The sequence below is a fragment of the Flectobacillus longus genome, assembly GCF_030056705.1.
GTDB classification, from domain to species: domain Bacteria; phylum Bacteroidota; class Bacteroidia; order Cytophagales; family Spirosomataceae; genus Flectobacillus; species Flectobacillus longus.
The window spans coordinates 1-57,671 of the sequence record NZ_JASHIC010000029.1 but is presented as its reverse complement, the minus strand read 5'-3'; the positions used below and the strand labels follow the sequence as shown (position 1 = coordinate 57,671).

Sequence of the window (57,671 nt, the reverse complement as noted above, 5' to 3'; positions counted from 1 at the left end):
CTTATTCCACTATTCCATATCAGAAGAAAGATATCGAAGGAAAACCTTTAGGTTATGAGACTATGCTGGCAAGAGATTATGCCGTAAAAGCTGGTGACCAACTGAAAGATACTTGGAAATTATCTGAGTCTGAATCAGGGCAATATGCTGTGGATGTGTATGCTCCAAATGGCTTTTTTAGGACATTTAAAGGAAATGCTTCAGATAAATTAAAAACAAGTTTGACCTACGAGTCGGCTTCTACCAGCGAAACCCTAACTGGAAATGTTGTATTGAGCTTAGAGAATATTTCAAAAGCTAATATTACTGTTGAGGTAATCGACGAATCTTACGAAACAGGTTTAAAAACCGTAAATATTAATGCTGGACAATCTCAAAAATTAGTACTCAATCTCGCCAAAAGTTACGATTGGTATGATTTCTCAGTGAAAGTAAAAGACGATTCAGTCTTTTTGAGAAGATACGCTGGTCATGTTGAAACAGGTAAATCAAGTTTTACCGACCCAGCGATGGGTCTAGCCAAAACTGTTTAGATTTTGCAGCGCATTTTTCATATTCCGAATAGTGGACGACTTAAGTCGCCTACTATTCGGAATATATTTTTGTTACACAACTGATAATCTTTATCTTAACTTCCTAGTTAGTGTGCAATATAAATTTGATATTAGGTATTCTAACAATCTGCTGACTAATCTTTTAAATTCACAAATCTACATTCAAGCTTATTCAACGGCTTTGCCAGGTTACAAGTGGCACTTTTCAGTAAAAAATTACTTACAGGTTCTTTTAAAAGAAATTTATGTGAAAACCTGTAATCTAATTAATTTATGATCCAACGAATCTTCGCGTGTATTGCTATCAGCTTTTGTCTGAGTAATATTGGAGTTAACGCACAAGCCCTTAAAGTCCAACATGATTTGATAGTAGCAAAAGATGGCTCTGGTGATTTTAAGTACATCCAAGATGCTATCAATGCTGTAAGAGTATATCTCCCTAAAGACATTACCATAAAAATCAAAAAGGGTAAGTATGTAGAAAAATTAGATATTCCAAGCACCTTAACCAATATCAAATTTGTTGGCGAAGATAAGGATAGTACTATTATTAGTTACAATGATTATTCTGGAAAAGGTAAAATGGAAACCTTTGATTCTTATACCTTGAGAGTGATGGGCAATAACCTTTCTTTTGAGAATCTAACTATCGAAAACACTGCTGGAAGGGTAGGACAGGCGGTGGCATTGCATGTCGAAGGCGATAGATGTGTTTTTAAGAATTGCCTTTTTTTAGGAAATCAAGATACTATTTTTGCCTCAGGAGAAAACGCTCGACAACTGTTTGAAGATTGTTATATTGAAGGAACTGTCGATTTTATTTTTGGTTCTTCTACTGCACTTTTTGAAAGATGCCATATTCACTCAAAAGCGGATGGATACGTATCGGCGGCATCTACCCCTGATTGGGTAGTTTATGGTTATGTTTTCAAAAACTGTAAACTTACGGCTGATGCCAACGTAACCAAAGTGTATCTAGGTCGACCTTGGAGAGATTTTGCCAAAACTGTTTTTATCGATTGTGAAATTGGCAGTCATATCTTAGCAGAAGGATGGAATAACTGGGGTAGACCATCAACCGAAAAAACGGTATTTTATGCAGAGTATAATTTAACAGGAAAAGGGGCAAACAATGCAAACCGTGTAAAATGGTCAAAGCTTTTGACTAAAACAGAAGCTGTAACCTACAGTAAATCAGAGATTTTTGCAGGAAAAATAACACAAGAATTATCGAAATTCTGGTCAGATAAATAAAAGAAGCTTTATCTTTGTTGTAATAAACGTAAAAAATCTTTAAATAATTATAAATATTGTGAAAGCTCTACTAACTATATCTCTTTCTGTTTCATTGTCTATTACAGCATTGGCTCAGTCTACTGTTGGGGTAACAGGCGTAAAAGATAATTCTTATAACAGCTATTCTGCGTTGAAAACAACGCTCAAGACACATCCAAATGCCTTATTGGTTATCGAAAACCAGTATGCAAATGTCTCAGAAAAACGTGATATTGTATATGCCAAAATTGGAGATAGAGAGCTGAAGTTGGATGCTTTTTACCCAAAAGAAAAACATCATCAACCGCATCCTGCTATTTTGATTATTCATGGTGGAGGCTGGCGTTCTGGCAATAGAGCACAGCATATTCCTTTGGCTCAAAAGTTGGCTTCATTAGGATATGTTACATTTACGGCTGAATATCGACTTTCTACAGAGGCGCTATATCCTGCTGCGGTGCAGGATTTGAAAGCTGCTGTAAGGTGGATTCGTGCCAATGCGCCTCAATATCATGTAGATGCCAATAAGATAGCAAGTTTAGGGTTTTCGGCTGGCGGACAATTAGCGTCTTTGGTGGGTAATACCAATGGTGTTCAGACTTTTGAAACCAATGAAGGTATCACAGGAGTGTCGAGCGATGTACAGGCGATTGTTGACATAGATGGTATTGTAGCATTTATTCATCCTGAATCAGGAGAAGGAGACGATTCCAAAAGAACCTCTGCCGCTACCTATTGGTTTGGATACGGTAAGGACGAAAATCCAACGCTTTGGAAAGAAGGCTCAGCCTTGACTTATACTGGAAAAAATACGCCACCAACCTTGTTTATCAATAGTAGTGTAGAGCGAATGCACGCAGGAAGAGACGATTATCGTAAAATTTTGGAGGCTAATCATATTTATTCAGAAGTACATACTTTTAAAGATTCCCCTCACTCTTTTTGTTTGTTTACCCCATGGTTTGACCCAACGGTTGAGTATGTTGACCATTTTTTGAAAAAGGTTTTCAAAAAACACAAAGATGTGTTGGCATTTAGATAAAAATATAAAGGCTTAATCTCACGATTAAGCCTTTTCGTTTATTAGGGGGATAGATAGTGATAGCTAAGTTTGGAAAAAAGGTTTTTAAGTTATCGCAATGTTTAGAAATTGCTTGTAAACATTTTTGAATCGCTCAAACCCTTGTTGGTACACTTGATTATACTGCTTGTTGGGATAAAAAACAATTTCGTTTTTTATATCGTTGTGATACTCCATCTCGAATGATTGGAAACCTAGTAACACAGCGCCCCATGCCGAACTTTCAATGGTATTACTGACTTCTACTTTCATTTGAAAAATATCAGCAGTCATTTGTAACCAAAAATTACTTTTGGCAAAGCCTCCGCTGACCATCAAAGTCATATTGGATAACTTTTCTTTTTGAGGGACTAATACCTCTGCAATTTGTTTTAACCCAAATAGAATACCTTCCATACTGGCTCGAATGATATGCCCTTGGGTATGTTGCATGTCTAAGCCAATCATGAGTCCTTTGGCTTTGGCATCCCAAATGGGTGCTCTTTCTCCCAAAATATAAGGCACAAATAACAATCCTTCAGAACCAACTGGTACTTTAGAGGCTTTTTCGAATAATTCTTGGTAGTTTTCGGTAGACTCAAGAATATTATTTTTGAGCCATTGCAAAACTACTGCACCATTGTTTACCGCCCCTAATTTGAGATACTCTGTACCATATAAATGATAGCATTGTGTTCTCATCTGGGCGTCGATAAAAGGTTGATTCGAAACTACCCTCACAGCTCCACTTGTGCCTATTGTAAGCGCCATTTTGTCAGGAGTAATTGCTCCAGAGCCTAAATTAGCCAGAATTCCATCGCCGCCACCGCTTACTAATTCAAGACCATATTGCTTACAATAAGCTCGATGGGTTGATTTTACTATTATAGACAATTGTGTTTTTTGGATACTAAGGTAGTTCAAAATTTCCTCCGACCATTGCAGTGAATGTATGTCCATCAGACCAGTTCCTGAGGCAAGGGTCGTATCAATTGTGTATTCGTGGGTTAGGTGATACCAGATGTATTCTTTGGCACTTATCAATTTATGTGCCGAGGCTAACAATGCTGGTTCATGCTCCTTGAGCCATGCAATTTTGGTCATTGGCGAAAAACTATGAATCGGTATTCCCGTAATATCATAGGACCGCTGACCCGTTGTGGTATGTTTTAATTTATCTGCAATATCTGCTGCCCGATTGTCTGCCCAAATCATGCAGTCTGTCAAAGCTTGATGGTTTTCGTCTACCAAAATCAAGCTTTGCATAGCTGCACTAAAACTAATAAAGCATAAATCAAATCTAGAAAGAATATCTACGATACAATCGTTGGTTGCTTTGAGTAAATCTTGTGGGTTTTGGGTGCTCCATTCTGGTTGAGGGTGAAACATCGGATATTCCTGACTTACCTGATACAAAACGTCACCTTGTTGATTAAAAACTACTGCTTTTGTGGCTGTAGTTCCCAAATCAATGCCCGCATAATAATCCGCCATAAGCATTCAATTTTAAATTCTAAAGGATGCTTATTACGACTATTTTTTCTCTACGGCATGTCCTCCAAACTCGTTGCGAAGTGCTGCTACCACTTTTCCTGAAAAAGTATCTTCCATTTGTGAACGATAGCGCATCATTACCGACAGCGCAATTACAGGCGTAGGTACACCCATATCCAAGGCCGTTTCAAGTGTCCATTTGCCTTCACCCGAAGAGTGCATGACACCTTTTATTGCGTCTAATTGTGGGTCTTTAGCAAAAGCATTGGCAGTCAATTCCATCAACCAGCCTCTAACAACTGAGCCATGATTGAATAATTCTGCTGTTTTTTGAAAATCAATATCAAATTGCGAACGTTCAAATACTTCGAAGCCTTCCGCAATGGCCTGCATCATACCGTATTCAATACCATTGTGAACCATTTTGGTAAAGTGTCCACTTCCAGCACGACCAGTATGTAAATAACCGTTTTGGATAGATATTTTTTGAAAAACTTCTTCTACATATTTGAAGACATCGGTATCTCCTCCAATCATGGTACATGCGCCTTGTAATGCACCACTGGTGCCGCCCGAAGTACCGCAGTCAAGGAAGTCGATACCCTTGTCTTTCAAATGTGTGTAACGACGTAAAGAATCCTTGAAAAAAGAGTTTCCGCCATCTATTATTATGTCTGAAGGGTTCAATAAAGGAATTAATTGCTCAATGACAGCGTCAACAATCTCCCCAGCTGGTACCATCAACCAGATTACTTTGCGTCCTACGAGCTGTTTTGTTAAATCTTGTAAGCTAGAAGCGGTAGAGATTCCATTTTGGGCAATTTGTGCTACAAAATCAGGGTTTACATCGTTGGCTATTACCTCAAATCCATTTCTATGAAGATTTAACGCTAGGTTAAATCCCATTTTGCCTAAGCCTACCAATCCAATTTGCATAAGTTTATTTGTTAAAAGTTTTGGGATATTTTGTTTATAAATGATAAGGTGTACTGTACTCAGTAATTTGTAAAACGTTATTCGTGAATTGTATATCCGTTATAAGTATTAGTGCAGAATTATGAGTGGTGAATTGTGAATTTAAAATTTTAATTATAAATACCTTATATCTTCTATTGATTGAATATTATTCTGCACGATTACTTAGAAGAAGTACATATTCATAGTCTGTAAAAGTGTTTCAAAATCCTTTTAATACTCTTTGCCTTGTGCCTGTTGCCTAGTGCCTCAACACAAAACTTTAATCTTATTCTGCACGATTACTTAAATCTATGGCTCAAATTTCTTGGATTATTTTGCTTAAAACTTTCATTTTTTTTCGGTGTAAAATATTTGAAATATTCATTTGTAAACTTTTGTGGCTCCACAAATTGAACTCATTATAAATGAGAGCTTTAGTGAAAGTTTGTACAGATTTATAAGTCGAAAAATTATATTCTCTTTTATTTTTAGTAGAAAAATAAAAAATTGTAACCCATTGTTATATTCAAAACCAATGAACCTGCCTAAATTACAAGATGGTTTTTTCAGCCATATTTTGTGATTATCTCATGAATTCCAACTTTCACTATATACAAAACGATTCACCCGAATTAAAGGAATTTCCTTTTGTGTCTTGCTTACTTTCGCAGAAGGTACAGCAAATCATTCTTGATTCTTGGGAGATTGCTCAGCGAGCAGGAATTGGTATTTTTAGCTTTACAGAAGGTAAATATGAATGGTATTTGGAGCATAAAACCTATCCATTATACCCCAATGATTCCTTGATTGTTCAACCTTGGCAGGCGATTGGCAACCCAAGGGGGTATTTGGAGATAGGGGCATTTATGCAGCTAAGTATTTTGCCGAGTCATTGGGCTAAAGACGGCCAGTTAATTTTGGGCGATTGGAGCAAGATTTCATATAGTGAACAGTTAGTAATCTCAAAACTATTTTTGTCCAATGCCAAACCAATTATTCCTCGCAATCCTACCATTGGTCAGTTAATCATGGAGTTGGGGCAGGAAGTACAAGAACAAGCCTTTGGATACCGTACTAGAGTACCTCAAATTATAGACGAAATACTGATTACTTGGGCAAGAACATTGGGTAAAACTGAACGAAATAGCCAAGATTTTTCACAGACATTTCTGCAATTAGAACAAACCCTGAGAGCTAATCTGGAACACCCATGGACCTTGGAAGAAATGGCAGGGCTAGTAGGGTTAGGAAATACAGCTTTTTCAGAAAAAGTGAAACGCTTTTCGGGTTTTTCGCCTCTCAATTACTTAATCAATATCCGTATTGCAGAGGCGAGTAGATTATTGAAAAGTAGTGACAAACCTTTAACAGATATTGCTTTGGAAACTGGATTTTATTCGTCACAGCATTTTTCAACTACCTTCAAAAAGCTTACAGGATATACCCCAAGAGATTATCGCAAAATCCATATATAAACCACACTTTATTTCTCAACAACTGATACCTTAATCATGGAAGCAATTTTGACGATTGATATTAATACGACCTCTGTAAAAGTTCAGGTGTATCATCTGAGTGGGAAGGCTTTGTATCAAAAACAAGGTTCATATCCTACTTTTCACCCTTGTTCGGAGTGGAGTGAGCAAGACCCTGAACAGGTGTATATTACAACCCTATTTGTTGTCAAAACTTTGATAAATGAGTTCATACTTCCAAATAAAATCAAAATATTGTCGATTGGATTTAGTGGCTCAATGCACAGTGTTTTGCCTGTTAATGCCAAAGGAATACCCTTGGGACAAGCAATTATTTGGGCTGATAATCGAGGTCAAAATCAAGTTAAAAAGCTTAAAGATATAGGGCTTGATACAACGCTATGTGCGCATACAGGTACACCAATACATCCAATGTCTCCTCTGATGAAAATAGCTTGGCTGGAGGCAAATAAGGATATTTTTAGAGAAAAAGTAGCTAAGTATATATCACTCAAAGAATATGTGCTTTTCCAACTAACAGGTCAATATCGAGTAGATGAAAGTATGGCTTCGTCGACAGGATTATTTGATATTACTGCCAAAAAATGGTCAACAGATGCCTTGTCCTTTGCTCATATTTCGGCTAATGAGCTATCCGAAGTTAGTTCGGTAATGGATACTTCCTTGACACTTAAACCCGAAATAGCTAAGTCTTGGGGTATTTCTTTGGATACTCAAATTGTACTTGGTGCAACAGATGGTTGCGTTGCAACACTAGGGGCGGGGATTATTTCAGAAGGGAAAGCAGTTATTTCTATCGGGGCAAGTTCAGCAGTCAGAATTGCAGGAAAAGAATTGTTGAAAGATCAGCAACAAAGAGTATTTAATTATTTACTAACAGATAATTGCTATATCAGCGGAGGTCCAGGCAACAATGCGGGCGTAGTGTTTGAGTGGTTTGCCAAGGAATTTGGGGATTTTTCAGAGCATGCCTACATTGAAGAAGTGTTGGATGAGATTTTTCAAAGAATAGAATCAATTCCGCTTGGGGCAGATGGATTGGTATTTTTGCCTTACTTGTTAGGTGAGCGAGCACCCATTTGGAATGCTAATGCCAGAGGCTCGTATTTTGGACTACATATCAATCATACGAAGTCTCATTTGGCTCGTGCTACTTTGGAAGGTATTCTGTTTGGGGTGTACAGTATTGGAAAAATGCTAGCAGAGTTTAGGGAAATCGACGAAATTCGGATTAATGGTAGTTTTGCGTCCCATCCGTTATGTGTACAAATGCTATCAGATATTTTTGGTAAAAGAATTACAGCAAACCTTGCTTATGATGGAGTAGGACAGGGTATTGCGTTGTTGACGCTGACACAAATGGGAATTTTTAGAGATTTGCAAACAGCTACTGAATCATTGAGATTTGACCAAGAATGGTTACCCAATTCAGAGAATCATGCCAAGTATCAGGCGTATTATCGTTTGTTTGAAAGATTGACAGAAAAGCTTGAGGAGGAATTTGGATATTTAGCCAAACTGCGTGATTTGTAGGAAAGTAGAACCCTCTAAAAACAAAAAATCCCAATCATACGATCGGGTTGCAACTCATTTTTTCATTTTAAATCCAGTCATAAGACACTTTGTCATTTTCTGGATTGTGATTCTCGCCTTTCTGAAACGTGTGCATGTAGCGAGGGTTGTCTTGTTTTTTTGCTTTGTATGCTCGCCAATTCGAATGACGGTTTAATGCACTCCAACTTTGTTTTGCCATATTTTTATTTGTTTTAGTAAATAATATGAGCAAAAGCTGTTTCTGTAATTGCTTGATTAATAATTGATTATTTTTACAAATCACAAAACTCTTTTGCTTTGTATTTGAATATAAAACTACAGGTTTCTTGAAAAAGTTCAAATTTTGATAGATTATTAAATTGTTAAGGAGTAAAGACTCGCTATTGTACTTGAGATCTTTGCTTTTATTCACTTCAAAAATCAACAACATGAATGCCGTAAAAATAACTGCGTTTGGTACGCCCGAAAACATGATTTGGTCCGAATATCCAGACCCTACTTGTGGTGCTGAGGAGGTAATTATCGAAATATATGCTGCGGGAGTCAATAGACCTGACGTATTGCAACGAAAAGGGCATTATCCTGCACCCAAAGGAGCGCCTGCCGATATTGCTGGCTTGGAAGTAGCAGGTAGAATTGTTGAGATAGGGGAAAATGTTAGTCGTTGGAAACTAGGAGATGAGGTTTGTGCACTGGTCGCAGGAGGTGGTTATGCCGAAAAGGTCAATGTACACGAGTCGGTTTGTCTGCCGATTCCTTCAGGTTTTTCAATGGAAGAGGCAGCTTGTTTACCAGAAACAGTCTATACTGTATGGCATAATGTTTTTCAGAGAGGCAACTTGCAAGCAGGCGAAGGCATTTTGATACATGGAGGAAGTAGTGGTATTGGTACAACAGCAATTCAGTTGGCGAAGGCTTTTGGAGCGAAGGTTTTTGTAACGGTAGGCAATGATGAGAAAGGTAAAGCTTGCATTGAACTTGGTGCGGATAGTTTTGTGAATTATAGAACACAGGATTTTTTGGAAGAGTTGAAAGAAGAGCAAATCAATGTTATTTTGGACATGATAGGAGGAGAGTATTTCTCGAAAAATATAGATTTATTACAAGCCGATGGACGCTTAGTTTATATCAATGCCATGGAAGGGAAGAATGTACAGATTGATATTTTGAAAATGATGCAAAAGCGATTGACCATCACAGGAAGTACTTTGCGTGCAAGAGAAGTAAGTTTCAAGGCAAATTTAACAGCCGAAGTTTATGAGAAAGTATGGCCGATTTTAGAACAAGGATTGTTCAAAGTACCAATTTACGCTAGTTTTCCTATGGCTCAAGCGGCAGATGCACATCGATTAATGGAATCGTCGGCGCATATCGGAAAAATTGTATTGGTTAAATAGTGTTGCCAAAAAAGGCTGTGATTATCAATCACAGCCTTTTAAACTAAATTCCATTTAACTATGTAATTGAAATGGACTCATATTGGTGATATTTTGTAAACAACTTTCAGCTATTGGCAATAAGCCATCAGCAAAAACTATCCTTAAAAGTCTAATTGTTGTTAAATACTGACGAATATTCTATACAAAGTTATAATTCTGCGAATAGGTTCAATATTAAATTTATTATAGGGCAACAAAAAAGCCAACCTCAAAGAAGTTGGCTTTTGTCGATAACTATTCTAAATGCTAAAGATATTATAACGAATTGTATCTCGTTACGGGATTTTGAGAGAGTGCTATTTATGGTTACTATCTAAAAGCCAACTGTCTCCACCATGAACCAAGTCTTGAACCTGAAGGTTTGAAGGTGAAAATCTGTGTTGGTTTTTGTGTCAAGGTTTCGAGATAATGCAGGAAAAGGCGATTGGCTTGATGTTGCCAATCGATAAATTCAGTTTGAATACTTTGATGTTGTGGTAAATAGGTCAAAAACTTCGAAAAATCAAATTCAGTTGAGGCAATCCCAGCACCAGCACGCTGTCCGTCGTGTGCATTTATCATTTGCTCGATATGATTAGGTACAGGAACCATCATGATAGGCTTGCCCAAATACATAGCTTCACATACAGACTCGAAGCCTGCTGTACAAACTAAACCTGAACAATTTTCCATCATTGTTAAAAATTTCTCAGCGTTTACCTGATGAAAAGTAAGGTTTTCTCTTACTGCCCATTCGTCAGAAAAATCTGGATTATTCCAGAAACAATGGATTTGTACATCACGATGATTTTCGTGCCAATTGGCAATATCTTCCGCCAATTTGTGATGCGTTATATATGCCAACACAAAAGGCTTGCTTGTCGGATGAAGCTTTTTTACTTCAGTGCGCAATAATGGTGGTACAACTGCAATGTTACGACTTGGGTCATTTTCCATTTTGTCGAATGACAAAGCCAATTTTTGCGTACTTCCCAATGCCGTTACTTTGGTATTGAAGTTGAGTAAAAAACGGTCAAACCAATGTTTGGAAATATTGTCAAATTGCTCATGCAATAATAAATACTGATGCGCAATGCAAATACAAGGGATATTGGGACGATATGTACTGAAATACAGACCACAAATCATTTCGTAGAAATTGATTACGGCGTCTGGTTGGTAGTAATCTATTTGTTCTTTCAGATACTTTACACTGTTGCAATACAAAGGAAACTTGAGAATATGAGTACGAATCGTGTCCCAAACTCTCAAAGCTTTACCTTGACCATAAACGAGTGATGGACTAGGGAAAGTTTGAATAGGAGCTTGGATAGACTCTTGGAAAAAAGTTGGCAAATTTTGATTATTACCTTTGCCTACCAATACTGCAACGACTTCGTGACCAGCCGAAGTCAATATTTCTGAAAGAGAGATCGCCTGAGTCAAGTGACCTCTACCTTCGCCTTGTACAACAAACAAAAATTTACTCATTTCGTGGCTTTTGGTATGATGCTTACAGAGATAAGCATTAGTTTTTGTTCTCGTTTAAAATCAATTCGTTGGTATCTTCTTCGCTTAAAAGCAATGCTTCGTTGGCGTAATACATCAATTCCCATACTCCTTCATGAGTTTCGATGAGTGCACTCAAAGATTCAACCCAGTCGCCTGAGTTCATATAGGTGACTTCGCCAATGGCTTTAATTTCTGGTTTGTGGATATGCCCACATATAATGCCTTCACAGTCGTTTGCTAAGGCTAATTCAGCCAGTTTTTCTTCAAAATCCGACACATGATTGACGGCTTTTTTGACCTGCTGTTTAATTTTTTGTGAAAAGGAGTAGTATGGCATACCTCTCCATGCGCGATAACGGTTATAGAGCTTATTAAGGCCCAGAAGGAAGGTATAACCTATATCGCCTAGGTGTGCCAACCACTTCATATTGGATGTCACGGAGTCAAAAATGTCGCCGTGCGTGATAAAAAACTGTTTTTTCCCAGATTTAAGAATATAGTCTTTTCGGATACTAAATTGTTTTCCTAATTGAAAAGGAATAATCTGGTCAAGAAAATCGTCGTGGTTGCCTCGTAAATAGATTACTTTGGTTCCATGTTCTTCAATCATTTTGAGCACTACCCTAAAGAAAGCCGTATGTTTCTTTTTCCAAGAACCCCCTTTTTTGAGTTGCCAGCCGTCGATAATGTCGCCATTCATGATGAGCGTTTCGCAAGAAGTTGATTTTAAAAATGCCACCACTTCCTTGGCTTTTGCTCCTTCAGACCCTAAGTGTAAGTCTGAAATGATAATGGTTTTATATTGAGCTGGTGTTTTCATATACGTATCTATTCCAATTCAAGAAGACAGAAACGATATTTAGGGATAGTCGTTTAGTGCATTTTCTGCCTTGTTTTAACTATGACCAAAATTGAGGAATTACTTTAACCTTATGGTTGTGTGTATATTATGCTTTTGTTAATTGTTGGAGCGGACGAAATAAGGAAAGAAAACCAACAAATTAGCCAATGAAAAATGGCAGGTTAGATAGAGGAAGACCAGAAAGGATTGGAAAATACGACTGGCTAATCTGTTGGTATAATTTTGTAAGAATGGATACTCGGTTTTGTTTCTTTTTAGGCGTTGGCAAAAAGATACCCTACACCTTTGATAGTACGAATGTAATCATCGCCAATTTTTTCACGAATTTTACGGATATGCACATCGACTGTTCTTTCAGTCACGTGAATACCTCTACCCCAAACATTAGAAAGGATTTCGTCGCGAGAGTAAACTTTGTTAGGATTGGTGACAAAGAACATCAACAAATCAAATTCTTTTTTAGGCAATACCCATGAGTTGTTGTTTACCGCAATAGAATAATTTTGTTTATTGATAGTCAAATCTTCGATTACGATTTTTTCGGTACCAGTTCCTTCAGCTAATTCACGCTTCAGCATTGCTTTGATACGACTCAATAATGCTCTCGGCTTCACAGGTTTGATTATATAATCATCAGCACCTATATCAAATGCCGCAATTTCGGAGTATTCTTCTGCACGAGCGGTCAAGAACAAGAGATAAGTTTTGTTCAATTCTGGCATTTGTTTGATAATACGTCCAGCTTCGATTCCGTCCATAATCGGCATCATAATGTCCATTACAATCAAATCAGGAATGTGTTGCTTGGCTTTGTCTACCGCAATTTTACCGTTTTCAGCCGTGAATACTTGATACCCCTCGCCTTCAAGGTTGTATTGGAGTAATTCTAAGATATCTGGGTCGTCATCTACTACCAGTACTTTAAGAGAAATGTCGATCATAAGTAATTAATCTAGGACTAATAATGTTGTCGTTTGAGATGATAAGAAATTGGGCTTCTCAAAATTTGACACAAACTTATCAACCAGAAATTACCTCATCGTTACTCTTATATTAAGTGTAGATTAACATTTTGAAACGGTAAATTATAGGTAAACAATTTATGAAATCGTGCCTTAAAAAAAGGGGATAATTAGTATTTGTATCTCTAACGTTTAAAAGTTACAGTTTGAAAACTACAACAAAAAAAAGGCCCAAGTCGGAGACTTGAACCAGAGGAAGGGTTTTATTTTTTACTTATTCATTACTTCTTCAATTGGTTTACCAACCTTATCATTAGGTGCGTACTTTTCGCCTAAAAACTTAGCAAGCGTACTGGCGAATTGTGTTTGATAAAACTGTCCAGCCGTTTTTTGTTCGCCTGTAGCGGGAGAGTCTGGTCCTAATACAGCAAACCAAATTTGGTCTGAATAGGCTGTTCTAAAACCATGATCTGTCCAACCAGATTTGGGATATTGTCCTCGTCCATGGTCTGAAGTGATAATGAGCGTCGTTTTATCCTTATATTCTGGCATTGACTGAATCGTTTTCCAAAGATCTGCCAAATAGCGGTCAAAATTGTTTGCAGCTTTCAGATAGGCATCATAATTACCTGCATGTGCATAGTCATCTGTTTCATCAAATGCCATAAAAAGCACCTTTGGCTTTTTGTTTACAAGGTATTCTTTGGCAAGATAATAGGTAATAAAATCGTGACGGTCGGCATTGGCGCTCGGAGTGCTTTCCTGAATTTCGTTGAGTAGTTTTTCTCTTGGATTTGGATTTTTTACCAGTTCCTTTCCTGAATTTACAGGGATTTTACTTCTTTTTTCATTGATAATAAAAGGAAAACAATCCCATGTAGAAAAAGCAGCAATTTTGCCTTTGTAGGCAGGTTTTTTATGTAAAAACTCCAAAACGGTTTCATTTGGATTGTCGATATGGTCGTTGCTGGTAATGCGCTCGTCGTCGGGGGCACCTGTCAATATTTCATTGTAACCAGGGTACGAAAACCATTGTTGGTTGGTGATATTGACAAAGTTTTTATACTCACGATTGCCGTAAATTTGTCCTTTTGTAGCAATGGTATTCCACAAAAATGGTAATAGTTTCGCACGACTAGCTTGTGACGAACCTCCAAATCGGTCGATTAAATCTCGTTTACTTTTGGTATATTTTTCTTGATTAAGCAAGGCGGTATCTAGTCCATTAAATACCTCTAGCCAGCGAAATCCATCGGTAGTAATTAATATAACCTTTTCGGTTTTGTGTTGTGCTTGAGAGAAAAAAGCACCGAATAATAGGAGGAGGAATACACTTATTTTTTTCATTTATATAAAGGTTTTTGATTTGTTGACCTAAAGTATCACATCTTAACTATACTTGTGTAACGAGAAATGCTAATAAAAGTTTTCTGTAAAAATCTAAAGGTTGTACCTCGCAGTCGGTAAGTTTAGCTTGTTCGTCCCAAGCTCTTAGTTGCAGGCTTTTTTTGAAAAGAGGATGTTTTTCAAAGACCTCTGCTTCATCTGGAGTCATGACGCCGCCTTGATATTTAAGGGTTGTTTTACTTGCCTCCGAAAGTTGTTCGTAATATTTGGGATGCTTAAAGGTTAAATAGCGTTTGGCTTGCACATGGTTTTTGACCAAAATAGCCATGCTTTCAGGTAAACCTTTTGAAACTAAAAAATCAGCACCAATAACTTCGTGTCTCAAATGTCCCATACCTTCCATATCCTCCGACGCCTGCATAGGAAGAAGGTGTCCAATATCATGAAAAAATGAGGCCAATACCACTAACGGCTCTTCGTTGGCATCGAGCGCCAATTGACCAGCCTGTAAGCTATGCTCAAGAATAGTGACTGGTTCGCCAATATATTCGTTGCCACCTTGTTGGTCAAACAAGGCAAAAATTTCCTCTACGATTTGTTCTGGAGTTTGGTTCATGTGTAATAATACAGAATTGTGAGTTAGCACTGTAAAATAGGTTGCCCACAAAATGCAACCAAATGTTCTTAAAAAAGAAAATAGTGAAGCAGGGCTTCACTATTTCTACGCATCATTAACCACTCAGTTGGAGGTTTTTACTCGATAACGATTGTTATGCGACATTTTATGAACTCCCAATTTTCCTCCGACTATATCCTTCAGGTTAATGAATTCACCATATAAGAATTTAATACTATTTCAAAATCCAGAAATCATAATTGATGTCATCTTTACCATCTGTAAATTGACGTTTTAAAGCTGCTTCAACGTTTATTTTGTTGGTAGTAAATTCAGACTGTGGATATTGAAAACGTTTTGGAATTTTTGTACCATTACCTGTACCAGGACCAATCAAGAAAGTTGGAATACCTGTACGACGTTGGTTGAAGAATGCTTCGTATCCAGAGTTTTGGAAGAATGCTACATATTTTTGTTTCAAAATTTGAGTCAAACCATCTGTATTATTTCCTTTATATTTCACAGTAGTTTGCGTCAAATAATCGGCAGGTAATGTCGCTCCGTAAAAGCTCATAGATGATTTGATACCTTGTTCATACCAGCTTTGTGCATCGCTAGTAGCCCAACCACGGTTGACACCTTCGGCAATGTTAAAACACATTTCTGAATAACTCAAAATGAAAGTGTTTTCACCTACATAGTTGTTATAATAGCGTTTACGGCTCTGGAATGAATATTCTCCTTTCAATACTTTGGTTGACATATCTGCCAAATCTTCGCCTGAACTAGCACCTTCGTAAGCATTTACGTTGTTTGCAGGAATACCAGCTTTGATTTTTGCTTCGGCAGGTTCTGCTACGATAAACAAACGAGGGTCGTTGTTTTCTTTCAAAATGTCGATATAAGTTTTCGACATATTTTCACGAGTAGCGTTATTTCCAAAGTTATCTGGATTACGAGGGTATTTGTTGTTGCTACTCCAAACATATTGCAAAGCGTCATCATTAGAGGTCATCAACGGATACTTCGTTGGGTTACTGATGGTGTTTGCAAATTGTTGTTTTACTTGCAAATCAGTATCATCTGCTTTTTTGCTCAAATGAATCAAAACACGCAATTTCAAGGTATTAACTGCTTTTTGCCATTTACTCAAATCACCATTGTAGTAAATGTCTCCTGTCAAAGTTTTGTCGCTTGCCGCAATCAAAGTAGTAAGGTCTGCATTAGCATCTTCCAACCATTTTAATACTTGTACAAAAACATCCTTTTGTGTGTCGTAAGTAGGTTGGTCAACTGTTAGTCCTTTCAAGGCATCTTTAACAGGTAAATCACCAACCGACAAAGTCATTTTTGTATAATAATAAGCACGTAAAAATTTACCAACAGCAGCGTAAGGGTTTGTAGCTTTTGCGCCACTACGGATAGCTTCACCTTCCATTTTGATGACGTTTTTCAATGTCGTAAATTGTAAAGAAGCCGCCGACCAGTTGTATTCGTTACTGCTATAATAGTTATAATTTGAACAGTAAAATTGATTACTACGCATGGCATCGTTCCAAGCGCCTTCGTTCATATTGCTAAGAACTGTTCTGAGGGTAAGTTCTGCGGGAACAGAAGTGGGTAAGTTGGGGTTTTTTTCCAAAACTGCATAATCATTACAGCTCGAAAGTAAACCTACCACGCAAAGTGCTGCTATATATTTTTTCATTGTTGTAAATGCTAAAGAATTTAAAACTGGTAAAGGTTAGATATTAGTGATGAATTGTGAGTGATGAGTTTAGCGTTTAATTGTTTGAAAATCAATATTTTGTATTTAAAATTCATTGCTCGTTATTCCCAACTCATCACTCATGCTCGCTTGCTCCAAGTTTTTAGAACACTAAGTTAAGATTCACCCCGAAACGCTTCATGGTTGGCGTTTGAAGACCTGTACTTGTACTCAAACCTGTGTATTGGTCTAAGTCTACACCTGAGTGCTTGCTATCTACGAAGTAGAATAGGTTACGACCTACAAATGAAACTGACGCTTGCTTGAAAGGAGTGCGGTTCAACAAATGAGCAGGAACATTGTAAGAAATGGTAATCTCACGAATTTTAGAGAATGTCTTACTCATCATGTTACCTTCAGAAGTTGAATAATAACGGCTGATATAATCCTGAACGAATGTCTTAATGTCGTTTGAAGCAAACTTCAATTGGCTCATATTAGTGATTGCACCAGTAGTTGGGTCATAAGTTGGCGTACCTTCTACGATTTTTACACCTTCACCAATGTATGATTTGATACCTTTTACATCTTGCTCACGAGCAATTCCTAAAGCACCTTCTACTGTTTCGATATTACGTCCACCACGGAACGACTGACGACGGATGTAGTCTTCGATTACACCACCTACACGACCGTCTAACAAGATATTCATTGACCAGTTTTTGTAACTAAACTTGTTGTTGATACCATATACCCAGTCTGGATTTGCATAACCTTGGAAAGTAGAGCGAGGTAATACAATCGGACGACCACCAGCATCGTTGATGATTTGACCGTCAGCAGTACGAGCATAAGCCGATACAATTACTGGGTCGATTCTGTCGCCAATGTTTAGGTTGATGTTTGAAGGGTTACCACTTACAAAGTAGTTAGAAGGCAATGAAGAAATGTTTCCGTAGATTTCTTTCAATACTTCTTTATAAGTTGACCAGTTCAATACAATATCCCATTTGAATGATTGTGTTTTTACTGGTGTTGCTTTTAACGAAACTTCCCAACCTGTTTTTTGAGTACGAATACCGTTTACGATAGCATTGGTATATCCTGTAGTTTGTGACAAATCACGGTTGAAGATACGTGGACCATCGTTAGAGATAAAGTAAGTAACCTCACCAGAAAGTCTGTTTTTCAAGAAACTCAAGTCAATACCTGCTTCAATTTGCTCAGTTGAGTTTGGTTTCAAGCTTGCATTGTCCAATTTGTCAGAGTAAGAAGCAGAAGGCAACAAGTTATATCCTGGTGCAATCGTATATCCTACTGAGTTAGCATAACTTGGGCCATCATAAGAAGAAGCATAGTCAACGCCATAACCTACAGGGAATGAACCACTTGGTGTAGAGCCAATCGTTGAGCGAGTCAAACCATCTTTTACGTTTGCATAAGATGCACGTGCTTTCAAGAATGAGATAGCAGATGGTAAAGTCACATAGTCGGAAATTACAGTACTCAAACCAAATGATGGATAGAAGAAAGTATTGTTACCTTTTGGCAAAGTAGAAAGGTGGTCAACACGACCCGTTGCCGATAAGTTGATATAGCTTTTGTATCCTAAGTCAGCCGAGTAGTAAGCACTTTGTACTTCCATATCTGAAGCAAAACTGAATGCTTTCACTGGACGCAACGAGTTCGCAAAAGTATATACACCTGGCGTGTTCAAATAGTCAGTTGTAACAAAGCTTGAACGATAGCTAAAGCTACGAATGTTGGCACCAGCCCATACTTTTACATCAAATGCGTTGTTGTACAATTTGCTATATTTCAACAAGATGTCAGTGTTGTTTTCAAACAAAGTACGTTTGTCTTCACGATAATCACCTTTTGCTTCTTCACGACCATAAGTTGTTGCAGAATAAGGTAATTTTTCATTTCTAAACAAATCATAAGTTGTTACCGAAGTACGACCTGTTAACTCGAAGTTATCATTGATTTTGTAGTTCAATGAAGCATAACCGTAAATATCATTTTTGTAGTGACCTCTTGTCCATTCGTAAGCTACAAAATATGGGTTGTTATAACGTTGGTATTCAGCATAGATTTGTTGGATACCTTCTTTACCTGGCTGCCAGTAGTTACGCAATTGGTCAACATCCCAGTCGGCACCACCCCATGTAACCATGTTATAAATCAACGAGTTTGGGCCATAGTTTACGTCTGGTACGTTTGGTGTTGATTGACGGTTGAAGTTGATGTTAGATTCTAAACGAAGTTTTTTCGAGAAATTAACACCTGCCGACATGTTGAAGTTAATTGAATTCAACTGCGTGTTAGGAACAATACCTTTTTGGTAGCTATTTGACAAAGAGAAGCGCAAATCAGCTTTTTCAGTACTTGATGAAATCGCAATGTTATTGTTTGACTGCAAACCATCGCGCAAGAAACGAGTCAAGTTGTCTTTACCACGAGCAATCCAAGGAGTGCCCTGACGAACACCATTAACAACAGGAGAATCGTACTGAGGAATCAATTGACCTTCAAATTTTGGTCCCCAGATGTCGTAGTCGCCGTCATTTTTACCGCCACCACGACCATCTACGAACTCATAAACTCCGTGGTCTCCAGGTCCATACAAATCCTGAACTTTCGGAATAGCGTTGAAGCCACTTTCTACCATCGTTGAAGAGTTAAACTCAACGGAAAAACCACGTTTATCTTTAGAACCTTTCTTCGTTGTAATCAAAATTGCGCCATTTTTTCCACGGAAACCATAAAGGGCTGCTGCGTTAGGGCCTTTCAATACCGAATAAGTTTCAATATCATCTGCCGAAATATTCCAAGTATCAGAGTTGATAGGTACACCATCTACGATAAATAGAAGATCTGTATTACCACGTAATACTAAGTTTGGACGACCCAAGATTTCTGAAGAAGCCCCAACTGTCAAACCTGCTACTTTACCACTCAACGAGTTGATAGCGTTTGGTTCACGAGCTTTGATGAGCTCAACGCCCTGAACAGATTGGATAGAGTTGGTAAGAGTACGTTTGTCTTTCGAAATACCCAAGGCCGTTGTAACAACTTCCTGAAGCATTTTTGATTCAAGTGCAAGGCTAACATTAATCGAAGTTTTGTTGCCTACTGTAATTTCTTGTGAAGTGTAACCAATAAAACTGAAAACCAAAACGTCCGTTGATTTTGCATTGATTTTGTAGCCACCATCAGCACCAGTCGAGCTACCTTTGTCGCTACCTTTTACTCGAACAGAAACGCCCGGAAGAGGAGAGTTGTCGTCTGAGGCACTTACTTTACCAGAGATTTGTCCGAATGTAGTCAAAGAACAGCAAAGCACTAAAACTGGAACAAACATTGAGGTCATAAACCACGTAAAATTTCGCTGAAACCTCCCTAACATGGGTAAAAGTTTTTTCATTTGATTGTGTGTTTTGTTTTGTGATAGAGGAAAGAAATTGGGTAAACGAATCGAGTGTTTTGAATTTTATGGGTTAGAACAAAACCAAGGACTCGCTGAAATCTCCTTTTGAAAAACGATGCAAACCTACAATCAAAAAATAACCTTACCTTCAAGCTAGTATTAAGCTTGATTAAACTTTATGGGTGTAATATGTGCTATATTCGTTGTTTGTGTTAGTACAGTATTAAGCGTAGATAAAAAACGATAAATCGGCATTATATTGCGATATGATTGGGGTTTATGCTCCCAAGAAACGTAAGCCTGATTTGGTTTTTTGTTGGAAAATTTGGTTGAAATAGAAATAAGAAGATATTACTAAAACAATGCAAAGCGTAGGTAAAAGCTGTGCAAAAGCATTGAGCAGACCGAGCCAAGAAATAGGATTTTTCCCGAAATTCTTAATTAATAAAACCAATACGCTACCCAAATACCCACAAAAATCAGCAGTATAAAATAAGAATCCAACATTGCCTCGTTCGTTTAGAGCTGCCAATAATCTATCAAATAAAATTCCATTGAAAGGTACATATACCATATATAGCCCAAGCCCGTTCCAAACCATCCACCAATAGCCTGTAATAGAACCACCATTGTATAATAAAGTACCAAATAGCATAAGAAGACATCCGCTCAGAATTAATCCATGATTGAACCAAAGTGCATTTTTATGATTTTTGATTAAAAATGCGACACCAGTCATCAAACTAATGGCTATGCCTATAATAATTTCGGTTTCTGAAAAAATCTTAATATCAGTAACCCCTAATTCTTGCCAAATTTCAACTCCAAAATTGTCTCGGATGTCTCTAAATACGGTCATTAAAACATAGATACTCACAAGTAAGACCATACCCAAACCGTATTTTTTCATGAATTTTCGACGTTGTTTGGCAAACATTGGAACTCTCTCTACGCGCTCTAGTTTGTCTTGTTCGTCGGGCTTAGGCACTAAATTCATGCACCAAACAGATATAACTAGGGCAGGAAAAAAGCAAAGTCCAATCATAAAAGGCATCCAAAACTCATCTATCCCCAAGGACAATGCCCATCTGGACACCGATTTGATAATTCCCGAAGACACAATAAAACTGACCGCCAAGCCTGCACCCAATAAATCCGTGATTCTGCGACCTTCCAAATAACTAAAAACCAAACCAAAAATCATTCCCAATCCCAGACCATTGAGGTACATAAACATCCAATTGTCAGGAGCAGGTATGAGAGCAAACATCAATAAACAGATTTCAGAATACAAAATCATACCTATAATATATAGCATTCGCTGATGTGGTTTTACTTCGGCAACTACCTTTATACCCATCCCTTTGGCGGTAGCATAGCCCAATACTTGCGCTACTACCAAAACAATTTTGTAGTCGATACCCCACAAAGTCAAATCTGAATAAATTGCCGCTGAAAAGGGCTTGCGAAAGGCATACATACAGAAATAAGTACTAAATGCCATAGTACCCAAAAATATACCTCTAAATAAAGGAGAACTCTTTTTTAATAAAGATTGTAAACTAGCACGCATGAAAACCAATGTATTTAATAAACGATAGTACGACAAAAAATCAGGTGAATTTGTAAATTAACTAGCCAAAATTATTTGACGAGTCTATGAACTTTTTTTGGCAAGGATACAAATAAAACCGCTTGTAATTCAGTGTATTAATTAGGCTTAACGGATATTTAATATTTGCTTAAAAGTACTCTTGTTACCTTTGATTCACAGATTTGGCCAAGCCATTCTGGTATATGTTTCTAGTTAAATAAAAAATAATCGTCTCTTATGAAACCTATTGAGTTAGTCGTGTTTGATATGGCAGGAACTACAGTTACCGACCGCCATGAGGTAGAAGTATGCTTTATGCAAGCGGCAGCCCGTACAGGATTGAGTGTTACACCTGAGCGAGTTTTGGCCTTACAAGGTTATGCTAAGCGACAAGTTTTTGAGATGTTGTGGGTAGAATTATTGGGTGAAAAACATCCAGAATTATCGGAGTATGTAGACATATCGTACACCGAGTTTTGTTCGGTATTGGAAGATCACTATTTGGAACATGATATTTACCCTACAGAGGGATGTTTAGAAATCTTTGAATATCTAAAAAGTCAAGACATAAAGATTGCATTGACAACTGGTTTTTACAGAAAAGTTGCCAACATCATTTTGGGAAAATTAGGTTGGTTGAAAGGATTAGACCAATATTATAAAAGCGATGGAACAGCTATGATTGATGTTTCAATCACGCCAGACGATGTACTCAAAGGGCGCCCAGAGCCATTTATGATACAGAAAGCAATGGAGGTTTTGGGTGTCAAAGACCCACTAAGAGTAATCAATATAGGTGATACCCCTTCTGACCTTAAATCGGGTTTGAGAGCAGGTGTACGGATGTCGTTGGGCGTTACTAACGGTACGCATACACGTAATCAATTGAATATCCATAGAAATGATGGTTTATTGCCTAACCTGTTGGCCTTGAAACCAATCATCGAAGAGATTTCAGAAAAAAGCTTAGCCTTGTAAGTACTTCTACACTACTATTTAAACAAAAATAGGTAGTAAAAATACTCTTACTGTGAGCAAAATGACAATTTTTCATTTATGCTCAATAAGTACAAAGTGATTTTTGTTCACTTTGTGCTTTTGACACTTTGTCCCTAAATAATAACTAATGAAAAAATATGATTTGATTGTGGTGGGAGCAGGAAATCTTGGAACGTTCCATGCTTACCATGCTTTACAAATGGGCAAATCTGTACTGATGATTGAAAAAGATTCAGAGCCGATGGAAGCCACTGTGAGAAATTTTGGACAAGTAGTGCCCTCTGGACAAGCCTTTGATACTTGGTTTGAATATGGTCGACGTTCATTAGAGATTTATCAAAACCTACAAGACTTGACAGATATTACGGCGCGCAAAAATGGTTCGTACTATTTTGCTTCAGATGATGATGAAGCCAAGTTGCTAGAGGAAGCACGTGCCTTGTTCAAAATTCGTGGATATGCTTGTGAGCTACTCAACAGAAAAGTTTGTTTTGAACGTATGCCAATGCTTCAAAATGAGTACTACAAACTCGGATTGTTTTTTCCTAATGAATTCTCAGTCGAACCTCGCACTATGGTGCATCGTGTGCGAGAAATACTCATTAGAAAGTGGGGTTTGGATTTCATAAATAATACCATAGTTGTAGATTGTCAGTTAAAAAATGGGATTTGTGAAGTCGTTAGCTCAAAAGGCGAGAGGTTTTATGCTGACAAAGTAGCTATTTGTAATGGACGAGATTTCAAAGCGTTGTTTCCTAACTTGTTTGAAAACAGTGGTATGAAGGTGAGCAAACTCAATATGATGTCGACTTATCCTTTAAAAGAGGTTCAAATTAAAGGAAATATTTTGTCTGGATTGAGTATTCGCCGTTATGACAGCTTCAAATCTTGTGCTTCGTATCCGCAAATATCACAGCCAGAATGGCAAAAACCGTATAACGCTTGGGGAATACATATCCTTTTCAAACAAGCTTTTAATGGTTCTATTATCATTGGAGATTCGCACGAGTATGCGGGGGTAAACGAGAATGCTACTCTTGATTTTGGTATTGATATGGACATCAACCAATTGATATTGAAAGAGGCTCAACGAATCATGAAGTTACCTAACTGGAATATTCAAAATTATTGGGCTGGCTATTATTCACAAACTGCCGATGGTGGTATCTACGAGCATCAACTTGAAAACAAAATTTATATCGCTACGGGTATTGGAGGCAAAGGTATGACGACTTCTCCTGGTTATGCCGAAAAGAGGATAAAGGAAGTTTTTTCTCAGTAGATAATACCAAATGATTCAATTGACTATAACTAGTTCGGAATTCCGTCACGGACTAGTTATTGCTTCAGTTTTAAAACTGTTAAAAAATAAGTCCAAGACTAAGTCTTGAACTATTTACGGGTAAGTGCCTTTAAATAACGGATATACCCATAACTAATAATATTACATTGCTCAATATTACCAAATCATTATCAAGTATTTCGATTTCTGAGTCTCATTTAACATTCAATTAATTTTTAGTTAATCATGGGTTGAGTTTGGATTTTCACCTTTGTGAAAACAAATTTCAGAACCATGAATCGACTTTATACACTTCTTTTTCTATTTATCTCTTTTCTTTCGCAAGCACAAGATGGGGTGTTTTTAACTGCTGAAGATTTTATTGAAAATAAAGTCTATCGTCCAGAACATTCCAAAATTCACGAACGTTTTGCCACAGTAAGTATAAAAGATGATGGTTTAAAAACCATTTATTCAGCTGACAATGCCTACGGGTATAAGTTGAAGGGAAGACAATGGCGTTTTACCGAAAATCGTACCTATGAAGTAGTATCAACAGAAGGGCTGTGGGTTTACCGAGTGCAAAATGCCACCGATTTGAGTTCTTTTTCCTACTACTTCAGCGACGGCGCTTATGGTGAAGTAAAGCCCTTGACAAGACGTAATATCAGAAACTGTTTCTCTTCTAACTCACGATTGCTAACAGTCATAGAAAAACTGGACTGGCGTATGGATTTGTTTCAGCCAACCAATTTTAGACATTTACCCCTTATCTCAGCGCTGTTTGTTCAGGTATTTTCAAAAAATGGCTATCCACTTTAATGTCTTTTAAGGATTCATTAGCCATAAAATTACCTTATGAGGTGATAGATTTAAAGCTTCAGACAATACACTCACTATAAAACAAACCCTCTGAGTATAGTCTTTTTTATACTAAAGAATAGGAAAGATTAAATTAACCAGATATCTGTAGTACACCCAGAAAGTACTCTTCTGATTGCGAGTACTTTCAAAAAACGGATATACTATTTACGTCTTACAGAAAGATTAGTAAAATAGTGACAACAAAAATAACTTTTCCTAGAAAATAAAGCTAACCGAAACAATTAGTGTTAAGATTGTGTCTTATGCTTTGTAGGCAATTTGTATATTTGTTGTTATGAAGAAAACGTACTTTCCTGTTTTAAGCATTGCTGGTTCGGACCCTTCCTCAGGTGCAGGAATTCAGGCCGACTTGATTACTATTGCAGCATTGGGCGGTTATGCCTGTACTGCAATTACTGCCATTACAGTTCAGAATACCCTTGGAGTTAGTGGTATCTATCCTGTTCCAGCCCAGGCAGTAAGAGAACAGGTAGAGGCAATTTTAACAGACATCAAACCCCTTGCCATCAAAATTGGTATGTTACATCGGTTTGAGATTGTCAAAGAAGTCATCGATATATTGAGTCAGTTTCCGAAAGTTCCTATTGTGCTAGATCCTGTATTTTTATCATCTAGTGGTCATCCATTACTGGACGAGGAAGGCATACAGTTGATGATAGAGCAACTTTTTCCGTTGGTAACCGTGCTAACACCCAATCTTACTGAGGCGAGCTGGTTATTGGGGAAAGAAATCAAAGAAAAAGACCAAATGCCTGAGGCCGCTAAGGAGCTTTTGAAATTTGGAGCTAAAAGTGTTTTACTAAAAGGAGGACATTTGGAAGAGGATGTTTTGTCGGATTGTTTGGTCAAATCTTCAGGAGAAATGTTTTTTCTTGACCACCCAAAAGTGGTTTCTAATAATACCCACGGTACGGGCTGTACATTATCGTCGGCGATAGCCGTAAATCTAGCACAAGGATTTAGCGTAGAATACGCAGTCGAACGGGCGACAGAATACGTCGTTAAGTCTATTGAAGGAGGAAAAGATTATCAACTAGGAGGAGGAAATGGTCCTTTGAAGCATATTTAATATGGACAAGCATAAGTCATTTTTAATTGAGTGAATAGTGATTGAGCGAATGAGTGATTATTTTTGTTCTATATTTTATCAGTAGAGACGCAAGGTCTCAATTAGATTTAAAAGTAATCGCTAAAACTCTCAATCACTACATTTGGAATACTCCATAGTATAGACTACAAGCCTGAAAGATACTTCATTAATTCTTCTAAACTAGATTTTTCTAATTTTACTTGTACTACCTGATTTGCTTCTAAGTTAAACTCTTTGATGAAGGTATATACTTCGTCTTTTTCGGTAATACCTATGCAAATTAGATTAATGTGTTCCCCTTCTGGAAGATTACTCTGTTTTCCATTGCTGTAATATCGTAGAATGGATTTGAGTCTATCAAAATACAAAAAACAAATAATATCATCAATTGCGGGGTACTCTGAAGTGAGCGTAAGGGTAGTTAATTTAGTAGATTCTCTAGGAAACTTATCAATGTTTATCCAACCAATTTTACTAGGCAGTAACTGATAGAGCTGTTCTATGGCAACTATTGCGCTTTTTGTGGAATCTTTTAGACCTAAAAATTTATCCTGCATCGTTGCGAGTTGCCAATTTACATCTCCATTAGCCAATTCTTCTCCAAAAAAGATTTTCATTTCTGGATCAGGGTTTTTGGTAGGTACTTTAATCGAAAATTGACTGTATGGTGCTAATTGGAGTTTTTTCCCATCTTTTGTCGCTGTAATCTCTATTTGCCCACCAGTGGTGAGTAATTTACCATTTGAAGTAGTTGATTTTCCATTCAAGATCATGTCTTTAATGGTGTACAATTCCTTGATTTGTAGATTGATAGGTAGCTCAACACTGTTCCAGCTCCCTGATTCATACACAAAGTCACTAACACTTCCTTTTACAATCGCCCCCTTAGTAGTAGTAAAGTTTAGGTCATTAGGATTATTAATGGTTTTCTGAAAAGGTGCCTCAACTTTTGTCGAAAGAGGATTTTCTGTAGAAGGTTTGAATATCGCTTTTTCAACGACAGGAGGTTGAACATCTTCTTTAATAATGACCTCATATCGTTCTTTTGAACAACTTGAAAATAACGAAAGAATTACGATTGTTCGTAAAGCTTTTTGGCAAGTGTGACGTATTAAATGCATCATAAAAAATTAATAAAAGGTAGGACAATAGGTTTTACGTTTGGTACGGAAATAGGCTGGACAAAATATCAAACCAACCTCGCCATAGCTTTCTTTCCAAAGAATATTATATTTAACTTCTGCAAAAAGTCTCATTGGATAGTTGCCAATGCTGGTGCCTAACCCAACTTCAGGAAGAAAATTATTGGGTTTTGAGTTGGATTGTTGTGTCTCGACATAATTTATCCATCGATTGTATTGTGCACCCACGGCGAGATAAATCATAGGTATTTCAGGCTCAATGGAGCGCTTAAAACCACCCGGACGTATATTGCCTTCTACGAGTGCATAATGCACATTGATTCCGCCATACAGTTCATGTATAGTATTAAAAGAAGGGTAATACTTAAGTTGTGGTACCAAAAATACTTTTGGAATTATTGGCACTTGCGCTCTTAATCCAACCCCGAAGCTCCTGAGCGGAAAATTATAGGTGCCAGAGAAGCCAAATGAAAATTTATCTTGTGAATAAATTGTGAAGCTATTGACTATAAGTAGAAGTAAAATAAATAGGGATTTCTTCAGACTAATGAGATTTTTACACATTTATAGGTTGAATAATTGGTTTGGTGTGATTATAAAGCGATGTGATTTTTTTATTTACAAATAAAATGAAAATTACGTAATAACTGGTAACCTACACTCATTTTACAACTTCATATTTTTCAAACTCCGATTGAGACTCCGCACAGAAATACCCAAATAGGCAGCCATTTCTTCTTTTGAAAGTTGAATTTCTTGCTTATTCTGAAGTTCAAGAAGTTTTGATAGACTATGCTCTACAGTGTATAATTGTTGAAATGAAGCTCTGCTCGACGTATTTACGATTCTTTCGGCAAAGGCTTCTAGTAGTAATTTGTTTAGATTGAGGTCTTGACTTAATAATTCCTGAAAATAGGGGCTAGGAATGACAAATGCCGAAACACTCGTTATAGCCTCAATATTACACAAACAAGGCATTTGTCGAATACTTTCTATTTCTCCGAGGATTTCGCCTTTTCCCAAAAATTCTACAATGAATTCTTTATCATTTTCTTCATTAAAAAAGCATTTTGTAAAACCACTTTGAATAAGCATCACATTGGGGGCTGCTTGGTCTTGGTAAAGTAATTTTTGACCTTTTGAAAAGGACTTTAGGACAATATTATGTCGGTTTTGATCACTGTCGTATATGCCTTGTATGAAGTCTAAAAACTTTTGATTAGTTCGTAACATCTTGACTTGGGACAAATGTCCTTTTTAATGTTTTCGCTTCTTCGGATTTTTGCCAAAGAAAAACAAAGTTAGCAGAAAAGGCTTTACAGATTGGTAACTAAGAGTCTGCTGATTGGTAAAAATAAGTCTTTGAGACAATTTTAAGTCAATACACAATGAAACAATTAATTAACTTAGAGGAGTGGGATAGAAAGGAGCATTATCTTTTTTTCTCAAAATTTGAAGAGCCATTTTATGGTGTGACGGTAAAAATCGACTGTACAATTGCCTATCAAAAAGCCAAAGAAAATGGAAAATCGTTTTTCTGGTATTATTTGTACCGTTCATTAAAAGCAGCCAATGAAATAGAAAATTTCAGGTATCGAATCATTGAGAATAATCCGTATTGTTTTGACACCATAAACGCTTCGCCAACTATTGGCAGACCCAACGGCACTTTTGGATTTGGCTATGTTGATTATGACGAGTCCGAAGAACAGTTTTATCAAAATGCCAAGAATGAGATAGATAGAGTTCTCCGCTCTACAGGATTAATGCCTGCTGTTTCAGGTGAAAACGTAATCCATTTTTCTGCGATTCCTTGGCTTGATTTTACTTCTATATCGCATGCAAGGAGTTTTTCCTTTCCAGATAGCTGCCCCAAAATATCTTTTGGTAAAATGATGGAAAAGGAAGGACAAAAAAGTATGAGTGTTTCTATTCATGTACATCATGCCTTGGTTGATGGCTATCATGTGGGTCTATATGTAGATCGTTTTCAGGCATTGATGAATGAGTTTTAGTACGTTAAAAACAAAAGTCACCCCTTGATTCTATCCAAGGGGTGACTTTTGAAGTAATAAATGACTATTTTAATTGCGCTTTTAAGTCAAAAATCTTATCCATTAGCAACCATTTTTCGCCAGGTTGTGCCATGGGCAAGGCATCTTGATATTTCCACATCAATTGTTCCCATTCTTGAACTTTCGGGTTTTCAGCATCCATCTGTCCTTTTCTTTCGAAGGAAAATGTATCATCTACTTCCATAATCATAAACAATCGATTGCCTAGTCGATAGATTTCCATCTGAGTAATTCCTGCTCCTGCAATGCTTTCCAAAATTTCGGGCCAAACTGCCTCATGATATTTTTCGTACTCAGCTATCAACTGTTCATCGTTCACTAAATCGAGCGCCAAAGCAAATCTCTTATTCATGTTTTACTGTTTTATGTTTGTCAACACGACGAGGAATCGTGTAATGTAGTCAAAAGTTTATTATTAATTTGGTCTGCACCTAAGATTGAATTTTAATCTCGGATTTTTTAATCATTCTCGAAAAAGTTTAAATCCAAGATCAAACATCCCAAATTCGCAATCATTAGTGTCCTGCGTTGGCAATTGCCCCCTTTGATGATTTTGTTTTCAAAGCAAAGAAAAGTACTACCACAAAACAAGCCAATGGAACAATATATGCTGTTTGGATAGAGCTAATATCAGAAATACGTCCCATAATAACGGGGAAAATAGCGCCTCCAACAATCGACATAATCACTAAAGATGAACCCAACTTAGTTTGTGAACCTAAGCCCTGAATACTCAAAGAGAAAATAGTTGGGAACATAATAGACATAAAGAACTCAACACCAATCAATGCGTAAATAGACGTAAAGCCACCTACCATAATTGCTACAGCCAAAAGACCAATATTGAAAATGCTATATACCGCCAATAAGCGATTTGGAGCAATATATTTCATCAAGAAAGTGCCCAAAAAGCGTCCTAGCATAAAGCACAATAATGCAAAAGCCAAATAACCAGCGGCCTCTTTCTCACCAATACCAGCCGTTTTGCCCAAGAAACGGATAAAGAAACTTGATACACAAACCTGTGCTCCAACATAAAAGAATTGTGCCAAAACACCCAACATTAAATTGGTTTGTTTGAAAATACTACCTTTTTCAGTTGCACTATTTCCGTCAGTTTTTTCTTTAATTTCTGGTAAGTTCGTTTTCCATAAAATTGCCGCTACACTTAGTACAACTAAACCAATGACGATATAAGGAATTTGAACACTTTGTGCTTCGTGTGTCAAAAGTGCGTCTACTTCGCTACTTGATAATGTTTTTAATTGCTCTTCTGAAATGGTAGTATCTGTCAAAATAAAAAATTTGCCCGCTAAAGGAGCCAACGAAGCAGCCAAACCATTGAATGATTGTGATAAATTAAGTCTTTGCGTAGCTGTATGCTCATCGCCCAAAACAGTTACGTAAGGGTTTGCCGCTGTTTCTAAGAATGTCAAACCACTAGCAATGATAAATAACGCAAAAAGAAATAAACCATAGGTACGTGTTCCTGCCGCAGGGTAAAATAAAAATGCTCCTCCAGCAAAAATCAAAAGACCAAGAATAATCCCTGACTTATATCCATATCTGTTCATCACTAAGCCTGCTGGAATGGCCATAACAAAATACCCAACAAAAAAGGCAGAATCAATAAAGGCAGACTGAAGGTCGGTGAGTTGACAAGCTTTCTTTAGATGTGGAATCAAAATAGGGTTGAGGTTGTGCGCAAATCCCCACAGAAAAAATAATACTGTTATTAATATAAAAGGGATTAAATAGGATTTCGTTGATTCGTTTGATTTGGGCAATGCCATAAATGTTTGATTTAAGTTATTTAACTGTTGTCAAAAGTCAATTTTTTAAAAAAATACTCATAGAGCAGAAATATGAGATATTCCTTAATTTAGCAAATGAGTGATTATTTTAAAATTTGTATTCTAGCAGTAGAGACACAATAATTGCGTCTAAAGAGGTATCATTTGAAAAATAGTATCAAACATGATTCATCCCGAATTATCGTATTGAGATTATTCTTCAAGTTTTCATCAAAAAAGCGGTCAGAAAATAATTTCTGACCGCTTTTTTGATGCTACCTTACTAGATTTCACTCGACTTAAGACGCAATCATTGGTAAAATTCATATTAAAAATAATCACTCATTCGCTAAATCACTTAATTCAAGATGACCTATGTTTGACGTTATTCTACATTTGAATTCTTTTAAATATCTTTTACTTTTCATGTTTAGGGAAATTAAACAAGGAAGAAGTAATAATTGGAATGGCAAAAATGGCTACTGTCAAGATAGAAATATAAGAATCTGCCGTTTCGCCTTCCATAAAGTGACAGAAAGCATTGTTTGGATACAAATGACAAACTGCGGATAATGCTAATTTGACACCTAATACCCCAATCACAACAAACGCAGAAGTTTCAAGAAAAGGGTAGCGTTCCATTAATCGTACAAAAGCTTGTGCTACAAATCGCATTGCCAAAATCCCAATAAATACCCCAATCCAAATAAGATAGATATTATCTGTAAAAGCCACAGCCGCAAAAACGTTATCAATCGAAAATGCCAAATCCATCACTTCGACCATGATAACAGTTGACCAGAAAATTCCGAAGCGACCAATGGTATGTTTATAAACCCAATTTTCTTTTTTATTCAAAGTGTCATCTTCGGGCTCAGGTGTTTTTTCAGTTTTGAAATAATCATAGCACAAATACAAAAGATAAAGTCCACCAAGTGGTTTGAGCCACCAGACTTTTACTAGCATTGCCGCAAACAACAAGCAAATACCACGAAAGACATAAGCCCCAATAATACCATACTTCAAGGCTTTTTCTCTTTTCTCTTTGGGCAAGTCCATTACCATGGTTGCCAAAACGGCAGCATTATCTACCGACAATAAGCTTTCAATTAATACGAGGTTACCAATAATCAAAAATGCTTTTCCTAAATCATCTCCAAGGATGTGATGCAATAATTCCATACTGTCTGTTTAATTTTTTTCAAATTTAGGCATAAAGAGGTCTAAAAGTGCCCTATCGTAGTATTTTCTTTTATGCGGTGAATTTTTTGTACAAAATGTTGTAGATAATTTCTATGGTCTTAATAGGTTGTTGTCTGTTCTTCATAATATATTGACTTATAAACGATATAGCAAACATGTTGTAGAATCTTATTTTACTATTCATAAATATGGCTTGACATTAAATTTAACATTGGTAATATAGGGGTAACAATAAATTCAATCATGTTTAATCAGTAGGTAATATTGTGGTTAAATGACCGACTTACTTTTGTGCCATCATTCAAATAGAAACGTAGCAATAAACCACATAGCTCAAAATCGTTTCTTAATCAATTCCAATATGAGGCACAAATTACTTTTTACTGCACTACTATTCTTATCAAGTTTTACTTTTTCTTTTTCCCAACAACTAGGTACTATTCGTGGTACTATCAAAGACGCCGTTACTAAGGAAGACCTTGTAGGGGCAACTGTGATTATTGAAGGACAAAACAAAGGAGCTGCTGCTGACATCAACGGATTCTTCTCTTTGAATAGAGTTCCAGTTGGTACATACACATTAAAGGTTTCGTTTGTAGGTTTTAATGTAAAGGTGATAGAGAAAGTTCAAGTGTTGGCTGAGAAGGTAACGGAAGTAAACGTTTTACTTCAAGAAGAAGGTTCAACCTTGAGTGAGGTAAAGGTAGTAGGACAAAAACTGACCAATACCGAAATTTCGGTTATCTCAGAAATTAAGGCAGCACAACAAATCGTAAGTGGTATTTCTTCGGCACAAATTGGAAAAACCCTTGACCGTAACGCTGCTGAAGTTGTAAAACGTGTACCAGGTGTAACCATTTTTGGCGATAGATTTATTAATATCAGAGGATTGAACGAGCGTTACAATAGTGTAATGCTTAATAATACTTTTACACCTTCGATGGAAACAGATGTTCGTTCGTTTTCATTTGATATTATCCCTTCTAACCAAATCGACCGCATTTTGGTATTCAAAAGCCCTGCGGCTGAACTCCCTGGAGAATTTGCAGGTGGTGTCGTGAAAATTTTTACGAAATCTATCCCTGAACAAAATAGCATTACTATTGATTTTGGAGGAGGTTACAGAGATGGAACAACGGGAAAAAACTTCTTTTCTCCACAACATGGCTCAAGCTACTGGACGGGCTTTAACGACGGCTACAGTGATTTGCCAAAGTTTTTCCCTGCCAATCGTCAAGAGTTGATTAATGCAAACCCAACTCGTTTGCAACAGATTGGTCAGTCTCTTAAAAACAACTGGACGCCTGTTCAATCTACAGCTTTACCAGATTTGAGATTTACTTTGACTGGTGCGTTCAAAATTGAGAAAGAAAAATATAGAATTGGTAATATTACAGCCATTAACTACTCAAATACAAGAACACTATATAATATGGCTCGTAATGATTACGGATACAGCCGTATTCAAAGTACTGGAGAGCCAGACCCTATTTTTAATTTTCAGGATACGCAATATAGCAACGCCATTCGCTTGGGTGTAATGCACAACTGGGCTGTGAAATTTGGAGAAAACCACACGATTGAATTTAAGAACTTGTTCAACCAAATGAGCAATTCTCAGTTTGTAGATCGTATCGGTTTCGACAACGGTACAGACTGGAATATCCGTTCATTTGACCAAATCTACCGTGGTATCTACACAGGACAATTGGTTGGTAAGCACCAATTCAACAATAAAAATACACAAGTTGATTGGGTAGTAGGTTATAATCAATCATTCCGTGATCAGCCTGATTACAAGCGCTTTAGATATAATATTTCGAACGGACAAAGAAACTTATTAGTACCACAAGGAGCAGCTCAAACCTTCAATTTAGGTCGTACCAACATCATCATGGACGAAAACGCAATAACAGGCGGCGCTAATTTAGTTCAAAAAATTGTTTTGCAAAAAGGAGCAAAAGCTGAAGATAATAAAGAATTGGAGCTCAAAGCAGGGGTTTATGTCGAAAGTAAGGAGCGTACATTCAAAGCTCGTAACTTAGCCTATGTACAAGCAAACAGTTCATTGTTTAACATTGGAAACTTACCTATCGAAGAAATTTTTGCTCCACAAAATATCAACAGTACAAACGGGGTAAAAATTGATGAGCAAACAAACCCGAATGACTCATATACTGCCAACAACCATTTGTATGCAGCGTATATCTCAGGAAATTACTCATTGACTAAAAAATTCAACGTAATCGCAGGATTGAGAGTTGAAAACAATGCTCAGAAATTGAATTCTTACGATTTAGTTGGTGCACCATTGAATTATAACAATACTCAGACAACGTTGCTTCCATCGGTAAACATGACGTATAACTTTTCTGAAAAAGCTTTATTACGTTTAGCTTACGGAAAAACAATCAACCGTCCAGAGTTTAGAGAAGTAGCACCGTTCTCTTTCTATGATTTTGTAAACAATCGTAATATTTCGGGTAACCCTCAGTTGAAGAATGCCAACATTCACAACGTGGATTTCAGATATGAGTACTATCCAACACCAGCAGAGGTATTGAGTATTGCAGCATTCTACAAATACTTCGAAACACCAATTGAAGTAGTATTTGCAAGTGGTTCAAACCCGAACTTGAGTTTTGACAATGCCAAAAGTGCGTACAGTGCAGGTATTGAATTGGAAGCGAGAAAATCATTGGAAAATGTGTCGAAATCTCCTTTCATTCAAAAACTTAACTTAGTATTTAACGCTGCGTTTATTCATAGCCGTGTGTCGTTAAATCCATCAACAGCTTCTACACAATCTGATAATCGTCCATTGCAAGGGCAATCACCTTATATTATCAACGCAGGTTTGAATTACAACGATACTAAGAAGAGCTTACAAGTCAACTTGTTGTTTAACGTAATCGGAAAACGTATCTATGCGGTTGGTAACAATTACGGCTTTGCCTATCCAGACTGGTACGAAATGCCTAGAAACGTAGTGGACTTAACTTTCTCTAAAGGCATCGGTAAAAACCTGTTAATAAAAGGTGGTATTACCGACATCTTAAACCAGACGAACTACATCTTACAAGATGGTAATCAGGATAATAAGTTTGATAAAAACGAAGATCAAATTATCCAATCATACAAACCTGGAAGTGTGTATTCATTGGGTGTAGTATATACAATTAAATAACAGTCAGCAACAGGCTATCGGTCTTCAGATAAGGAAATATTTGAAAAATTTCTACCTGAACGTTGATAGCTCAAAGCCGAAAATTTTTCTGGCATTACTACTTTCTTTCCCTAGATATTGGTGGGATGCCTTTCTTTAAAACGGTGGTAACGTTACTCGTTTGCCCTTATAAATCATTCAATTTAAACACATAATTTTACCAAAAAATGAGACTCTTCAAAATGAATGTAGTTAAGGTATTTGCCTTAATGCTCTCAATGGCTGTTTTGACAAACGCTTGTAAAAAAGACGAAGAAATCGGGCCAGCTCCAACTTTGACTGTTGCTTCTAACTTGGCTGGTACTCCTGGTACTACAGTTCAATTGAAAGCATCTATCAACGCTCCAGAAGGTATCAAATCTATCACAGTTTTGAAAAACGGTGTAGCATTTGATGCAGTAACAAAGAATGGTGAGAAAACTTTTGAATACGCAAAAGATTATCAAATTGATAACCTTGCTGCTAATTCAGTAGTAAACTTTACAGTTTTGGTAACAGATATGAAAAACCAAAACTCAACATTGACAACTTTGCCTGTGACTGTTACAGCTGTACCACCAAAAACTATCGTTGAGGTAAAAGGTACTTTGGAAGGTAACATTACTTGGGATGCTACAAAAATCTATAAATTAGTTGGTTTTGTAAGAGTAGGTGAAGAAACTACTTTTGGTAGTATCACTAAAACTGCTACTTTGACTATCCCTGCTGGTACAGTGGTAATCGGTGACCGTGCTACTAAAGGTGCATTGTTAGTTCAACGTGGTTCTAAATTAATCGCAAACGGTACAGCTACAAACCCTATTATCTTTACTTCTGAAAGAAATGTAGGTGAACGTGAAGCTGGTGACTGGGGTGGTATTATCCTTTGTGGTAAAGCGCCAAACAACTTGCCAGACAATGCTAACGACAGACAATTAGAAGGTGGTTACGGTGGTTTCCACGGTGGTTCAGATGCAGCAGATAACTCTGGTTCATTGAAATATGTTCGTATCGAATATGCTGGTGTACCAATCAACCCGAACCAAGAGGTTAACTCTTTGACAATGGGTTCTGTAGGTAACGGTACTACAATCGACTATGTTCAGGCTTCATTTGGTTTGGATGACTCATTCGAATGGTTTGGTGGTACAGTAAACTGTAAACACTTAGTAGCTTACAAAGGCTTGGATGATGACTTTGATAACGATAACGGTTTCTCTGGTTACGTTCAATACGGTATCGGTATCCGTGGTACTACACAAGCTGACCAATCTGGTTCAAACGGTTTTGAAGTTGACAATGATGCTAACGGTTCAAACAACACACCTTACACTTCAGCGATTTTTGCTAACATGTCAATCATCGGTGCTAAAGGAAATGCTGAGACTTCAATCTCTACATTGTTCCAAAATGGTGCTCAGTTGCGTCGTAACAACAAATTGAAAATCTACAACTCATTCTTCACAGGTTATCCATTCGGTATTTATATCGATAGCCAAAGAGGTAATGCTAAAGGTAACGCAGCTAACGGTGATATCGTATTGCAAAACATCGTATTGGCTGGTGTTGCTAACTGGGGTACTAACAACTGGGGAACTGGTGCTGCTACAAACCCTAAAGGTTTCCCAGTATCTGATACAGAACAAACTACTGCTGCTCCAGCAATTTTGATTGGTACTCAAACGCCAACTGACTGGTTCAAAGCTCAATCAGGTAACAAAATCTTGACTGATTTCTCTAAAACTGGTATCAGCACAACTTTGTGGTCTACTGGTCGTCCTACATTTACTTTGACAACTGGTACAACTGAATCATTAATCGGTTTCAACTTGCCTTCAACGCTTCCTTCATTCTTTGATAAAACTGACTATGTTGGTGCATTCAAAGATTCAGATTGGACAGCAGGTTGGACTGAGTTTACTCCACAATCAGTTGTTTATATCAAATAATTTGAAATTGAGAAAGTTTCAAGATTTTGAATAACAGTATATTACCTACATCCCGAGTCAATATTTTGACTCGGGATGATTTAAACAAAAACCAATATGAAACATTTATTTGCCCTCTCATTTATCCTTTTTTTCTTTACCCAATGCGGTTCTAAGAAAGAACCATTACAATATTTCTCAGAAAGTGAAAGAGATTCTCTCCTGACAGATATGATTACCTATGTGTACGTTCCTGCGCCTTATGCCAATAATCAAACCAAATTTGAAGCTAAGTACAGACCTTTCTACATCAAAAGTTTACCAAGTTTTTATTTACAAAATTACTTCGAAGCAGATAACGGATATGCCTACTTTTTTATGATTAGACCCGTAGGTTCGAGTCCAGTGTACCGAAGAGGTGTGTTAGGGAAAATGAAATTAGACCCTAAAACGCATAAAATTACCGAGTTTGAAGAAATTGTAAATACTCCACACATGAAAGAGGAGGAGGTACGAGAAAAAGGTCAATTTCTTTTTAATAAACTCATTGAAAAAGGAAATATACAAGAGTATTTGGGCATGAATCAATACATTCAATGGCCAGATAGCACTTTAAAATATGACAAACCTACCCATACGTGGGTAAGTGTTGGAAGCTTTACTATTAAATAAACTATGTAAGGGCTATTCCCTCACCTTTGGTGGGGGAAAGTCCAAATGGATTTTCATATTGGTGCAAATAAGCAAAGGTCATGGTAATCATCATGACCTTTCTGGTTTTTGGGAAGGTATAAAAAAATAAGAATTTTGCTTTGAGATATAATTTAAAATAGTCAATTTAAACATTGTTATGCTAACCGAGTAAATAGGCATAACCTGAAACCTCTTTTAATTGTATTATAGCTTTTCACCAAAATGATAATTGCTTTATGGAAACCTTAACTACTATCCTGATTGGCTTGACCTGCTTTTTTATACTTTGGTTAGGTCTTGCATTGTTGATGAAAACCGAATACACCGTTTCTCGCTCGGTAATCATTCAAAAACCCCTCGAATCTGTTTTTTCGTATCTGAAATTGCTTAAAAATCAAGACAACTTTTCGGTTTGGGCAAAAATGGATCCAACTATGACCAAAACCTACAAAGGCACCGATGGTCAAGTGGGTTTTGTATCGGCATGGGATAGTGCTATGAAGAATGTAGGTAGTGGAGAACAAGAAATTTTGGAGATAGAAGAAAATGTGAAAATTGTCTCAGAATTACGTTTTTTGAAACCTTTTAAGGCGGAAGCTACCGCCCAGATGATTGTCAAAAATGGAGGAGACTCTCAAACCAAAGTCTATTGGCAATTTCATGGCAAAATGAAATATCCATTTAACTTGCTCTTAGTTTTTTTAAGAATGGATAAAAAAATCGGTGGCGATTTGGCAATGGGCTTACATAATTTAAAGGAGATTTTGGAGAGAGGGTAAATTAATGAAACCTCTACTGAAAGAGCGATTTTAATTATACCTTGATTGATAAGTCATAAATAAATACCCCCAAACACATTACATGAATGGGGGCTTTTTATTTAGGGTTGGTAATTAGGTTTAGAGATGAATATCTTTGTGCTGCTAGCCCGAGACTAAGTCTAAGCTATCAGGCAATGTTTTTTGCATGATAGCGAATAACAACTACTGAATTCTGAATGGAAGAAACCAATTATCCTTGTTCATCAATCGAGATCTAACGGCTTCGGCATTAGGGTTGTTCGACTTGCGAAGTTTGTCATAGACTTTATTAGCCAAGAATGAAGGGTCATTTCTTCTAATCGCTACACGAACTAAATCTCCCCAGCGATGTCCTTCAAATGCTAATTCCAAAGCGCCTTCTTGAATGATGGAGTTTTCAATAGCCAAAGTACTGTCACCTTCTACGGTATTACTTTTGACCATCGCACGTCCACGAATCCCTGTTGCCAAGTGCCATGATGAGCGATAGCGAGTAGGAGCGTCGCCATTACGGGCATCAAAATCATAAGGAGGTGAATCGAAGGTATTCATCAAGTTGGTTTTGTCCGAAATGGCAGTGTTGTTGTATGTACTCGCAACGCCTGCGTTCACCAAGGCATAAGCCAACTTGCGACGACCATCACGATTGGCAGCTTCAGCAAACTTTAAGTGAACATTGGCTGCACGGTTCAAAAACCAACGACCATTTTTCTCTTGCAAACTTTTTCCAACTAATGAGTAAATAGAGCCAGCGGAGTTTGGATTCATAAAATTGTACAAATACTTGAACACAACTGGATTCCCATTAATGTTTTTGTAAGACATAACTCCACGGGCATCGTAAGCAAAATTATTGGTTTGTGTTTGTCCATTCCAATAATCAATAGCGGCTTTTGAAGGCTGTAATAAATATTTTCCTCCAACATTCGAGAACAATTCTACAAATGGATTTTCGGGTAAAAACTTACTATCGAATGGCAATAACCACAACCATTCTGGGTCACGAGAAATACTCGAAGTGTTTGAGGTACTATTGTAGTTGGTATTCGAACGGTCACGAGCAAAAATTGAACGCCAACCAGTTGTATTGTTATCCAATAAGTTATTGATATCGTTGATGTCGGAGTTATAACCTACAGCAATTGGACCCATTCCCGAAGAAATTTGACCTCTTGTGATTTTGTATAAATGATACCAAACGTTAATATCAGTAGCTTCGAAACCCAAACGGTCAGAGGTTGTCATGATATACTTATACATCGATGCTGCTTTAGTATATTGCTGATCCCAAAGGTATAAATCACCCAATAACAAGTGTTTTTCAATGAAAAAAGTCGTCGGAGAATATCCGTCTACGTTCGCCGAAACCAAGGTGTTATCCAAGGTATATGGGTCGAGGTAAGTAGCAGGAATAGCTTCTAATTCTTGAATCAATTGTTTGATAATGTCTGCCAAAGGCACACGAGCTTTCGTTGCCAAAGCTTTAACATCATCTACCGTTTCTACACTTTCAGTTACGTAAGGCACACTACCATAATGGATACCCAACTGGAGATAAATCCAACTACGAAGTGCCAATACATCTGCCGAACGTTGGTAATACTCAGCACGTTTGATTTTGTTTTGATCTAGCATGATTTTGAAGTTTTTCAAAATATCATTACAGTTCAAAATTACCTCGTAATATGCTCGAGGATTGGCATATTCGTTGGTTTCAGAAACAGCATGTGCATTGATTTCTCGTAAAGACAAGTCAGCATTGGTAGTTACATCTAGCAAATCCCCGCGTAATTCATTGAGGATAACATATTGCTTGGCCAAGGTCGAGAATTTTCCATAAAGACCAATAATGGCTGCATCGGCATCATAGATGTCACGATACATTTGTTTGGTACTTAATGCCTCCTCTGGTGCCAAATCAAACATTTTCTGACAACCTGACATACCCAAAAGCACGCCAGTAGCTAGTCCAATGTTCAGCGTTATTTTTCTTATCGTTGATTTCATTTTTTGTCAAATTAAAATTTTCCCAAAAGGTATTAAGGTTACAAACCGAGTTTTACGCCCAAATTGAATGATTTTTGAATCGGTTCGAGCGTATTGTCAACTCCCTGACCAATCACAGAATTAGTAGCACTAAACTCAGGGTCATAGCCTAAGTATTTGGTGAATGTCAGTACATTGTTGGCATTGGCATATACGGTTAAGTATTTCAAAATGCCTTTGTCAACATTGAAGTTGTACGACAAACCCACCGAGCGAAGACGGATATAAGAACCATCCTCAATCCATCTACTAGAGAAACGACTGTTTTGAAGCGGGTCACCATAGGTAGCTCTTGGGATATTTGTTACTTGACCATTGCCTCTCCAACGACCTTCCACAGCACGTGATTGGTTGTTGTAAGAATCTCCCGACTCGATATTGCGACGAGTATAGTTGTACACATCATTGCCAGAAACAAAACTTACCAAGGCATCCAATGTCCAGTTTTTGTACACAACTCGGTTGGTGATACCACCATAAATAGTAGGGTTGGGATTACCTAAAATGGTACGGTCTTTATCATCGATGATTTTGTCGCCGTTCAAATCAGCAAATCTTGCATCACCACCTTGGAAAGCGCGAAGTGTTCCATCTGGTAAACTAGTTTGTAAACCTTCAGCGGCTGCATCAGCATCAGTAGTATATACGCCTTTATAGATGGTTCCGAAGAAAGAGTTAGGTGCATCGCCTACGCGAGTAACAATATTGCCCGCTCCGATATTGGTAACGATGTCAGCATTGCCATTTGGTAATTGGTCGATAGTAGACTTGGCATGAGCAAGGTTTACGCCCAAATCCCATTTTACTGAAGACTTATTTAATACCTTGAAATTGATACTAGCTTCAAAACCTTTGGTCGTCATAGCACCGCTATTAGTTAAGGCATATCCCAAACCAGCCGTTGTAGGAAGCACTTCGGCTACAATCATGTCGGAGGTTTTGTTTTGGAAAACATCCATACTCAAACTGATTCTTTCTTTCAGTACTGCCACATCTAAACCTAAATTAGATTTCGCCACAGTTTCCCATTTCAAACTTGGATTCGCAATATTTCCACGTACCAATCCTTGTAAGCCCAATAAATTTTGACCTACATAAAACTGTTTTGAAGAATAGTTACCAATGTCATCATTACCAACTTGACCAATCGAACCACGAAGTTTTAATAAATCAAATGGACCATCAGCCAAAAACGGCTCCGCCGAAAGTAACCATGCTGCCGAAAGCGATGGCATAATGGCGATTGGAGTGCCACCCACTTTGAAAGTTGAGGCTTCTTTTCCAAATCTTGAAGAAGCATCCATTCCGACGTTCAGGCCCAAGAAGTATTTGTCTGAATAAGAATAGTTTACTGAGCCATAAGTATTCATCCAGTTATACGTTCCAATTCCTCCTTCAATATTGTTGTACAATACCAAGCCATTGCCAACACTGATTAATTGGTCGGTGGCTGAGTTATAAGCCAGCAACTTATCTTGTTCAACACGTGAGCTGATAAATCTTAGCCCCAAACGAGCCGATAATTCATGAACGTTTTTGAATGTTTTATCATAACTCACAAAAGTTTCGTTCGAAATATTGAAAAGGCGCTTAGTCTGTGAACTCAATTGGTTGAGTGCCAAGGTATTTTTCAGTGTATCAGCTACCAAGCCATAGTTGGGGATAAATCTGTTTTCCTTGATTTTATCAAAAATTACAGCAATGTTAGTTCCTACTTTTAGGTTTTCATTAAACGTATATTTGAAATCTAATACCCCAAAAAAGCGGTATGCTTTATTACCACCCAAAGTATTTTTGGCAGCTACGATAGGGTTGCCAACATTGAATATATCGTGGTCTGCATAGTCAGGAGAGAAAACCCCTTGCGATGATACACGATAATCCGTCAAAAATGGAGCTTTTACAAGTGCCAAATAAATGGGGTTTGTTTTTGAGGAAAATCCAAAATCTTTGGTTTCTGCTTCGTTATAGGCAAAACTCAAGTTGGCAGCAGCGGTAAGTTTACGACTCAGGTTCATATCAGCGTTGAAACGAGTACTGTATTTCTCCAAAGTCGAACCAATTACCCCATTTTTATTGCTCAAATAGTTGACAGAAAGCGCATATTTGGCAATGTTATCACCCCCAGTTACTTTCAAAAACATATTGGTAAGTGGACTACTCGCATATACTTTCTTTTGCCAATCGGTATTGTTGTGATAGGTATAATAATCTGGATTTGAGGTATTATCGTTCATGTATGGCAAGGCTGAAATCTGATTGCTATTCAATCCTTGGCTTGACAATAAATCTGAAAGGTAACTTTTGTAACCATTTACGCCCATTACTGGTAAGTCTTTCGGTGCCATATTGACGCCACCATATAGCGCAAAGTCGATTTTAGTTCCTAATTCTTTAGCTCTAGAGGTCGTAATCATGATTACACCATTAGCGCCTTTCGTACCGTATAATGCCGCTGCTGAAGCATCTTTTAATACCGAAATATTGCTAATATCTCTGATATCGATATAGCTTAAAGGGTTGTCGAAATAATTGCTATTTAACGAATTGCCATAAATGCCAGAATCGTAAATAACATTGTCAACCACGATCAAAGGACGATTAGTCGCTTGAAGTGAATTATAACCACGAATCGTAAAAAACGAACCAATATTGGTCGAGCCAGAGAAGCGAGTGCTATTCAAGCCTGCGATTCTGCCTTGCATATAGGTATCAGCAGATTCGGTCAGTTGAGACCATGCTTCTGCTGCCGCTGAGGAGGCTACTGCTCCCAAAGAACGCTGCTCAGAAATAGTACCTGTTGGGAGGGTAATATTACTTTCTGTACCCAAAACATCCTGCAAATACACATTAAACGTGGTGCGTTTTGCCACAGGTATTTCTACAGAGGCAAAGCCAGGACATTCAACATTGACAGCCACCGATGAACTTGGTACTGTTAATTGAAACTTTCCATCTTCGCCCGTGATGGTTGAGGTCATATTTTTGTAAAAAACGCGAGCTCCTAATACAGGTTTTCCAGTAGAAGTGCTCATAATCACCCCGTTAATCTGGGTTTTGTATTGCACCTGTACTTTGACCACTTCAGTGGGCTTTATTTCTTGTGCGAGAGCATCATAATGTGCAAGCATAGCCCCATAAACCGTCAATGCCATGAGGGTTGCTTTGGGAATTGTTGCGAATGGATTTTTGATATATTTCATGGATAAATGTCGTTATCGTCAAATGAGTTAATTCCTTTTAGAATGAAGGAACCAATTTGATATAGTCCAAACTCATAGCATTGGTACCATTGGCAACCAGATACATATTTAGCTTTCCGAATGAGTTAACCGTGTATTCACCGAGCAACTGTTCTGTATAAGTTTTTACAGGAAGAGCCGCTGCTGGATAAGCAAAAGTGGTTGCACTCAGAGACGCCATGGCTAGTTTTTGGTTGATGTTAAAAGTCGCTGCTTCTGCCACTGCTGTATTGGTGCTATACAGGTCATTAATTACTACCCAATACACTTTGTATTTGATTGATGGGACATCATTGAGCTGATAACGCAACCAAAAACCAGCGTTTCCATGACCAATAACTGACACTGAGTTTGACGTAAGGTTAGTCACTGGATTCAAACGATTGCGAACAGCAATGACCGCTGAACCTATTGAAACAGGCATACGTTCTACATAGTTTTCGCCTTCGACCACAAGCGTAGGAAACTTCTCTGTCGGAATAACCGTGATTTTGTCTAGTACATATACGACTCCATTACTCACTTTTACGGTTTGACTAATCGATGATTTATCGATAGTGACATTTACACCAAATTTTGATTTCAATACCGCAGGAATTTGGTCAATCGTATAATTGCCCTCAAATACTAAATCTTTGATAGTTGCAAATGCTGACTGACGATAGGTACTATCTGTGGTACTTGTTTTGAAGTATGGTTTCAACTTTTCAATCTCTGCCAAAAAGGACGCATCCTTCAACTGGAAGTAAGTATATTGTTTGGTTTCCAAGTTGAGGTCATATACATTTTGTGTAAAAGCGTTAACTGTTTCGAAACCTGTGCCCGGGCGATAAATCGGCTGACCCGTCGTGGCACTAATACTATCGATGGTAGCTTTACTAGCATTGAATACCTGAAATGTCAAATTAGCCATAGCTGTATTTTGTGCTGAGCCCGTCTGGTTTGTGCTGATATATTTCCACAATGATGGCAACACGGTGATTGATTGGGACAACGTATGCAAAACGCCGTTACTAGCAAAAGCATTTGCCGAAGCGATAGGAGCACCACCAAGGGTAGTTTTGCTCAGCGGATAATACTTTCCATTAATCATTTGTAAAGATTCAGAAGCGCCATCGCTTACGGGAACATTGTGGCTCATGAGGGCAATATGATTACCAACAAAAGCCTTCAATTGTGCTGTGTCATTCAAAATGGTTGTGCTCAAACCATTCAAGGCATCGTTGCTTGGCGCAAAAACAGTATAGTTGGTTGAAGAACTCAACACTTTGTCGTAGCCTGTTTTGATTAGTAAATCTTTGAAAGTACTCAGATTACCTTGCGTGCTAATCTGCTCAAAAAGATTTTTCCCCAATGATTCGCTAGGAGAAACTAGACGGTCATCCCAATTTTTGCAGGCGACCATCCCCAAGCTCCAAACCATGAGAAAAAGGATATATATATTTTTTGAACGCATTTTTTTACAAGTTAAAATGTTGGAAAATTATTCATTAATCAGTGAGCCATCAGGCAAGTGACGTGGTGAAATCTGATTTTGAGTAACTGGGATAAACTGAATCATATCAATATTGTTCGGTGAATGCGTACCGTTGATAGCTTGCAATCTGAATGTATGACGGTCAGTTGTTTTAATGTCCACTGTTCCCAATAATCTACCTGCCATGTTGATGTCTGTACCTGGAGACATATAGATTTTCCAACCTAATGATTCCAATTCACCAGCACCTAGCGTTGGCACTTGGTCAATAAATAAGAATGGTCTTGTCAATACCTCACCATCAATCGCACCTGTACAAGTAATCGTAAAACTGTTTGAGGTACGTTGACGACGGTAGCACATCCAAACTTTATAGCGACCTTTTGGAATAATTGGAGTTTTCATATCTAACCAAAGGTTACGGCTAGGAACACCCATTGGAACTTGCAAATAGTCTTTTTTCGCAGCAACCGCGTCAATCACATAAGTAGGAGGGAACGAAGCATTAGCCCATTGAATATCCTGAATCACCGTGCCGACAGGGAAGCTATAGGATTTTTTACCATAATAAGCCGAAAGCTTTTTCAATTCAGGGAAATCACAAACATCCCAGTCAATTCTTGTTGGAAGACGCAATTTGATATTGTAATGTCCCGATGCAGCATGTAATACACCGTTGGTGGCTGTATTATCGCTTTCGGTACGAACCAACTCAATACCTGGTTCACGTACGCCATTGAATACATCGTCATTTAAAAGAATCGTTTGACCGTCTAATTTTGAACTCACTACGGTTGGTTCTGTGCTTACTTTGGTCAAATGTGAACTAGCCGTAATAATATCACCAAGGTATTTGGCACCTACCAAAATGTGGTATGCCACGTAGATATTCAAACTGTCAGATTTGAGTTTGGGATTGCCCGTTTGCGAAAATCTTGCTTTTAATTTGGCAAAATCAGTATATCCTGCTTTACTCAAAATCGTATTAGACTCAGCAATCAATGTGGTAAATCTTTTATCCAAATTGTCGTTCAGCACATTCAAACTATCATAATAGCCAGTTTCTCTGAGAGCTTGGGCAAAAATGGAATAGTTAGAATTGGCAGCTACCAATTCAGCAATTGATTTGGTGGCTGGTGTTAATACCGCATCTACAGCATGTAACATACCGTTACCAGTTTTTACATTGGTTTCAATGACATTCGCCTGACGATTGAGCGTATAGCTTGAACCCGCAGTAGAATTACTTACACCCGACAAAAGGTATTGCCCATACATGGTTACCAAAGGAAGCTTCCCATCTTTGAAAGAGCTCGTTGTCAAAGTATCTCTAATAACATGAAGCTTCACGATGCCCTGAGCTTCTTCTTTCGTCAAACTTGTAGCCTGTTTTCCAACAGAAGTCAAGTATTTCTGTACCGCCTGATTGTTCGGAGCAAACATCGTGTAAGCTCCATAAGCATCTAGGAAACTATCGTAACCCGCTTTTTCTACAATTTTGGCAAAATCTCCATACTTGTCAGGATACTTGAGGAGGTAACTATAAAGGTTGGCATCGCCAGTGGTTGTTTCAACGATAGTAATATCTGCACATCCCCACAGGCCGATTCCTAACATGATGGTTAGAATAAATGCCGAAATTGATTGTATGATATTTTTCATAATCTCAATAAAATTTTTTGTGAGTGACAGACGCATTATTTATAGAATGGATTTTGAACCAATAATTTATTCGTTTGAATTTCGTATTGGTAAATCGGTAAATAATGGCTGTTTGGGTCTTTGATTTTTGCAATAGCTGATTGCTGACGTTCTGAAGGAACACTTCTTGCCGTAAGGTTGACTAACAAATCGATTCGTTTGTAGTTGGCACGTTTGGCATTTCTTAGTACATCAAACCAACGTTTTCCTTCAAAGGCAAACTCTCGAGCTCTTTCATCCAAAATATAGTCGAGAACACCGCCTGCGCCATCGATATTCGCTGGGTCTGGTGACTGTTCTGTTTGAACAATAGCCCATGCTCTTGTACGAATTTGTTTGACAATAGCGAGTGCTTCGGTGCCTCTGTTCAACATAGCCAAAGCCTCTGCTTTCATTAATAGAACATCCGCATATCGATACATGACTACATTAAATGGTGTTTCGCCAGCGGTACGGTCATATTTTCTAATAACCCCAGTTGTCATAGTCAAAGAGGACTCATCTGCACGCGTATCATAGTTAGTTGGGTCAAGCAAATCTTCCGTAAAGATTTCTTCATTTACATACGCCGATGCTTGGTATCGTCTGTAGGCAGAAGAGTTGCCAAGTCCAAAAATGGCATACATTGGGTAATTGGTAATCCCAAAACGAATGGTATAATCGCTACCATAAGCTAATTCAAAAATACCTTCCGTAGAATTACCTGAACGAACTGTGCTAAACCAAGCGTTGCTACGTGTAGCAGGGTTTGAAACCAAACCAAATTTGGCGCTACTTATCACTTTATTGGTTGCTGCCAATGCTTCTGTTGGTTTTTCCATCCATAAATACACATCAGCTTGAAGGGTATTTACCATGTATTTAGTTACACGACCATGGTCTTTTTCCTTTGTTCCGTAGCTGGTGGGAGCGTCCGGCTCAGCTTCAAGCAAATCTTTCTCTATTTGCGCAAGAATTTCTTTTTGAGTCGACTTGGCAATTGGTACAATTTCATCGTCACTACTGGTTGCCGAAGTTTTCAAAGGTGCATCGCCATACAGGCGTACAATGTAAAAATACATCCAAGCACGAATGGCTTTAGCTTCTGCCACGTGTGCTTTTAAGGCCTCTTGTGTATAGGTTTTATCCTTGTCGAGTACCGCAGGTGCAAATGCAATAACCGTGTTACAGTAGTTGATAATTCTGTAAAAATCTCTCCAGTCTGTCAAGGGATTTGTTGGCAAAATGTTTGAGTTGAGAATATCTAATTCGTTGTTAGAGATACGAAAAGAAGAACTAATCATATCGGCACGAATTTCGCCCATTACAAAAACTTTTTCAGGAATCACATCGATTACTGATGCGTAAATACCGCCAACTGCTGAAGCAACTTGTTCTTTATTGTTCCAAAATCTATCTTGAACAATACCGTCTTGAGGTCGCAATTCTAACCAACTATCACAAGAAGTAGTTAGTAAAAGAGCACTCAGGGCGATGGTTTGTATAAAAACTTTTTTCAACATTTTTCTATATAATAAAGGGTTGAATCTACATTAGAATGTTGCTGCAAAACCAAATGTGACTGTTTTTGCAGGTGGTGTCATCGAGTTGTCCGTTGCTACTCTGAATGGGTCACTACCTCTCATTTGAACCTCTGGATCTTGACCTGTGTATTTAGTCCAAGTAATCAAGTTTTCCACGGTTGCGTAGGCGCGAAGTGCGGTAAAGTGCAAGGTCTTCAACACATTTTTCGGGAATGTATAGCTGAAAGTAGCGGTACGGAAACGTACAAACGAGGCATCTTCTACATAGCGACTTGAACCTAACCAGTTATAACCTGAGTTGTAAAGTGCTCTTGGAACCATCGTTACATCTCCTTCTTTTCTCCATCGTGCCAATACTTCTGTACTTTGGTTACCAAAACCATACATATTGGTGGTGTTCATTCTGGTGGCGTTTACTACATCATAGTCGCTACGGAAGTTGAAGAAGGTCGTAAATTTGAATGATTTGTAAGAAACACTTCCACCAAAACCACCTGTGAAAGCTGGGTTTGAGTTGCCCAAATACACTAAGTCCATATAGTTGATGTTACCATCTTTGTTAACATCTTCGTACATCGCATCGCCTGGTTGGAATGTATAGTCGGTATTAGGGTAGTTAAAACGCATATATACCGATTGTCCGTCTGGTGTTACAATTGGTTCGCCACTTTTGCCTTTGGCAACAGTAGCTGATTTGTCTTTATAAACTCCCAAATAACGGTATCCATAAAACGAACCAAATGGGTTGTTTACCTGCATATAGGTCATATAAGCCCCGTTCAAAGTAGCATTCCCACCCGTACGAGGATACAAATCTGAAATCTCACGAATTACGTTGGTGTTACGAGCAATGTTAAAGTTGAAATCCACACTCCAGTCTTTGGTTTTGTATGGATTATACATCATGTTTAATTCCCAACCCATGTTATCCATTGTACCAACGTTCATTTGGACATTACTAAAACCTGTATAAGCAGGAATTTGTAGGTTTTCGAAGAAAAGGTCTTTAGTACTGTTTTGGTAGAGTTCAGCATCAAGTGTAAATTTTCTTTTCGAAGTAATAATGTTGATACCTAAGTTGCGACCTATGATTTTTTCCCAACGAAGATTGTTCAATTGCATCGTTTGTGGCACAACCGCTGCATCGCCCAAATATGACCAACCCAAGGTATTGTATTTGCCATAATACAAATAATCATAACGAGGGGCATTACCACTTTGACCGTAACTAGCACGGATACCAAGGTGCTCAAAAATATGTTCCAAAGGACGCATAAATGGCTCGTCAGAAAGAATCCATTTGGCAGAAATACTTGGAAACAAACCATAGCGGTAAGCAGGTCCAAAGCGTGAGTTTCCGTCACCTCTGATACCCAAATCAATGATATAACGATCTAAAAATCCATAGTGAATATTCCAAAGTAAACCTACATTACGAGTTTGAGAAACGCCAGAAGCAAGTCTAGAAGTAGTTAAACGGGCAGGGTTTGAGGCATCTGTCAAATCAGATGACGCTGTGTTGGTTACATAAGATTCTTGCCAAACCGATTTTACATCAGATGTATTCAAGGCCCAAAGCGAAGTGAAATCATGCTTGGTATTCTTAATTTTTGGTGTGTAAATCAATGTTGATTTGGTTGTTACCGCAAAACCATCAGCATCGCCGTCCGTGGCTACGTTTACAAACGAACTCGTAAAAGCTTGTCCAGTGGCAACTTGTGGCAAAAACGAGCTAGTTTTGTTGTTATTGATGTCAAACTGAACATCAAAGGTTGCTACCCATCTGCCAGGAGCAAGGTCATACTGTACTTGGAAGTGAGGGATAATACGTTCTGTAGTAATAATGTTTTTAGCCGATTTTACCATTGCAACAGGATTGTAAGTGGCATTGGTAAAACCTGTAAACGTACCTTGAATATTGGTTAATGGAGAGAAAAAGTTTCCTGTCAATTGTCCCAAATCGTTGTATTCATAGATACTCATGTTGGGCATTTTGCTGTATGCTACCGAACGAACCAAGTCTTTATTTCCTGTCAAAGAAGACACATAGTTACGATTGTTTACCGAGTGAGTAAACGAAAGGTCGGTTTTGAAACGGATACGATTGGATACGTTGTAGTCCAAGTTGATACGAGTATTGATACGATCGAGACCCGTTCCGATGGTAGTACCTACTTGATTGAAATACCCTGTAGAAGCATAATATTTAGCTTTTTCACCACCACCCATAATCGATACGTTATGGTCTTGAGAATACCCCAATTGCGTAATGGCATCTACCCAATTGACATTCTGGCTGTAGTTGTTATACCAATATGGGTCGTTGGGGTCATACTGAAACTCTTTCACAATTTGAGTATTCAATGGAATCCCATTTCTATTCATATATGCCTCAGGAATCAACATCGAATATTGGTCACCCGAGAGCATTGGAATGGCATTTGGTTGTTTCGAAACCGAACCTTTAAACGTATAAGTTACCTTTGGAGTACCAATTGCACCACGTTTTGTATTGATAACCACAACCCCATTGGCAGCACGTGAGCCCCACATGGCAGTAGCAGCGGCATCTTTCAATACAGCAATATTTTTAATATCCGAAGGAGCAAGGTTCAATAAGGACGCATATCCCATTTCATCGGCAGTACCAAAGTTAAAGTCCGACGGAATTGATGTTTCGTAAGGCATACCATCTACAACAATCATAGGGTCTACAGAAGAGTTGATAGACGATGTACCACGAATACGAATCTGCATCCCTGTACCTGGGTCACCTGAGGCAGCAGTAATATCTACGCCTGCCAAACGTCCTTGTAACATCTGGTCGATAGACGTTCCTTGCATATCTTCTAATACCTTCGCGTCGATTTTTGCGACCGCAATAGTTGTATTTCGTTCAGAAACTGTCATCAAACCATTGTCTGTTGGCTTGGCTGTTACCACAACCTCATCTAGGTCGGCAGAACTTGATTCCATCCAAACTTTGATATTGCTACGACCTTTAATGCCTACTTTTTGAGTTTTAAAGCCAATACTTGAAAATGACAAAGTGTTATTTTGGTTGGAAACTCTGATGACGAAGTTCCCCTCTACATCAGTTGTTACTCCTTTAACTATACGATTATCTTTGTCAAGTTCGGCGACTGTAACGCCAATTACCGCCGAACTATCCTTTGCTTCAACAACTTTCCCTCGCACTGTAAAAAGGTTAGGGCTTTGGGCATGGCTCCAGCTAACTCCTGTCAGCACCAAGCCACATATTAAGAGTATTTTGGTTAATATTTTCATTGGCTGTGAACATAGCTAAACACTATGTAGGTTTGGTTGGAGAATTAGTTCGACTTTAGGTAATTGTCAATTAAGTGAATCACGGCGCGGTTCGACAAGTTGTTGCTTTTGTTGACAATCACTGTTGCCTTACGCAACTTGGCATCTGATAAACTCATGGCTCCTTTGCTATTCAAAACCGTGACATTTACAGCATCACCATTTCCATCTTTTAGGAGTGTTTCCATCGCACCTGACTCTTTTCCATCCGTTGCCACAGCCTTTTTATTCAAAATATGGTAGTTGATAAAATCTTCTACTTTTTTCTTATCCAATAAACTCGTTGGGTTATAGACTGGTGTCTTTGTTGCACCTGTTCCTGTACCTGGCAAAACACCGTCATTGACCGCAGCCTGAATAGCAGCATTGTTTGGAATAAATAATGTGTAAAATGTGCCTTCGCTTACATTGGCAATAGCATTTGTTGCAGCAGTGTACACGGTAGAGTTTTTCAAGTATTCGAAAAAGTAACCAAAATCAGAAGTTTGGGCAGTGGCTAATGTTGCCAAATCCTTTCCAATTGGATCTGCCACTATAGTATTGGCTGGTGCAAAATTGAGAACACCACTGGTATAATACACTTTGCCATTAGACGCAGTTTTGCTGCTCAAAACAGTCAGTGGAGCTGTTTTTGTACCTGTTGAATATACTTTGTTTCCATCAAAGCGGATATATTCACCATTAATTGCATCAATAATACCAGCTCCTGAAAGATTATCTAATTCTTTGTTTGGAGTATATACTACAGAGGTTGCAACTATACGCTGAAGATTTGCCAAAATAGAAGTCCCAGAAGTACGAGTTGTTGTGCCAGGTGCCGTATATCCCCACTCACTGTTCGCAACGTTCGCTACCGATTTAGATATATCATAATCATATCCAGCCGCTTTGAAAAGGTCATCGCTAATCATAAACAACACGTAGTTTACTCTAGGATTCAGAATCGTATTTTTCCAGTCCATATCCAAAATACGAGTCATCATCGAATATTTCGGATCCAAATATGATTTTGAATATACTGATGAGAAAAGGTTAGACTCCTGAACTTTGTTGGTTCCGTAGAACATCGCATTACTCAAAATTTTCTTCTCTACTACGTTTGCATTTGCGTTAAAACGAGCCTCTTCGCCTAAGGCATTAAAGGAGTTTTGGAATTTTGTCGGCCAAACGGTCGATGGAAACAAGTGTGCATTGATCAAGTCGATGATAATACCTGGTGGCATTGCATCTAATGATTTGTAGTTTTCTAACAACACACTGTTGATATAAGGCGTAAGTACATCGTTTGTTGGCACGAAAATACTCCACATATCTAACTGAGCATCATTTTCTGCATTTTTCAAGAAGTTTTCACAGTTGGGCGAAAACGTTAAATACTTGCTCGAACTAGCTTGCTTATTGTAATTTTTTACATAAACTTTATCGCCTTTCCCTGTCAAGTTGGCATATTTAATCGTCATCGCATCGTTCAAACCGTAGGTTGCTGCATACTTTTCAATAAGGTTACGGAACACGCTATACTCTGGTTTATTTCTGATGTATTCGTCAATCGAAGGCTGTACTGTTGGTACGTCATCAATCTCATGAATCATACCATTTTCAGCAAAAACATCAGCATTGACTACTTTAGAGTTCATCACATTGAAGCCACTATAGCTAACGTTTGGATAGAAATAATTGTAGTCGGCAGCCGTTAAGCCACGTGCACTCAAGTACTCATCTGTAAAATAAGAAATGTGCTTATTATTATTGTCACCAACGATATAATTGCCATTCTGACGGTTGGTTGCTACAGACTTAAACGTATTACCATCAAAAGATTTTTCATCGTAAAATCCTGTATAGTAGGCTGTCTTACGTCTAAATGAACGGGAATCTTGCCATCCTGCGGGTGCTTGATAGTCTGCCAAACGGTTTTTGTCAAAAGCATTAAATACCAATAAGCCCTGCACTATTTCGCGGGCTTTGGTTGAATCCATTGCGTTGAGGCTTTGACCCGAAGCGGTAAAATACTTATTGAAAGCGTCATCATTTGGTGCAAAGAAAGTCCAATAACCTGCACTAGATAGTGTACGTTGATAACCGCTTTTGTCTATGACACCCAATAAGGTCTTGAAATTACCCCGTTTCGTAAGTACTTGATAAATGGGAGGTTCGAGTGTCTCAGGACGTTTGTAGATATCCAACTCTTCTTTGGTACAGCTACCCAGAAAAGTACTGATGAGCACACTCAGTACCAACCAATAGCGAATAGAGTATCGATGCATCATGCGTTGTTGTTTAATTTGAGATTTACTAATTAATAGATTAATTCTATCGGATTTATTGGTTTACTATACAATTGAAAATTTACTTATTGATTTTGCTGGCAGACCGATTGTGCCATAGTTTAGAATTTTTAGGTTAAACAAAAGTGTTAGATTGACACATTTATTGTGATTGTACTTTTCTCAAGCATTTCACAACAAACATATTAATCTCAGAAAAAAATATGAAAAATGAGTTACAGATTGGTTACACGTCAAATCAGAGAGAATTGCTTGTTTGAATTAAACAAAGGACGTGCGGATTCATTAAAGGTATATGTTTTTCCATAGGATTAAATTGGTTTATTAAAGGTTTTCATTTAGCTTATACGAGTGTGGTTAGGTAATACATTACCTGTATTTTCGATGTAAAATAACAAGGAGTCCAATCTAAAACCATCATGCTCCATCCTGTTAGTGATGAAAAATCTTGAAATAGTTCAATAATCATTTTTGATTACAGAGAATACCTTCTTATAATACAAATTTTTGTCTAAAACACAACGAGACAGCCTATTAGATAGACTGTCTCGGAGATAAGGAGATTTAATCAAACATGAGTCATCCCTAATTTATAATAATCACTCATTACTCAAACTCAATTCACTCGATTAGGAATGCCCCATGCTTTCTATGGCATTTTTTTGAAGCCTTCCCATTTTACCTTCCATTGTCCGTTGGTAGGAAACGAGGTTTTGCCAGTTGGTAAATCGTCTCTGTTACACATCATGGCGATAGTAGCGAGTAAACCTCCATTTCCTGGCAAATACAAACGCAAACGTTCGTCTTGAAAGTTATGACCATTAGGTAGATAGGTATTGGTTCTGATATTCATCATCAAGCCATCAATCGCTTTGTCGGGACGTCCGAGACGTGCAGCAGTCATGGCAACCATCGGAAAATCCCAGCCCCATGTATCATGCCATTGCCATACATCCCAAACCTTGTCAAAAGTACGTTGCATCGTTGGCATATCGACCATCGGTGTTGGTGGAAGCATTCCCAATGCCCCCAAAACAGATGGGTGATCTGTCAAAAACTTAGGATTGGTATAAGAATCCTGTGCCGATTCTGTAGCCAGATACACACCATCTTTTACAGGCAGTTTTGATAAATTTTGAATGATTTTATCATACTTTTCATTAGGTTTTAAACCCATAGCTTTGCGCCAATCTTGTGCAACTTTCAATGCCCAATGCCAATACACTAATTCATAAGTAGGATTGAATGTTTCTTCAGGATTAAATCGTTCTTGCGCAGGAATAAGTCCTTTTCCTAAGATATAACGCTTATTTTCTTCATCCCAATGCGGATATGATGCCATGAAATCTGCGGTAGCAAATACCAGCTTACTGTATTTTTGCAAAGTAGCCTTGGTTGGTTTTTGACGACGAACTAACTCCGCAAAATAGATAAAATGAGGTTGTTGCCAAATCAAAAATGCGCCAACCGAAGACGGAGATTCTTCTCCTGCGGGATCGGTCATTTTTTGCCATCTTACTCCTTCATACCCTTGACGTTTGGCGATTCCCACAGCATTAGGATATACTTTTGCATACCAGTCTAAGCTTTTTTCTAGTAAATCAACTCTTCCCCAAAGTGCGAAGTGGATTCCATGCCACCAGTGCATTTCAAGGTGAGGTTTTCCATACCATGAGTTATACGTCAAACCTGTTTCTTGAGGAGGCTGTTCGTTGGCACATTGTATTTTGGTGAGATACTGAGAAAGTACAATTCGTCTTTCCAATTCTTTGGCACGTACATCTGTACTTCCTTCAAAGTCGATGGCGCCACCACTATTCCAGAAGTTTTTCCAAGCTAATGTATTGCGTTGATTGATTGCTGAAAAGTTGCTAGTAGTTACAGGATTTTTTTCTGAAAAATTTGCCGAAAATTCCCACGAGCCATCTTCAACTTTTGGTGTCAAAATAAATTCATGAGTCTTGTTTTGGATGAAAGTACCCTTTTTACTCCAGTCAAATCTAACGAAATATTGGTCTGCATCTAACTGATGCTTGATAATCGCTGATTGATTTTGAGAAGATACGACAGCAGATTGATGCTGGTCTGGATTTTTGTAGTTAGTGCCACTATCCAAAAATTGATTACTTGGGAATGGAAATTTCAGGAAAACCTGAATTTGCCCTGTTTTCAATAAATTCGATTGAATATTTACCGAAACAATATCCTGATTGGGGTCGCAGATAGTCTGCACTATTACAGGCTGACCTTCCAAAGAAAAACGACTGGTGATTTGTCCAGTATATGGATTTAATTGCTGGTTTTGAACAACAATATCCGTGATTTGGGCAATACTGCCATCTTTTTTCTTGAAAATAAATCCAAGATTACCAAGCTGTAAACGATGAGGATTTTCACGATAATAGTTAATAGCTTCCTTACTTTTAGCAGATTTTGCACCTTGTACGCTGTAAGTAACCTTTCGTCCGTTGAGGGTATATTCCTTTAAAGTTTCCTCAAATTTGACATTTTCTTTATTAGGAAAAGAATGCCAACCCCAAACAGATTGCGTCCCGAGCGGTACACCATTGGTATAATAACTCGGAAAACTCTGTAGTCCTGTGGCATCTACAGTAAAGGCAAATCGACCATTTCCGACTGATAGTGAGGCTAATGTGTCAAATGAAGCAACAGAAACAGTGTGTCGTTCGACAACAGCCTTGCGATTAATTTTCTGCGCATAAGAAGAGAGGTAAGTCATTCCTAGTAAGCCTAGGAGTAATAATTGTTTTTTCATCATCCTTCAATATTAGATCTAGTTTTTCTCAAAAGAGCGTTTTACTAGATTTATACTGAAAGAGGGGGTAGGGGTGAGGGTTCAGGGGTGAGTTTTTTGAAATATAGTTAGGGTTTTGCTAAAGGTACTTTTAAAAACTAACCAATAAGTATGAGTACTGAGTTTTGAGTGTAATTTTATGATTACTAATATTGAATCAATTGAAAATGTAAGATATTGATAATTAAAATTTTACATTTGTCCTTTCCTAAAATAGGTTGCCCTGAGTTTTAAACAAGTTAAAGTAATCAAAATTGTAAAATAGCTTGATTTGGATTTGTATTTTTTGAATAATCGCATGTCCAAATCGATAAATTA

Annotated in this window: 40 protein-coding genes (1 of these 40 running past the window's edge); 15 read left to right on the top strand and 25 right to left on the bottom strand. The window is 37.8% G+C overall.

Annotated features, from left to right (window positions below; translation table 11 throughout):
- The 3 genes from QM491_RS20375 to QM491_RS20365 all read left to right on the top strand — a co-directional run.
- On the top strand, positions 1–533 hold the 3' portion of the coding sequence (locus tag QM491_RS20375; RefSeq protein ID WP_283329373.1) for a phosphocholine-specific phospholipase C. Its footprint begins 2,023 nt before the window's first position; the window shows 533 of its 2,556 coding nt (coding positions 2,024–2,556); the start codon falls outside the window, past its left edge; the stop codon is at positions 531–533.
- Between the two features lie 294 nt (positions 534–827).
- Positions 828–1,808, top strand: coding sequence for a pectinesterase family protein (locus QM491_RS20370; protein ID WP_283329372.1), 981 nt, complete (start codon positions 828–830; stop codon positions 1,806–1,808).
- A gap of 58 nt (positions 1,809–1,866) precedes the next feature.
- On the top strand, positions 1,867–2,871 hold the full coding sequence (locus QM491_RS20365; RefSeq protein ID WP_283329371.1) for an alpha/beta hydrolase: 1,005 nt from the start codon (positions 1,867–1,869) through the stop codon (positions 2,869–2,871).
- 84 nt (positions 2,872–2,955) lie between these two features.
- Here the strand turns inward: QM491_RS20365 and QM491_RS20360 are convergent, their stop codons facing one another.
- Both QM491_RS20360 and gnd read right to left on the bottom strand, forming a co-directional pair.
- On the bottom strand, positions 2,956–4,383 hold the full coding sequence (locus QM491_RS20360; RefSeq protein WP_283329370.1) for a gluconokinase: 1,428 nt from the start codon (positions 4,381–4,383) through the stop codon (positions 2,956–2,958).
- Positions 4,384–4,422: 39 nt separating this feature from the next.
- Positions 4,423–5,319 (bottom strand): phosphogluconate dehydrogenase (NAD(+)-dependent, decarboxylating), encoded by an 897-nt coding sequence (gene gnd, locus QM491_RS20355; RefSeq protein WP_283329369.1) that lies wholly within the window; start codon positions 5,317–5,319, stop codon positions 4,423–4,425.
- A 611-nt stretch (positions 5,320–5,930) separates the two neighbouring features.
- On the opposite strand from gnd, the gene QM491_RS20350 reads away from it, so the two are divergent.
- Both QM491_RS20350 and QM491_RS20345 read left to right on the top strand, forming a co-directional pair.
- Positions 5,931–6,815 (top strand): helix-turn-helix transcriptional regulator, encoded by an 885-nt coding sequence (locus QM491_RS20350; protein ID WP_283329368.1) that lies wholly within the window; start codon positions 5,931–5,933, stop codon positions 6,813–6,815.
- 36 nt (positions 6,816–6,851) lie between these two features.
- Positions 6,852–8,369: a gluconokinase gene (locus QM491_RS20345; protein ID WP_283329367.1), complete on the top strand. Its 1,518-nt coding sequence runs from the start codon at positions 6,852–6,854 to the stop codon at positions 8,367–8,369.
- 67 nt (positions 8,370–8,436) lie between these two features.
- Here the strand turns inward: QM491_RS20345 and QM491_RS20340 are convergent, their stop codons facing one another.
- Positions 8,437–8,589 carry a hypothetical protein gene (locus QM491_RS20340; RefSeq protein WP_283329366.1) on the bottom strand — a complete coding sequence of 51 codons (153 nt, stop codon included), beginning with the start codon at positions 8,587–8,589 and terminating at the stop codon, positions 8,437–8,439.
- A 229-nt stretch (positions 8,590–8,818) separates the two neighbouring features.
- On the opposite strand from QM491_RS20340, the gene QM491_RS20335 reads away from it, so the two are divergent.
- Positions 8,819–9,787, top strand: a complete 969-nt coding sequence (locus tag QM491_RS20335) for an NAD(P)H-quinone oxidoreductase (RefSeq protein ID WP_283329365.1) — start codon at positions 8,819–8,821, stop codon at positions 9,785–9,787.
- Positions 9,788–10,138: 351 nt separating this feature from the next.
- Here the strand turns inward: QM491_RS20335 and QM491_RS20330 are convergent, their stop codons facing one another.
- The 8 genes from QM491_RS20330 to QM491_RS20295 form a co-directional block, all read right to left on the bottom strand.
- Positions 10,139–11,299, bottom strand: coding sequence for a glycosyltransferase family protein (locus QM491_RS20330; protein ID WP_283329364.1), 1,161 nt, complete (start codon positions 11,297–11,299; stop codon positions 10,139–10,141).
- A 37-nt stretch (positions 11,300–11,336) separates the two neighbouring features.
- Positions 11,337–12,140: a UDP-2,3-diacylglucosamine diphosphatase gene (locus QM491_RS20325; RefSeq protein WP_283329363.1), complete on the bottom strand. Its 804-nt coding sequence runs from the start codon at positions 12,138–12,140 to the stop codon at positions 11,337–11,339.
- A 296-nt stretch (positions 12,141–12,436) separates the two neighbouring features.
- Positions 12,437–13,123 (bottom strand): response regulator transcription factor, encoded by a 687-nt coding sequence (locus tag QM491_RS20320; protein ID WP_283329362.1) that lies wholly within the window; start codon positions 13,121–13,123, stop codon positions 12,437–12,439.
- Positions 13,124–13,414: 291 nt separating this feature from the next.
- Entirely contained in the window at positions 13,415–14,491 is a 1,077-nt protein-coding gene (locus QM491_RS20315; protein ID WP_283329361.1) for an alkaline phosphatase family protein, read from the bottom strand.
- A 46-nt stretch (positions 14,492–14,537) separates the two neighbouring features.
- Positions 14,538–15,107 (bottom strand): HD domain-containing protein, encoded by a 570-nt coding sequence (locus QM491_RS20310; RefSeq protein ID WP_283329360.1) that lies wholly within the window; start codon positions 15,105–15,107, stop codon positions 14,538–14,540.
- A 235-nt stretch (positions 15,108–15,342) separates the two neighbouring features.
- Positions 15,343–16,815 (bottom strand): SusD/RagB family nutrient-binding outer membrane lipoprotein, encoded by a 1,473-nt coding sequence (locus QM491_RS20305; RefSeq protein ID WP_283329359.1) that lies wholly within the window; start codon positions 16,813–16,815, stop codon positions 15,343–15,345.
- A gap of 163 nt (positions 16,816–16,978) precedes the next feature.
- Complete coding sequence (locus QM491_RS20300) at positions 16,979–20,242, bottom strand: SusC/RagA family TonB-linked outer membrane protein (RefSeq protein WP_310589597.1); 3,264 nt, start codon at positions 20,240–20,242, stop codon at positions 16,979–16,981.
- A gap of 280 nt (positions 20,243–20,522) precedes the next feature.
- Positions 20,523–21,818, bottom strand: a complete 1,296-nt coding sequence (locus tag QM491_RS20295) for a DUF5690 family protein (RefSeq protein ID WP_283329358.1) — start codon at positions 21,816–21,818, stop codon at positions 20,523–20,525.
- A gap of 258 nt (positions 21,819–22,076) precedes the next feature.
- On the opposite strand from QM491_RS20295, the gene QM491_RS20290 reads away from it, so the two are divergent.
- The 4 genes from QM491_RS20290 (at position 22,077) to thiD (ending at position 26,074) form a co-directional block, all read left to right on the top strand.
- Entirely contained in the window at positions 22,077–22,817 is a 741-nt protein-coding gene (locus QM491_RS20290; RefSeq protein ID WP_283329357.1) for an HAD hydrolase-like protein, read from the top strand.
- Positions 22,818–22,965: 148 nt separating this feature from the next.
- Entirely contained in the window at positions 22,966–24,120 is a 1,155-nt protein-coding gene (locus QM491_RS20285) for a TIGR03364 family FAD-dependent oxidoreductase (protein ID WP_283329356.1), read from the top strand.
- Between the two features lie 294 nt (positions 24,121–24,414).
- Entirely contained in the window at positions 24,415–24,942 is a 528-nt protein-coding gene (locus tag QM491_RS20280) for a hypothetical protein (protein ID WP_283329355.1), read from the top strand.
- A 337-nt stretch (positions 24,943–25,279) separates the two neighbouring features.
- The gene (gene thiD / locus QM491_RS20275; RefSeq protein WP_283329354.1) at positions 25,280–26,074 is read left to right on the top strand and encodes a bifunctional hydroxymethylpyrimidine kinase/phosphomethylpyrimidine kinase; all 795 of its coding nucleotides are present in this window, start codon (positions 25,280–25,282) and stop codon (positions 26,072–26,074) included.
- Between the two features lie 164 nt (positions 26,075–26,238).
- Here the strand turns inward: thiD and QM491_RS20270 are convergent, their stop codons facing one another.
- The 3 genes from QM491_RS20270 to QM491_RS20260 all read right to left on the bottom strand — a co-directional run bounded on the left by QM491_RS20270 (position 26,239) and on the right by QM491_RS20260 (position 28,470).
- Entirely contained in the window at positions 26,239–27,219 is a 981-nt protein-coding gene (locus QM491_RS20270; RefSeq protein WP_283329353.1) for a hypothetical protein, read from the bottom strand.
- 6 nt (positions 27,220–27,225) lie between these two features.
- Positions 27,226–27,618, bottom strand: coding sequence for a hypothetical protein (locus QM491_RS20265; RefSeq protein ID WP_283329352.1), 393 nt, complete (start codon positions 27,616–27,618; stop codon positions 27,226–27,228).
- A gap of 285 nt (positions 27,619–27,903) precedes the next feature.
- Positions 27,904–28,470, bottom strand: coding sequence for a Crp/Fnr family transcriptional regulator (locus tag QM491_RS20260; protein ID WP_283329351.1), 567 nt, complete (start codon positions 28,468–28,470; stop codon positions 27,904–27,906).
- 155 nt (positions 28,471–28,625) lie between these two features.
- Between QM491_RS20260 and QM491_RS20255 the strand changes: the two genes are divergently transcribed.
- Positions 28,626–29,252: a chloramphenicol acetyltransferase gene (locus QM491_RS20255; protein ID WP_283329350.1), complete on the top strand. Its 627-nt coding sequence runs from the start codon at positions 28,626–28,628 to the stop codon at positions 29,250–29,252.
- A 64-nt stretch (positions 29,253–29,316) separates the two neighbouring features.
- Here QM491_RS20255 and QM491_RS20250 read toward each other — a convergent pair whose 3' ends face one another.
- The 3 genes from QM491_RS20250 to QM491_RS20240 all read right to left on the bottom strand — a co-directional run bounded on the left by QM491_RS20250 (position 29,317) and on the right by QM491_RS20240 (position 32,287).
- A complete protein-coding gene (locus QM491_RS20250) occupies positions 29,317–29,664 on the bottom strand; it encodes an L-rhamnose mutarotase (RefSeq protein WP_283329349.1) in 348 nt (115 codons plus the stop codon).
- Between the two features lie 163 nt (positions 29,665–29,827).
- The gene (gene fucP / locus QM491_RS20245; protein ID WP_283329348.1) at positions 29,828–31,105 is read right to left on the bottom strand and encodes an L-fucose:H+ symporter permease; all 1,278 of its coding nucleotides are present in this window, start codon (positions 31,103–31,105) and stop codon (positions 29,828–29,830) included.
- A gap of 417 nt (positions 31,106–31,522) precedes the next feature.
- Complete coding sequence (locus QM491_RS20240) at positions 31,523–32,287, bottom strand: MeeY/MeeF family manganese export membrane protein (protein WP_283329347.1); 765 nt, start codon at positions 32,285–32,287, stop codon at positions 31,523–31,525.
- Between the two features lie 382 nt (positions 32,288–32,669).
- Between QM491_RS20240 and QM491_RS20235 the strand changes: the two genes are divergently transcribed.
- The 4 genes from QM491_RS20235 to QM491_RS20220 all read left to right on the top strand — a co-directional run bounded on the left by QM491_RS20235 (position 32,670) and on the right by QM491_RS20220 (position 38,913).
- On the top strand, positions 32,670–35,495 hold the full coding sequence (locus tag QM491_RS20235; RefSeq protein ID WP_283329346.1) for a TonB-dependent receptor: 2,826 nt from the start codon (positions 32,670–32,672) through the stop codon (positions 35,493–35,495).
- Positions 35,496–35,701: 206 nt separating this feature from the next.
- The gene (locus QM491_RS20230; protein WP_283329345.1) at positions 35,702–37,462 is read left to right on the top strand and encodes a beta-helix domain-containing protein; all 1,761 of its coding nucleotides are present in this window, start codon (positions 35,702–35,704) and stop codon (positions 37,460–37,462) included.
- Positions 37,463–37,558: 96 nt separating this feature from the next.
- Positions 37,559–38,113 carry a hypothetical protein gene (locus tag QM491_RS20225; RefSeq protein WP_283329344.1) on the top strand — a complete coding sequence of 185 codons (555 nt, stop codon included), beginning with the start codon at positions 37,559–37,561 and terminating at the stop codon, positions 38,111–38,113.
- Between the two features lie 257 nt (positions 38,114–38,370).
- A complete protein-coding gene (locus QM491_RS20220) occupies positions 38,371–38,913 on the top strand; it encodes an SRPBCC family protein (RefSeq protein ID WP_283329343.1) in 543 nt (180 codons plus the stop codon).
- A 204-nt stretch (positions 38,914–39,117) separates the two neighbouring features.
- Here the strand turns inward: QM491_RS20220 and QM491_RS20215 are convergent, their stop codons facing one another.
- From QM491_RS20215 to QM491_RS20180, 8 genes are all read right to left on the bottom strand, one after another.
- Positions 39,118–40,941 carry a RagB/SusD family nutrient uptake outer membrane protein gene (locus tag QM491_RS20215; RefSeq protein WP_283329342.1) on the bottom strand — a complete coding sequence of 608 codons (1,824 nt, stop codon included), beginning with the start codon at positions 40,939–40,941 and terminating at the stop codon, positions 39,118–39,120.
- Between the two features lie 38 nt (positions 40,942–40,979).
- On the bottom strand, positions 40,980–44,183 hold the full coding sequence (locus tag QM491_RS20210; protein WP_283329341.1) for a SusC/RagA family TonB-linked outer membrane protein: 3,204 nt from the start codon (positions 44,181–44,183) through the stop codon (positions 40,980–40,982).
- 37 nt (positions 44,184–44,220) lie between these two features.
- Complete coding sequence (locus QM491_RS20205; RefSeq protein WP_283329340.1) at positions 44,221–45,678, bottom strand: fasciclin domain-containing protein; 1,458 nt, start codon at positions 45,676–45,678, stop codon at positions 44,221–44,223.
- 27 nt (positions 45,679–45,705) lie between these two features.
- On the bottom strand, positions 45,706–47,361 hold the full coding sequence (locus tag QM491_RS20200; protein ID WP_283329339.1) for a fasciclin domain-containing protein: 1,656 nt from the start codon (positions 47,359–47,361) through the stop codon (positions 45,706–45,708).
- 35 nt (positions 47,362–47,396) lie between these two features.
- Positions 47,397–48,902, bottom strand: coding sequence for a RagB/SusD family nutrient uptake outer membrane protein (locus QM491_RS20195; protein WP_283329338.1), 1,506 nt, complete (start codon positions 48,900–48,902; stop codon positions 47,397–47,399).
- A 30-nt stretch (positions 48,903–48,932) separates the two neighbouring features.
- Positions 48,933–52,211 (bottom strand): SusC/RagA family TonB-linked outer membrane protein, encoded by a 3,279-nt coding sequence (locus QM491_RS20190; protein ID WP_283329337.1) that lies wholly within the window; start codon positions 52,209–52,211, stop codon positions 48,933–48,935.
- Positions 52,212–52,255: 44 nt separating this feature from the next.
- Positions 52,256–54,520 (bottom strand): fasciclin domain-containing protein, encoded by a 2,265-nt coding sequence (locus QM491_RS20185; RefSeq protein WP_283329336.1) that lies wholly within the window; start codon positions 54,518–54,520, stop codon positions 52,256–52,258.
- A gap of 667 nt (positions 54,521–55,187) precedes the next feature.
- Complete coding sequence (locus tag QM491_RS20180; protein ID WP_283329335.1) at positions 55,188–57,317, bottom strand: hypothetical protein; 2,130 nt, start codon at positions 57,315–57,317, stop codon at positions 55,188–55,190.
- Positions 57,318–57,671 lie beyond the last annotated feature (354 nt).

Bases quoted from the DNA above. Each gene is read 5' to 3' on its own strand.
- QM491_RS20215 (WP_283329342.1), bottom strand. From the start codon at position 40,941: ATGAAATCAACGATAAGAAAAATAACGCTGAACATTGGACTAGCTACT.
- gnd (WP_283329369.1), bottom strand. From the start codon at position 5,319: ATGCAAATTGGATTGGTAGGCTTAGGCAAAATGGGATTTAACCTAGCG.
- QM491_RS20370 (WP_283329372.1), top strand. From the start codon at position 828: ATGATCCAACGAATCTTCGCGTGTATTGCTATCAGCTTTTGTCTGAGT.
- QM491_RS20310 (WP_283329360.1), bottom strand. From the start codon at position 15,107: ATGAACCAAACTCCAGAACAAATCGTAGAGGAAATTTTTGCCTTGTTT.
- QM491_RS20260 (WP_283329351.1), bottom strand. From the start codon at position 28,470: ATGTTACGAACTAATCAAAAGTTTTTAGACTTCATACAAGGCATATAC.
- QM491_RS20295 (WP_283329358.1), bottom strand. From the start codon at position 21,818: ATGCGTGCTAGTTTACAATCTTTATTAAAAAAGAGTTCTCCTTTATTT.
- QM491_RS20320 (WP_283329362.1), bottom strand. From the start codon at position 13,123: ATGATCGACATTTCTCTTAAAGTACTGGTAGTAGATGACGACCCAGAT.
- QM491_RS20305 (WP_283329359.1), bottom strand. From the start codon at position 16,815: ATGAAAAAATATATAGCAGCACTTTGCGTGGTAGGTTTACTTTCGAGC.
- fucP (WP_283329348.1), bottom strand. From the start codon at position 31,105: ATGGCATTGCCCAAATCAAACGAATCAACGAAATCCTATTTAATCCCT.
- QM491_RS20330 (WP_283329364.1), bottom strand. From the start codon at position 11,299: ATGAGTAAATTTTTGTTTGTTGTACAAGGCGAAGGTAGAGGTCACTTG.
- QM491_RS20255 (WP_283329350.1), top strand. From the start codon at position 28,626: ATGAAACAATTAATTAACTTAGAGGAGTGGGATAGAAAGGAGCATTAT.
- QM491_RS20240 (WP_283329347.1), bottom strand. From the start codon at position 32,287: ATGGAATTATTGCATCACATCCTTGGAGATGATTTAGGAAAAGCATTT.
- QM491_RS20270 (WP_283329353.1), bottom strand. From the start codon at position 27,219: ATGATGCATTTAATACGTCACACTTGCCAAAAAGCTTTACGAACAATC.
- QM491_RS20220 (WP_283329343.1), top strand. From the start codon at position 38,371: ATGGAAACCTTAACTACTATCCTGATTGGCTTGACCTGCTTTTTTATA.
- QM491_RS20325 (WP_283329363.1), bottom strand. From the start codon at position 12,140: ATGAAAACACCAGCTCAATATAAAACCATTATCATTTCAGACTTACAC.
- QM491_RS20210 (WP_283329341.1), bottom strand. From the start codon at position 44,183: ATGAAATATATCAAAAATCCATTCGCAACAATTCCCAAAGCAACCCTC.
- QM491_RS20180 (WP_283329335.1), bottom strand. From the start codon at position 57,317: ATGATGAAAAAACAATTATTACTCCTAGGCTTACTAGGAATGACTTAC.
- QM491_RS20190 (WP_283329337.1), bottom strand. From the start codon at position 52,211: ATGAAAATATTAACCAAAATACTCTTAATATGTGGCTTGGTGCTGACA.
- QM491_RS20230 (WP_283329345.1), top strand. From the start codon at position 35,702: ATGAGACTCTTCAAAATGAATGTAGTTAAGGTATTTGCCTTAATGCTC.
- QM491_RS20345 (WP_283329367.1), top strand. From the start codon at position 6,852: ATGGAAGCAATTTTGACGATTGATATTAATACGACCTCTGTAAAAGTT.
- QM491_RS20250 (WP_283329349.1), bottom strand. From the start codon at position 29,664: ATGAATAAGAGATTTGCTTTGGCGCTCGATTTAGTGAACGATGAACAG.
- QM491_RS20200 (WP_283329339.1), bottom strand. From the start codon at position 47,361: ATGAAAAATATCATACAATCAATTTCGGCATTTATTCTAACCATCATG.
- QM491_RS20340 (WP_283329366.1), bottom strand. From the start codon at position 8,589: ATGGCAAAACAAAGTTGGAGTGCATTAAACCGTCATTCGAATTGGCGA.
- QM491_RS20205 (WP_283329340.1), bottom strand. From the start codon at position 45,678: ATGCGTTCAAAAAATATATATATCCTTTTTCTCATGGTTTGGAGCTTG.
- QM491_RS20185 (WP_283329336.1), bottom strand. From the start codon at position 54,520: ATGATGCATCGATACTCTATTCGCTATTGGTTGGTACTGAGTGTGCTC.
- QM491_RS20300 (WP_310589597.1), bottom strand. From the start codon at position 20,242: ATGAAAAAACTTTTACCCATGTTAGGGAGGTTTCAGCGAAATTTTACG.
- QM491_RS20335 (WP_283329365.1), top strand. From the start codon at position 8,819: ATGAATGCCGTAAAAATAACTGCGTTTGGTACGCCCGAAAACATGATT.
- QM491_RS20290 (WP_283329357.1), top strand. From the start codon at position 22,077: ATGAAACCTATTGAGTTAGTCGTGTTTGATATGGCAGGAACTACAGTT.
- QM491_RS20285 (WP_283329356.1), top strand. From the start codon at position 22,966: ATGAAAAAATATGATTTGATTGTGGTGGGAGCAGGAAATCTTGGAACG.
- QM491_RS20280 (WP_283329355.1), top strand. From the start codon at position 24,415: ATGAATCGACTTTATACACTTCTTTTTCTATTTATCTCTTTTCTTTCG.
- QM491_RS20360 (WP_283329370.1), bottom strand. From the start codon at position 4,383: ATGGCGGATTATTATGCGGGCATTGATTTGGGAACTACAGCCACAAAA.
- QM491_RS20350 (WP_283329368.1), top strand. From the start codon at position 5,931: ATGAATTCCAACTTTCACTATATACAAAACGATTCACCCGAATTAAAG.
- QM491_RS20225 (WP_283329344.1), top strand. From the start codon at position 37,559: ATGAAACATTTATTTGCCCTCTCATTTATCCTTTTTTTCTTTACCCAA.
- thiD (WP_283329354.1), top strand. From the start codon at position 25,280: ATGAAGAAAACGTACTTTCCTGTTTTAAGCATTGCTGGTTCGGACCCT.
- QM491_RS20195 (WP_283329338.1), bottom strand. From the start codon at position 48,902: ATGTTGAAAAAAGTTTTTATACAAACCATCGCCCTGAGTGCTCTTTTA.
- QM491_RS20315 (WP_283329361.1), bottom strand. From the start codon at position 14,491: ATGAAAAAAATAAGTGTATTCCTCCTCCTATTATTCGGTGCTTTTTTC.
- QM491_RS20235 (WP_283329346.1), top strand. From the start codon at position 32,670: ATGAGGCACAAATTACTTTTTACTGCACTACTATTCTTATCAAGTTTT.